Consider the following 56,743-nt stretch of genomic DNA (forward strand, 5'->3'; position numbering starts at 1 on the left):
GGATCGGGGGCGGTGACTTCTCGCAGCGCATCTCGATCAAAACCGGCGACGAGCTTGAAGAGCTCGCCGACCAGTTCAACGACATGGGTGCGCGCTTGCAGGAATCCTATGCCGGTCTGGAGAACAAGGTCGAGCAGCGGACGGCGGAACTCCGCCAATCCCTCAACGATCTGCGCACCGCGCAGAACCGCCTGATCCAGACCGAGAAGCTCGCGTCTCTCGGGCAACTTACCGCCGGCATCGCTCACGAGATCAAGAACCCGCTCAACTTCGTCAACAATTTCTCCGCAGTGTCGACGGAGCTGATCGACGAGCTCAACGAAACACTGCGATCCGCCGCTCTCGACGGCAAGACCAAGGAGGAGGTTGACGAGCTGACCGGGATGCTCAGGGGCAACCTCGAGAAGGTCGTGCAGCACGGCAAGCGCGCCGATTCCATCGTCAGGAATATGCTGTTGCATTCGCGCGAGGGCTCCGGCGAGCATCGCGACGTCGACATCAATGCCGTCGTGGAGGACAGCCTCAATCTGGCCTATCACGGCGCGCGCGCCGAGAGACCGGCCTTCCAAGTCACGCTCCAGCGCGCGTTCGATCCCGCTGCCGGTGTGGTCGACATCTATCCGCAGGAGATCACGCGCGTCTTTCTCAATCTGATCTCGAACGGCTTCTACGCGGCGGCCAAGCGCAAGGAGAGCGAGGGCGACGCCTTCGCGCCTACCTTGAGCGCGACAACGAAGAACTCGGCGGCAGCGTCGAGATCCGGATCCGCGACAACGGCACGGGAATTCCGGCCGAGGTGAAGGAGAGAATGTTCAACCCCTTCTTCACCACCAAGCCGGCCGGCGAGGGGACGGGGCTCGGTTTGTCCATGAGCCATGATATCATCGTGAAACAGCACGGCGGCACGATCGACGTGAACACCGAGCCCGGTGTATTCACCGAATTCATCATCACCCTGCCGCGGGCGATGGCAAAAGGCAGCGCGACTGGCAGTACACCCGGAGACAAGTCTTGAACGTTTACATCCTGGTCGTCGATGACGAGCCCGATGTCGAGGCGCTCTTTCGGCAACAGTTCCGGCGCGATCTGCGCGCCGGCCGCTTCCAGATGGAGTTCGCGCTCTCGGCCTCCGAGGCGCTGAAGCGCGCCGCCGAGGTTCGGGATCCCTCGCTGATCCTGATCCTGTCGGATATCAACATGCCCGGCATGAGCGGGCTCGACATGCTGCCGAAGGTGCGTGCCGCGCATCCGGACGTGCCCGTCATCATGATCACGGCCTATGGCGACGCCGAGACGCGCCGAAAGGCGATCGAGCGCGGTGCCGTCGGGCTTCTCACCAAGCCGATCGACTTCGCGCTGCTGCGGCAGGAGATCGACACGAGGCTCGAGCAAGCCGCATGACAGCGACCATCCTCTTCGTCGACGACGAGCCTGACCTCGAGGCGCTGATCCTGCAGAAATTCCGTAGGCAGATTCGCGATGGGAAGCTCGCTCTCATCTTCGCGCGCGACGGCCTGGAGGCGCTGGAGTCGCTTGAGCTGAACCCGCATGTCGACCTGGTGGTTTCCGACATCAACATGCCGCGGATGGATGGGTTGTCGCTGCTGGCGAAGCTCCAGGAATCCGAGGACAAGAAGTCGACCATCATCGTCTCCGCTTATGGCGACATGAGCAACATCCGCATCGCCATGAACCGCGGCGCGTTCGACTTCCTGACGAAGCCGATCGACTTCGCCGATCTGGAGACCACGATCGAGAAGACCATTCGTCACGTGGAGATGCTGCGCGAAGTGCGACGACGCCAGATGGAAGCCGAGCGCGCCCATGCCTCGCTGTCGCGTTTCTTCTCGCCGGAGATCGCAAGGCGTTTGGCGGCGGATGTCGACGGCGACGGCATGGAGGTGCAGTGGCGCGATGTGGCCATCCTCTTCACCGACATCACCGGATTCACCTCGCTGGTCGAGACCGCGGTCCCGCAGACGCTGGGCGAACTGCTCAACGAATATGTCGGCGGCATGACCGAGATTGTCTTCGCTCATGAGGGGACGGTCGCCAAGATCATCGGCGATGCGATCCAGGTGCTGTTCAACGCACCCGGCGACCAGCCGGACTATGCGACGCGTGCAGTCGCCTGCGCCCATGACCTCGACGCCTGGGCGGAGGACTTTTCGGCGCGCTGGAAGGCGAGAGGCGTGAATTTCGGGACCACCCGCATCGGTGCCCATGCTGGCCCCGCGCTGGTCGGCAATTTCGGCGGCAACCGCTTCTTCGACTACACGGCCTATGGCGACACCATCAATACGGCGTCGCGGCTGGAGGCTGCCAACAAGCATCTGGGAACGCGCATCTGCGTCAGTGCCAGCGTTGCCAAGGGGGCTGCGAACTTCCATGGACGTCCCGTGGGCGACCTGATGTTGCGCGGACGCAGCGAGCCGCTGCGCGCGTTCGAACCGCTGCCCCAGGCGAAATTCGAAGCCCCGGCGACGGCGCAATATTCCGAAGCGTTTGCCAAGATGGAGGCCGGCGATGCCGCCGCCATGCCGGCCTTTGCCGCGCTGGTCGGGATGCATGCCGACGATCCGCTGGCCGGTCTTCACCTGAAGCGCCTGCTCAACGGCGCCAAGGGCATTCGCATGCAATTGGAATAGGAGTCCTGTCATGACGCGCGAATTCTCCGCCGGAAGCTATCGTTTCATTCCATCCGTGTTCCAGTATTCCGCCGGCGCCGCTGCGGATGAGGGCTATGAGATCGAGCGCGTCCGGTTCGACCGTCTTGTGCCGCTCGCGGAAGGCTTTGCGCTGGCCGCAAGGTTCATTCAGGCGGCGGGGCGTCCGTTGACGGCATTCTGTGCCTGCGAGCTGCGTTCACCAGCGGCCTTCAGCGAGGAAGGCTTTCGTACGTTCAACTTGCACTATGTGAAGACGCTCTCCGAGTGGGGTATCTTCGACGGCACCACCAATCCGGTGGCGCGCAGCAATGTCTGTCCGGAGATCGATCCGCCGTCCGAGCCGTCCTTCTACGCGTTCTCCTTCACGCGCCCGACGCAGTCAAACGCGCCCAGCTTCGTCATCGCCGGCGGCGCCGAGGCCCGTGAGGGTAGCGGCACCTATGTCGAGCGCACCGTGCGCTACCGTGATCTCAGTCCGGAAGGCCTGCGGGAGAAGGTTCGCTTCACCACGACCTCGCAAATGGAGAGTCGGATGGCGGCCTTCGGCTTCGGCTGGAAGGACACGACCGGCGTGCAAGCCTATTCCGTGCACGATTTTCACCACGCGCTGGTCGACGAACTGGTCCGCCGCGGCGCATTGCGCTCCGGCCTGACCTGGCATTTTGCCCGGCCGCCGGTGATCGATCTCGAATACGAGATGGATTGCCGGCGGGTGATGCGGGAAGTGGTGATTTGAGGTCCTCATCCCCAGGAGCGGCCGTGAGGCCGCGTCTCGAAGGATGGCCGCGGGTTGCAGCTGGGCTTTCATGGTTCGAGAGGTGCAAGAACGCGCCCCTCACCATGAGGAATGACTAGCGCTGCCGCGGATCGAGCGCGTCGCGCAGGCCGTCGCCGAGCAGGTTCAGCGACAGCACCACGAGAAAGATCGCAAGCCCGGGCCAGATCGCCATCCAGGGCGCCTGGGTCAGGAAGCGTTGCGCGGCGTTGAGCATGCTGCCCCAGGACGGCGCGGGCGGCTGCTGGCCGAGGCCGAGGAAGGACAGAGCAGCTTCCGCGATGATGGCGGCGGCGATCGACAGCGTCGCCTGTACCAGCAGCGCGGGCAGGATGTTCGGCAGGATATGGGAGAACGCGATCCGCCACGGCGGATTGCCGAGCGCCCGCGCAGCTTCGACATAGTCCTCGGCCTTGACGACGAGCACCTGGCCGCGGGTCAGGCGGATGAAGATCGGGGTCGCCGAGATGCCGATCGCAATCATGGCATTGCCGAGGCTCGGCCCGAGGAATGCCGCGAGCGCGATCGCCAGAATCAGGAACGGGCAGGCCAGCATCGCATCGGTGATCCGGCTGATCAGCGCGTCAGTGAAGCCGCCGCGATAGCCTGCGAGAAGGCCGAGCGGCACGCCGATGCCGAGCGCGATCGCGACCGAGATGAGGCCCGCGAGCAGGGAGGCACGCGCGCCGTAGACGACGCGGCTGAGGATGTCGCGGCCGAGCTCGTCGGTGCCGAACCAGTGCGCCGCGGTCGGCGGCTTGCGCACCAGGCCCCAGCTCGTCGCGATGGGGTCGTAGGGCACGACGAGTGGCGCGAGGACTGCGAGAAGAATGAATGTTGTAATCACGACAAGCCCGAACACCGCTGCCTTGCGCTTGAACAGCCGCCGACGTGCGCGGCGGGCCGGGCTATCCAGCTCGTAGGCTTGCGTGACGGAACTGGGCAGCGCGGCGTCGGTCATGGGGTCAGCCTCGCAGCCGCGGATTGACGAGGATATAGGCAACGTCAGCGACAAGGTTCAGCGTGATGTAGACAGTGGCGGTCACCAGCACCACACCCTGCACCACCGCATAGTCGCGGTTGAAGACGGCATCGACGATCAGCTTGCCGAAGCCGGGAATGGAGAAGATCTGCTCGGTCAGCACCGCGCCCGACAGCAGCGTGCCGAGCTCGAGCGCGCCGAGCGTGATGATCGGCGTCAGCGCATTGCGCATGGCGTGCTTGAGGATGACCGAGCGCTCGGAAAGGCCCTTTGCCCGCGCGGTGCGGACATAGTCGCTTTCCAGCACCTGGAGCATGGCGCTGCGGGTATGCCGCATCAGGATCGCGGAAATCGCGTTGCCGAGCACGAAGGCCGGCATGATGGTGGCGGCCAGGCTCGCGCGCCAGTCCTCGGTCAGCGGCACGTAGCCGGAGGCGGGCAGCCAGCCAAGCTTGATCGAGAACAGGAAGATCAGGAGGATTCCGAGCCAGAAATTCGGCGTCGAGATGCCCCACAGCGCGAACAGATTGGCGCCATAGTCCCAGGCCGTGCCTTTCTTCACCGCGGAGATGATGCCTGCGGGAATGCCGATGCAGAACGCGATCAGGATCGCCATCGAGCCGAGCTGCAGCGTCACCGGCAGCTTCTGCGCGATCAGCTCGCGCACCGGCATCTTGTTGCGCAGCGACTCGCCGAAATTACCCGTCAGCACGCCCCTGAGCCAGTAGACGTACTGCACCGGGACCGGCTGGTCGAGCTTGTATTGCTGGCGGATCTGCTCGATCACGGCGGGATCGCGCTCCTCGCCGGCCATCACCAGCGCGGGATCGCCCGGCAGCAATTGCTGCAACGAGAAGATCAGCACCGACACGAAGAACAGTGTCGGCACGATCTGCGCGATCCGGCGGGCGAGGAAGTTCAGCATGGTGCGGCTTGTGTCCCGGGCGCTGCGCAACATGCAATGTTGCGCCGCTGAACCGGGACCCAACGGCCGCGGTTCGCTGCTGCTGTGGGTCCAGGCTCTGCGGAGCAGCGCTTATGCGCTGCGCCGCGTCCGGGACACGCCACCGTCTTCATCAGATCTATCACTTGAACTTCAGCCCGACCACGCGCACGAGGCCATCGGGCATCTGCCGGTAACCCTCGAGCTTCTTGGTGTGCGCGATCAGGAGCGTGCGGTGATAGATGTAGATGATCGGCAGGTCGTCGAGCAGGACCTTGGTCAGCTTCGCGTAGATCGCCTTGCGTTCGTCGACGTTCGCTGTCGCTCGCCCCTCTTCCAAGAGCTTGTCGGCCTCAGGGTTGGAATAACCTCCGTCATTCTGAGGCGCCTTGCTGCGCATGAAGATGTAGGAATTGCCGTCGGGATCGATCCGGCCGCTCCAGTTGATCTGGAAGACCTGGAACTCGCCGGCCTGGGCCTGCTTGAAGGTGGTCGCAAATTCGACCGCGCGGATCTTGATGTCGAAGCCAGCTTCCGCCGCCATCGACTGGACAACCTGGGCGACCGCCTCGTTTTCCGCGCCCTTCGGAATCATGTAATCCACCGTCACCGGCAAAGTGACGCCCGCTTCCTTCAGGAGCGCCTTGGCCTTGGCAACGTCGCGGCCGCGAACCGGGAATGCCTTCTGGTAATAGGGATGCGTCGGGCTGACCCATTGGTTACCCGGAGTGAACTCGCCGTTGAACACGACCTGGTTGAGAGCCTCGCGATCGATGGACAGATCCAGCGCTTGCCGGACTTTTGCCGACTGGCTCAGCGGGCCCTTGTTCTTGTCGTTGCCGATGTTGATGGTCAGCCCGAGATAGCCAAGCTCCGGCGCGGTCGACAATACGAGGCGGGAATCGGCGCGGACGTCCTTGATGTCGGTGGCGAGCACGCGTTCGATCAGGTCGAGCGCGCCGGACTTCAGATTGGCGAGGCGCACGGTGGCGTCGACGATCGGCTGGAACACGACGCGGTCGATGTGGATGTTGTCCTTGTTCCAGTAATCGGCGAATTTCTCGAACACCATGCGGTCCTGCTGGACGCGCTCGACGAATTTGTAGGGACCGGCGCAGACCGGATGCAGGCCGAACTTGTCACCGGCCTCCTTCGCAGCCTTGGGCGAGACCATCATGCCGGAGCGGTCGGTGAGCTGGGCGATCAGCGGCGAGTAGGGCGTCTTCAGCACCAGCTTGATGGTGAGAGGATCGACCACCTCGACGTGGTCGACGCTGGCGAGCTCCGACTTGCGGAACGAGGTCGGCAGCGTCATGTGACGCTCGATCGAGAATTTTGCGGCTTCCGCGTCCAGCGGTTCGCCGTCGTGGAATTTGACGCCCGGCCGAAGCTTGATTGTCATGGCCTTGCCGTCGGCCGATGTCTCGTGGGACAACGCCAGCTGCGGCACGATGTTGAGCTTCTCGTCGATGTCGAACAGCTTGTCACAGAACGCGGAGAAGACGATGCGGCCGACATAAGTGCGGCCGATGCTGGGATCGAGGATGTCGGGGTCTTCGGCGATGCCGATGCGAAGCGTAGTCTGCGCCTGGGCGGTGCCCGCGAGCGACGTCAGCAATGCCGACGCCAGGATTGTCAAACGCACAAAGCTCATCGTTCTCAACCTCTGTTTCACGGCGATGTGGGGGCCGCCCCCAATGAACGAACCCCGCCGCCGCGTGCTGCTTCCGGCCGGCCGCTGAAGGCTGCGACCAGTTTTTCCAGGACCGGCGAGAAGCCGCCGTCCATGGGGACGATCGCCTCCGAAGAGGGCAGTTCCGGTGTTCGGTGGCAGGCCGTTGCATGTCCGATGCCATCCGCGACGAGCCGAGGCATTTCGCTGCGGCAGCGATCGACGACATAAGGGCAGCGGGTGTGGAAGCGGCATCCCGGCGGCGGATTGATCGCGCTGGGGATCTCTCCCTGCAGCACAATCCGGCTGCTCTTTGCCCGCGGTTTAGGCACAGGGATCGCGGACAGCAGCGCCCGGCTGTAGGGATGGCGCGGCGCGGCGAACAGCGTGTCCGCCTCCGCGGTCTCGACGATCTGGCCGAGATTCATCACCGCCACGTGGTCGGCGATGTGCTTGACCACGGCGAGATCGTGCGAGACGAAAATGTAGGCGAGGCCGAGCCGGTCCTGCAGCTCGCTCAGCAAATTCAGGATCTGCGAGCGGATCGAGACGTCGAGCGCCGAGACCGGCTCGTCGCAGATGATCAGCTTCGGCTCGACCGCGAGTGCGCGCGCGATGGCGATGCGCTGGCGCTGACCGCCGGAGAATTCATGCGGATAGCGCCGCGCCAGCCGCGGCTCGAGCCCGACCAGCCGCAGCAGCTCGGAAACGCGCTCAGATCGGCGCGGCGCCGGAACGAGATCGTGCAGCGCCAGCGGCTCGGTCAGGATCTGCCCGACCGTCATGCGCGGATTGAGCGAGGCGTAGGGATCCTGGAAGATGATCTGGGCTTCACGCCGGAAGGAGCGCAAGCCGTTGGCGTCGAGCGAGAGCAGGTCGCGGCCGTCGAAGCGGACCGCGCCCGCATCCGGCTCGATCAGCCGCAGCACCAGACGGCTGACGGTGGACTTGCCGCATCCGGATTCGCCGACGAGGGCCAGCGTCTTGCCGGCGTCGAGCGAGAACGAAACGCCATCGACGGCCTTGACGTGCGCCAATGCGCGGCCGAACAGCGAGCGCTCGGCGACGAAATGCTTGACCAGGCCTTCGACCTCGAGCAGGGCCATCACGACACCAGGAGTTCGAGCGGCGCGCGGATGCAGCGCGAGAGGTGCCCGGGGCCGACTTCCAGCAGCGGCGGCGACGCCTTCGTGCAGGCGTGCAGCACGAAGGGACAGCGCGCGGCGAACCGGCAACCGGCGGGCGGCTGCGCCATGTTCGGGACCATGCCTTCGATCGTCGCAAGCTGTTCGGCCCGATGGTCGAGCCGGGGGATCGAGCCGAGCAGACCGACGGTGTAGGGATGCTGGGGCGACGAGAACAGCTCGTCCACCGGCGCGCGCTCGACGATCTCGCCGGCATACATCACCGCGACCTCGTCGCAGACCTCGGCGACGACCCCGAGATCGTGGGTGATCAGGATGATCGCGGCGCCGCTCGCGGCTTTCAGCTCGCGCATCAGCTCCAGGATCTGGGCCTGCAGGGTGACGTCGAGGGCGGTCGTCGGCTCGTCGGCGATGAGCAGGCGCGGATCGCAGGCCAGCGCCATCGCGATCATCACGCGTTGGCGCATGCCGCCGGAGAGCTTGTGCGGATACTCGTCGATGCGCCGCTCGGGCGACGGGATGTGGACGCGCCGCAGCAGCTCGATCGCGCGCTCGCGCGCGCTTCTTTGCGAGCCGCCACGATGGCGCACGATCGTCTCGATGATCTGGTCGCCAATGGTGAAGCTCGGGTTGAGCGAGGTCATCGGCTCCTGGAAGATCATCGCCAGCCGATTGCCGCGCAGATCGCGCAGCGTCTGGTCCGGGGTCTTCAGCAGGTCGAAACCGTCGAAGCGGATCGCGCCCGATATTTCCGCGCTCTGCTTCGGCAAGAGGCCCATGATGGCGAGCGACGTCACGCTCTTGCCGCAACCGGATTCGCCGACGAGGCCGAGCGTGGCGCCATTGGCGACGCTGAGATCGACGCCGTCGACGGCGTGCGTGATACGGCCGTCGTCGCCGTGAAAACGGATGCGCAGATCCTGGATCTCGATGAGCGGGCTCGTGCTCATGACTGCCTTGCCCGGGCGGCGGCGATGCTGGCGTCGATGACGCTGCGATCGGTGCTGCCGGCCGGGTTCTGCCGAGTCGGCATGGAGGCGCGGAAGTGCACCCAGAGCTCGTGGCTGACACGCTCGAGCCGCTCGAGCTCGCCCAGCGGGTCGGGATGATCGTCGGCGCGAATGTCGAGCGCCGGCCATTCCTCTTCGCCGTGGATCAGCAGCGCGGCGGACTGCTTGCCGCGCTTGTCCCCGCCCGCGGCTTCACCTGCGCGCATCGCCGCGAGCAGGCGGCGCGGGAAGGGCAGGCTGTCATTGGCGATGTAGGTCTTTGCCGTCTCGTCGAGCACGTCGGCGCAGGCGAGCATGTTGCCGGCGATCGAGAAGCCGCTGCCCGCGATGTGGCCGCACCAGTCGATGCAATCACGCCCGGTATGCGCGGCGATCTCGCCGCTGCCGTCCATGATATGAAGCTGGCGGCTCTCCCGGCCGTCATCGGTCGCGAGCAGGGTGGCGAGCACGTCATGCGCGTTCAAACCTTCGCGCAGCAGCTTGACGCCGTCGATGCCGTAATAGGGGTTGACGAAGGCCTGCGTTGCGATGGCGCCGAGCCCGGCGGCAATGTACGGAACCCGCGCGCCGACGGCGAAGAAGCGGGTCGCAACCGCGATGCCGAACTGGCCGGTGGCAGGATCTCGCGCGATGATCGACCAGGTCATGGGCTGCCTTCAACGTCCTGCGGCGTAGCCTTGCATGCCGCGCGGGTTGGCGGCGGCACGGCGGCGCACGCCGACGCGCGAAGCCGCGGTGAGGCGGCCTTCCGACCAGTCGGGACCGACCTCGACGATATGCCCGCGCTCGCGCAGGTTTTCGATGGTCGCCTTCGGCACGCGGTTCTCGACCACGAGCACGCCGGGGCGCGCGGTGCGCGGCCAGAAGGAAATTGGGAAATGCTCGGAATGCCAGGCCGGCGCGTCGATGGCTTCCTGGAGATTGAGGTTGCAATGGACGTGGCGCAGGAAGAATTGCGTGATCCACTGGTCCTGCTGATCGCCGCCGGGCGAGCCCCAGGCGAGGTAAGGCTCGCCATCGCGCAGCGCCATGGTCGGAGAGAGCGTCGTGCGCGGTCGCTTGCCCGGCGCGAGCGAGCCCGGTTGGTTCTCCTCCAGATCGAACATTTGTGCGCGGCTGCCGAGGCAGAAGCCCAGCTCAGGAATGACAGGCGAAGATTGCAGCCAGCCCCCTGAAGGCGTCGAGGACACCATGTTGCCGGCCTGGTCGATGATATCGAAATGCACGGTATCGCCGCGCACCTCGCCAAAGCGCCCGACGGTTGGTTCACCGGCGCCGAGTGCGCCAACTGCCTCGCGCTGCCCCTCAGCGCGGCGGAGCTTGACCACGCCGCCAAAGCCCTCGACCGCGCCGGGCCGGAGATCGAGCGAAGCCTTCTCGGTGACCAGCTTGCGGCGCTCGTCGTTATAGGCGTCCGAGAGCAGCGTCGCGATCGGGATCTCGCTGAATTTAGGATCGCCGTAGAATTTTTCGCGGTCGGCAAAAGCGAGCTTGGCGCATTCGATCTGGAGATGGATGAACTCCGGTCCGGTCGGATCGAGCCCGTCGAGCGCAAAGCCCTTGAGTAACGCAAGTTGCTGGAGCGTGACGGGGCCCTGGCTCCAGACGCCGGCCTTGCAGACGGTGTATCGGCCATAGTGGTAAGTGAGCGGTGCCTCGACCGTCGGCTGCCAGCGCGCCATGTCGTCGGCGGAAAGGACGCCGCGGTGCGGGGAGCCGCTGACGTCCATCACCTCCTGCGTCCGGCAGAACTTGTCGATGGCCTCAGCGACGAAGCCTTGCGACCAGGCTTTGCGCGCGCGCTCGATTTCGGCGTCGCGGCCACCCCCGCCGCTCTCGGCTTCGCTGAGGATGCGGGCGTAGGTTGCGGCCAGCGTCTTGTTGGTGAAGAGCGTGCCGGGCTTCGGCACTTCGCCGTTTGGAAGATACACCGCGGCCGAGGTCGGCCAATGCTTGCGGAACAGCTGCTCGACGGTCTGGATCGTGGCGCAGGCGCGTTCGACCAGCGGATAGCCGTCGCGGGCGTAGGAGATCGCGGGCTCCAGCACGTCGCGCACGCGCATCGTGCCGTAGTCGCGCAGCAGCATCATCCAGGATTCGAAAGTGCCGGGAACGCAGGCCGCCAGCAGGCCGGTGCCGGGCACCATGTCGAGACCTTCGCTTCTATAGTGCGCGATGGTCGCGCGTGCGGGTGCCGGGCCCTGACCGCAGATCACCTCGGTGCGGCCGCGCTTCATGTCATGCACTATGATGGGGACATCGCCGCCGGGACCGTTCAGATGCGGCTCGACCACCTGGAGCGTGAAAGCGGTGGCGACGCCGGCATCGAAGGCATTGCCGCCCTTCTCCAGAATGGCCATGCCCACGGCGGTCGCGATCCAGTGCGTGGTGGCAACGACCCCGAACGTGCCTTCGATTTCGGGTCTCGTCGTGAATGGATCGGGATTGATATTGCTGCCCATGGACTTCACCACCTTATTTCCGGCGCGCGCAATTGATCACAGGGCCACGCCGCCGCCAAATGCGCAGGCTGCATGGCACGCGCGCGTCACGCCGGGACCGGCGCGGTGTTGACGGCGTGGCATGCGACCCCGTCGATCAGTTCCGGGGTCTCCTTGCGGCAGAGATCGAACGCGAGCGGACAGCGTGGATTGAAGGCGCAGCCGGAGGGCGGATTGATCGGGTTCGGGATCTCGCCCTTGACCGGAATGCGCTGGCGGCCGCTCATGGCAAGATCAGGCACCGCGCCCAGCAGCATCTTGGTGTAGGGCATGCGCGGGCGGGTGAACAACTCGCGTCCTTCCGCGATCTCGACGATGCGGCCGAGGTACATCACGCCGACCCGGCTCGCCATGTGGCGGACCACGGCGAGGTTGTGGCTGATGAACATGTAGGTCAAGCCGAACTTGTCTTGGAGGTCGCGCATCAGGTTCAGGATCTGCGCCTGCACCGAGACGTCGAGCGCGGAGGTCGGCTCGTCGCACACGATGAACTCGGCATCGGAGGCGAGCGCGCGCGCGATCGCGATACGCTGGCGCTGGCCGCCGGAAAACTCATGCGGAAACTTCAGGCGGTCGTCGGGATGCAGGCCGACAAGGCTGAGCAACTCGCCGACGCGGGCCTGGATGTCACGCTCGCCCTGGATCAAGTCGAAGGCACGGATCGGTTCGGAGATGATGGCATCCACGCGGAAGCGCGGGTTCAGGCTTGCATAGGGATCTTGGAAGATCATCTGAATGCGGCGACGCAGCTTGCGCCGCGCCGGCGCCTGCCGCGGATCGGTCATCGAGACGCCGTCGATCAGGACATCGCCGGAACTCGGCGGCAGGAGGCCGACGACCATCCGAGCCACCGTGGTCTTGCCGGAGCCGGACTCGCCGACCAGAGCAAACGTCTCGCCCTTTTTGATGTCGAAAGTGACCCCATCCACCGCCTTGAGGTATTCGAGGTGGCCGCCTTCGAGCAAGCGGTTGAGCCAGGGCTTTGAGACGTCGAAAACGCGGCGCAGATTTGTGGCCTGGACGAAGGGAACGCTCATGCCGCGCTCTCCGCCGGCACATTGTCGTAGAGATGGCAGGCGACCGATTGCGCGCCGCGTGGCAGCGGCTCCGGCCGATCGACCCGGCACCGATCGAAGGCGAAGGCGCAACGCGGGTTGAACGAACAGCCCGGCGGGATCGCCGACAGGCGAGGCATCGAGCCCGGGATCTGCACCAGGCGCTTGTCCTCGCCGGCCAGCGTCGGGATCGCCCCCATCAGGCCCTTGGCGTAGGGATGCAGCGGGTTTCTCACGACGTCCTGCACCGGGCCGATCTCGGCGACGCGGCCGGCATACATCACCGCGACGCGGTCGGAGGTTTCCGCGATCACGCCCATGTCGTGGGTCACCAGCATCACTGCGGTGCCGTGGTCGCGTCCGAGCCGCTTGATCAGCGAGATGATCTGCGCCTGCACGGAAACGTCGAGCGCGGTGGTCGGCTCGTCCGCGATGATCAGCTCAGGCTCGGCGCAGATTGCCAGCGCAATCACCACACGCTGGCGCATGCCGCCGGAGAATTCGTGGGGATAGCCGTCGATCCGCTTTTCGGGTGCGGGAATGCCGACCTCGGCGAGCAGATCGATAGCGCGGCGTCGCGCCGCCCGCTCCGACAGATTGAGGTGGGTCCGGATCGTCTCCACGATCTGGTCGCCGACCTTGTACAGCGGATTGAGCGAGGTGAGCGGGTCTTGGAAGATCATGCCGATCCGCTTGCCCCTGATGCGGCGCATCTCCTCCGCTGGCAGATTGTCAATGCGCAGGCCGGCGAGACGGATCTCGCCGCCGGCAATGCGGCCGGGCGGATCGATCAGGCCGATCACGGAGAGGCCGGTGACGGACTTGCCGGCGCCGGACTCGCCGACGACGCCGAGCACCTCGCCCTTGGCGATGTCGAAGGAGACATCGTCGATGGCGCGCAGCGTGCCGCGGCGGGAGGCGAACTCCACCTGGAGGTTGCGCACGGAGAGAACGGGTTCGATCATGGGCGAGGCGTACTCATCGAAGCTTCGGGTTGAGCGCGTCGCGCAGCCAGTCGCCGAGCAGGTTGATCGAGAGGATCAATGCGGCGAGCGCAAGGCCGGGGAAGGCGACGATCCACCATTCGCCGGCGAACAGATAATTGTTGCCGACGCGGATCAGTGTGCCGAGAGATGGCATTGTGTCAGGCAGGCCGACGCCGAGGAAGGAGAGCGTCGCCTCGGTGATGATGGCGAGCGCGAGGTTGATCGTGGCGATGACCAGGATCGGACCCATCGTGTTCGGCAGCACATGCCGCAGCATGATCTTCGGCGCAGGCAGGCCGATCAGCTGCGCGGCAGCCACATAGTCCTTGTTCTTCTCGACCATCACGGAGCCGCGCACGGTCCGCGCGTACCCCACCCAGAAGCTCAGGCCGATCGAGATCACCAGCACGACAAGCATGCTGGTGGCATCGAGCCGGTTGCCGAGGATCGACTTCGCGATGCCGTTGACCAGCAGCGCAATCAGGATGGCGGGGAAGGTGAGTTGCACGTCGGCGATCCGCATGATCACGCCGTCGATCGCGCCGCCGAAATAGCCGGCGATCAGGCCGAGCCCGATGCCGAGCGCGCCGGCGAAGATCACGCCGGCGACGCCGACGGCGAGCGAGATGCGCATGCCATAGAGAATGGCAGAGAACACATCGCGACCCTGCTCGTCGGTGCCGAGCAGGAACGGGCTCTGACCGTCGGCGGTCCACAGCGGCGAGATCCGCGAATTCATCAATTGCAGCTGCGCCGGATCGAACGGGTTCTGCACCGCAAGCGCGGATGCAAAGATCGCCAGCAGAAAGAACACGACCGTGATGGCCGCCGCCACCATGGTGAGCTTGGAGCGCCGGAACGAATAGAAGAGATCGCTGCCGAGCGCGCGGCTGAACCAGCTCTGGGCGGCATGCGTCGGCTGCGCGCCCTGCTTGTCGGAATTGGAGACGGCTGCGTCGGACATGCAGGCTGCCTTATGCGGCGCGACCGACGGTCGAGCGCAGGCGCGGATCGACCACGGTATAGAGAATGTCGACCACCAGATTGATGGTGACGAAGATCAGCGAGACCATCAGCAGGTAGGCGGCCATGATCGGGATATCGACATTTTGCACGGCCTGAACGAACAGAAGTCCCATGCCCGGCCACTGGAACACGGTTTCGGTGATGATGGAAAATGCAATAACCGAGCCAAACTGAAGTCCAGCCACCGTGATCACCGGAATCAGCGTGTTCTTCAGCGCGTGGCCGAAATGGATGGCCCGGGTGGTCAGTCCCCGGGCACGTGCGAAGCGAATATAGTCGGTCCGCAGCACTTCCAGCATCTCCGCGCGCACCAGCCGCATGATCAGGGTCATCTGGAACAGGCCAAGTGTGATCGAGGGCATGATCAGTGCCTTCAGTCCGGAGAGCGTGAGCAGGCCCGTCGTCCACCAGCCGAGCTTGACCACCTCCCCGCGGCCGAACGAGGGCAACCAGCCCAAGGTCACCGCGAACAGGTAGATCAGGAGAATGCCGATCAGGAAAGTCGGAAGCGAGATGCCGACAAGCGAAACGGCCTGGAACAGCTTGGCCAGCACGGTGTCGCGTTTGAGCGCCGAATAGACGCCCATCAGGATGCCGAACACCATCGCAAAGACGGTTGCGCAGATCGCAAGCTCCAGTGTCGCGGGCATACGCTCCATCAAGAGCGCCGAGACCGGCTGGCGGAACTGGTAGGAAACGCCGAACTTGAATTGCGCGGCATCGGCGAAGTAGCGCGCGAGCTGCACCGGCACGGGATCGTCGAGGCCGAGCGATTTGCGCACGATCGCGCGCTCGGCCGCCGAGGTATCGATCGAGACGATCTGGTTGACGGGGTCGCCGGCGAAACGAAACATCGAGAACGCGATGATGCCGACGGCGAACATGACGCCGATGGCCTGAACGGCGCGGCGAAGAGTGAAAGCGAGCATGCCTTCTACCGTCCTTGGGTGTGCGTGCGGCCGACATCTCTGTCAGCCGGAAAAGGAATGGTCCCGGACGCCTCACGCGGCCGGGACCCTGTGTTCGACGGACGCTATTCCTTCTTGGTCGCCCAGTGGAACATGACGAGATTGTCGGCGCGCTGCGGCAGGTTGACCTTCTTCGATACGCCCCAGGCCAGCGCCTGTTGGTGCAGCGGGATGTAGGACCAGTCCTTGTTGCCGATCTCATAGGCCTGCTTGATCAGCTGGTTGCGCTTGGCGGTGTCGGTTTCGACCAGCACCTTGTCGGTGATGGCGTCGAACTCCTTGTTGCAGTAGCCGCCGAGATTGGCCTCGCCGCGCGAGGATTTCGCATCGTCGCGGCAGCCCATGATGTCGTAGAGCACGTTGTGGGAATCCATGGTGCTCGGCGTCCAACCCAGCAGGTAGAACGAGGTCTGGTAGCCGCCCTGCTTGAGCACCTTGGCGAAGTACTGCGCCTTCGGCTGCGCCAGCAGATTGATCTTGACGCCGATGCGCGCGAGCATGCCGACGACGGCCTGGCAGATCGCGGCGTCGTTGACGTAACGATCGTTCGGGCAGTCCATGGTGACCTCGAAACCATCGGGGTAACCGGCCTCGGTCAGGAGCTTCTTGGCGCCGTCAGGATCGAATTTCGGCCGCGTGAAATCCTTGGAGAGCGCGAACAATTCAGGCGCGATCATCAGAGCCGACGGCGTCGACAGGCCTCGCATCACGCGCGTCTTGATCAGCTCGATGTCGATGGCCTTGTAGAAGGCTTCGCGTACGCGGGCATCCTTGAAGGGGTTCTTGCCCTTGATGTTGGAGTAGAGCAGCTCGTCCCGAGTCTGGTCGAAACCGATGAAGATCGTGCGCAGCTCCGGTCCCTTCAGCACCTGGGCATTCGGGCTGGAATCGACGCGGGAGATGTCCTGGATTGGTACCGGCTCGATGACGTCGACTTCGCCCGAGAGCAGCGCGGCGACGCGGGTGGCGTCGGAAGCAATCGGGGTGAAGATGATCTCCTTCAAGTTGCCTTCGACCTTGCCCCAGTAGTTGGGGTTGGCCTTGAAAACCGTCTTCACGCCGGGCTGATGACTTTCGATGATGAAGGGGCCGGTGCCATTCTCGTGCAGCGAGGCGTAGCTCGGCGTGGTCGCCGCCACCGGCGTCGGATCGACGACGTTGTTCTGCTCGGCCCATTTCTTGTCCATGATGTACCAGACATCCCACGAGTTATGCAGGATGGGATTGGGCGAGGGCAGGATGAAATCGACGGTGTAATCGTCGACCTTGACCACCTTGACGTCGGGCGCAAGGCGGGTCTGCATGTTGGACCCCTTCTTGCGGACGCGGTCGGCCGAGAACAGCACGTCGTCGGCGGTGAAGGGATCGCCGTTGTGGAATTTCACGCCCTTGCGCAAATGGAAGCGCCAGCGGGTCGGCTCCGGCGTTTCCCAGCTTTCCGCCAGTGCCGGAATGATCTTGAGATCCTTGTCGCGCGCGGTGAGGCCCTGATAGACGTGGCCAAGATGAGCGTGGGTGGTGCTCTCGTTCAGGGTGTAGGGATCGAGCGACTTCAGGTCGCCCTGGTTGGCATAACGTAGCGTCTGGCTTGACGCCGGCGCGATTGCCAACGCAAGCGTACCGGCGAGCGTCGCCGCAAACAGACTTTGACCGATTGACATTCTTGACCCTCTCCGCACTGCCACGCCGGTGATTTTTGATTGTTCGGCGGGGTTGACTGATCCATGTTGCCCAGAGTTCTCGACCCGTGCAAGCGCCATTCCAGCAAGGAACGCGCCAAGTTGCACCGCTGTGCAGCAATGCTGACCGTGTTGTCAGGCATGGAGGACCGTGCCTTCCGACTTTGGTTGACCATGCCGACTGATTGCGGGACGGGGCATGTCCGGCCGGCATCAGGTCGCTTGCGTTGCACCACAACTCGCGGCGATACTCCGACAGGCCGCTCGAATCTCATCTGGAGGGGACATGAAGGTTAATATCGAAATCGACTGCACCCCCCTCGAGGCCCGCCAGTTCTTCGGTCTGCCGGACGTGGCGCCGATGCAGACGGCGGTGATGGACAAGTTGCAGCAGCAGGTCCTCAGCAACATCGACAAGGTCTCGCCGGAATCCCTGATCCAGAGCTGGTTCACCTTCGATCCCAAGATCGCCGAGCGGTTTCAGGACATGTTCGTCGCGATGGCCGGCCTCGGCGGCTCCCGCAGCGGCGACAAGAAAAAATAGTGTCGACCGGACCGGACGGGGCGCTGGAATCGGGCCGGCTTCGTCCGCCAGGTCTCGGCCTGCTGCTGGCCGAAGCCCGTGGACTGTTCGAATTGAATGCAAGCCTGCTGCTGTCGCCGCTCCTGATGCGCGCGCCGAGGGGCGACGGCCATCCGGTGCTGGCGCTGCCGGGGTTTCTCGCCAGCGACCTCTCGATGGCGCCGATGCGGCACTACCTCAGCGAGCTCGGTTATGAGGCACATGCCTGGCGGATGGGCCGCAATCTCGGGGGGCTCGGGCGGATGCGGGATTCGCTGCGCACTCGCTTGGCCGAAATCCATGGCGCGAGCGGACGCAAGGTCAGCCTGGTCGGATGGAGCCTCGGCGGCGTCTATGCCCGCGATCTCGCGCTTTGGGCACCCGACAAGATCCGTTACGTCATCACGCTCGGCAGCCCCTTTGCGAACGACGTGCGGGCCACCAACGCGACGCGGCTTTACGAAGCGCTGTCCGGCGAGAGGGTGGAGGATTTTGCCGAAGCGCGCGAGGCGATTGCCGGCGATCTGCCGGTGCCGACGACCTCGATCTATTCGCGCGCCGACGGTATGGTGAACTGGCGGACCTGTCTGCTTCGTCCCTCCGCGCGTGCCGAGAACATCGAGGTGCACCTGGCGAGCCATATCGGGCTCGGGGTCAACCCCGCGGCGCTGTGGGCCGTGGCGGATCGCCTGGCGCAACCGGAGGGGGAATTCCGGCCATTTGACCGGGCAGGGCCGTTTGCCATTGCATATGCCCCGCCGGAACAGGCAGTATCCGCCTGACGAGAAGCGCCGCCTAAGGCGCCCGTCAAATCTTGCGGGAGGGAGCCATGGCAGACGGGAAGAAGCTGTCGTCGCTGGACGCGTCGTTTCTTTATCTGGAAACGCCCGAAATGCCGATGCATGTCGGCAGCATGGCGATCTTTCGCCTGCCCGACGATTACAGGGGCGACTTCTTCGAAGACTTCAAGGCGATGATCGTCTCGCGCCTGCACATCGCGCCGATCCTTAAGGCACGGCTGGAGAAGGCCCCGCTCGACATCGATCACCCCTCCTGGGTCGAGGATGATCAGTTCGACATCGACCGTCACATTTTTCGCGCCAGCCTGCCGCAACCGCGCGACCGCGCCACGCTGGAGCGCATCGTCGGCTGGATGCATGCCAAGCTCCTGAACCGCGCCCGCCCGCTCTGGGAGTTCTACGTCTTCGAGGGCATGAAGGACAACGAGGTCGGGCTCTATTCCAAGATGCATCATGCCGCGATCGATGGCGGCGCGGGCGCTGCGCTGACCAACATGATCTACGATATCTCGCCGATCCCGCGGAAGGTCGATCCGCCGACGGCTGGAAGCAAGCCCGGACAGGAGCCGCGCGACATCGCCGCGAACCTGCTCGATTCCTATCAGCAGCTGTTCAGCCAGCCGCTCGATGCCTCGGCGGCGGCGAAGAACCTGCAATTGCCGCGCACCGGCAAGAGCGACATCGGCTCGATCCTGTTCGACAATGCGATGTACCAGATCGAGAGCGCGGTGCGCTTCGCCGGCAACATCCCGGCCGTGCTCAAGAGCGTGTCCGATGTGCTCGGCAAGATCGCCGATCCGAAGTCGCGCGAGAGTCTCGCCAGCATGGTCTCGCCGGCGACCATGCTCAACAAGACCATCTCCTCGGAGCGGAGCTTCGCCGGCGTGTCGATCCCGCTGTCCCGGGCGAAGGCTCTGGCCAAGCAGGCCGGCGGCAAGCTCAACGACGTCGTGCTGGCGCTCGCCTCGGGCGTGGTCCGCCGCTATCTCCTGCGATACGGCACGCTGCCGGCGAAATCCTTGACCGCAGCGGTGCCGATCTCGCTGCGTGAGGAGGGCAACACCGAGGCCAACAACCAGGTGTTCGGCATGATCTGCTCGATCGCGACCAACATCGAGGATCCCAAGGCGCGGCTGGAGGCGATCATCGCGCAATCGACCAAGTCCAAGGAGATGTCGCATCCCTTGCGTGCGCTGATGCCCCAGGTCTCCAACATCTCGATGCTAGGCGCGCCGATCATGGTGCAGATCCTGGCGCTGCTCTACAGCCGCTCGAATCTCTCCGACGTGCTGCCGCCGGCTGCCAACATCACGGTGTCCAACGTGCCCGGGCCGCGGCAGACGCTCTATGCCGCCGGCGCCGAGCTGTTGCACATCTTCCCGGTGTCGATCTCGACGCACGGGCAGGCGCTCAACATCACCGTGCAGAGCTACCGCGACCAGCTCGATTTCGGTTTCATCGTCGGGGCCAACATCATTCCGCATGTGCAGGTGATGTGCGATATGCTGCCGGAGGAGTTTGCCGCGCTGGAGGCGGCGTATGCGCCGCCGGCCGCCGACATCAAGGGTGCGGCGGAATAGGGAAGCCATGATGATTGAAATGCCGCCGCTCAAGTTCGCGCAGACGAACGGAATCCGCATGGGCTATTATGAGGCGGGCCCGGCCGACGACAAGCCGCCGATTGTGCTGTGCCACGGCTGGCCGGAGCTCGCCTTTTCCTGGCGTCACCAGATCAAGGCGCTGAGCGAGGCCGGCATCCGGGTGATTGCCCCGGACCAGCGCGGCTATGGCGCGACCGATCGGCCTGAGCCGGTCGAAGCCTATGACATGGAACATTTGACCGGCGATCTCGTCGGTCTGCTCGATCACCTGAACATCGACAAGGCGATCTTCGTCGGCCATGACTGGGGTGGCTTCGTGGTCTGGCAGATGCCGCTGCGGCATCCCTCGCGCGTCGCAGGCGTCGTCGGCGTCAACACGCCGCATTGGGACCGCATGCCGATCGACCCCATCGCGCTGTTCCGCCAGCGTTACGGCGACCAGATGTACATCGTCCAATTCCAGGATCCCGCGCGGGAGCCGGACAGGATCTTCGGCAGCCGCGTCGAGCAGACCTTCGACGCTTTCATGCGCAAGCCGCTGGCAAAGCCAGCGGCGAAACCGGACGAGCCGCCGATCGCGGGTGTCGGCGCTTCGTCGAAGACCAATCTGGCCTTCCCGCAGATGATCGCGGCGTACGACGCCAAGGTCGATCCGCGCACGCCGATCCTGTCGGCGGAGGAGAAGAAAGTGTTCGTCGACACGTTCACAAAAACCGGCTTCACCGGCGGCATCAACTGGTATCGCAATTTTACGCGCAATTGGGAGCGCGCGAAGGGATTGGATCATCACATCCACGTCCCGTCGTTGATGATCATGGCCGAGAACGATGCCGTGCTGCCGCCCTCGGCGGCCGACGGCATGGAGAAGCTGATCGATGACCTCGAGAAGTATCTCGTGAGGGACAGCGGCCATTGGACGCAGCAGGAGAAGCCGGAAGAGGTCAGCGCCAAGCTGATCGAATGGCGTAGAAGGCGGTTTGGGTGACGACGCAGTCGTCGGTTCGAATGAGACGTCATTCCGGGGCGCCCGAAGGGCGAACTATGGTGCGCACTTGCGCACCTGAGAATCTCGAGATTCCGGGTTCGATGCTGCGCATCGCCCCGGAATGACGGCAGGGGGGAACGTAGTTAAATGTCATCCAAGAACCGTCTGGACCCGATCCCGCACCCGCCGACCAAGCCGGTGGTCGGCAACATGCTGTCGCTGGATTCGTCTGCGCCTGTGCAGCACCTGACGCGGCTCGCGAAGGAGCTGGGGCCGATCTTCTGGCTGGACATGATGGGCTCGCCGATTGTCGTCGTCTCCGGCCACGATCTCGTCGACGAGCTCTCCGACGAAAAACGCTTCGACAAGACCGTGCGCGGTGCGCTGCGGCGTGTGCGTGCGGTCGGTGGCGACGGCCTTTTCACGGCTGATACCAACGAGCCGAACTGGAGCAAGGCGCACAACATCCTGCTCCAGCCGTTCGGCAACCGCGCCATGCAGTCCTACCACGCGAGCATGGTCGACATCGCCGAGCAGCTCGTCAACAAATGGGAGCGGCTCAACGCCGATGACGAGATCGACGTCGTCCACGACATGACTGCGCTGACGCTGGATACGATCGGCCTGTGCGGCTTCGACTACCGCTTCAATTCCTTCTATCGGCGCGACTACCATCCGTTCGTCGAGTCGCTCGTGCGCTCGCTCGAAACCATCATGATGACGCGCGGCCTGCCGTTCGAGCAGCTCTGGATGCAGAAGCGCCGCAAGACGCTCGCCGAAGATGTCGCCTTCATGAACAGGATGGTCGACGAGATCATCGCCGAGCGTCGCAAAACTGCGGAGGGCATCGACGACAAGAAGGACATGCTCGCCGCGATGATGACCGGCGTCGACCGCGCGACCGGCGAGCAGCTCGACGACGTCAATATCCGCTACCAGATCAACACGTTCCTGATCGCGGGCCACGAGACCACCAGCGGCCTGTTGTCCTACACGCTCTATGCACTGCTCAAGCATCCGGACATTCTCAAGAAGGCCTATGACGAGGTCGACCGCGTCTTCGGCCCGGATGTTAATGCGAAGCCGTCCTACCAGCAGGTGACGCAGCTCACCTACATCACGCAGATCCTGAAGGAGGCGCTGCGGCTGTGGCCCCCGGCGCCGGCCTACGGCATCTCGCCGCTCCAGGACGAGTCCATCGGCGGCGGCAAGTACAAGCTCAGGAAAGGCACTTTCACCACCATCCTGGTGACCGCGCTACATCGCGATCCCTCTGTCTGGGGGCCGAACCCGGACGTCTTCGATCCCGAGAACTTCAGCCGCGAGGCGGAGGCCAAGCGGCCGATCAATGCCTGGAAGCCGTTCGGCAACGGCCAGCGCGCCTGCATCGGCCGCGGCTTTGCGATGCACGAGGCCGCGCTCGCGCTCGGCATGATCCTGCAACGTTTCAAGCTGATCGATCATCAGCGCTACCAGATGCACTTGAAAGAGACGCTGACGATCAAGCCGGAAGGCTTCAAGATCAAGGTGCGTCCGCGCGCCGATCGCGAGCGCGGCGCCTATGGCGGCCCTGTCGCCGCGACTACAGCGCCGAAGCCTCCGCGGCAGCCGACGACGCGGCCCGGCCATAACACGCCGATGCTGGTGCTCTACGGCTCCAATCTCGGCACCGCCGAGGAGCTTGCCACGCGCATGGCCGACCTTGCGGAGATCAACGGTTTCGCCGTGCATCTCGGCCCGCTCGACGACTATGTCGGCAGGTTGCCGCAAGAGGGTGGCGTGCTGATCATCTGCGCCTCCTACAACGGCGCACCGCCTGACAATGCGACGCAGTTCGTCAAATGGCTCGGCGGCGACTTGCCGAAGGACGCCTTTGCCGGAGTGCGCTACGCCGTGTTCGGCTGCGGCAACAGCGATTGGGCGGCGACCTACCAGTCGGTGCCGCGCTTCATCGACGAGCAATTGTCGGCCCATGGTGCGCGCGCGGTCTATCCGCGCGGCGAGGGCGATGCACGTAGCGATCTCGATGGCCAGTTTCAGAAATGGTTCCCGGCGGCGGGCCAGGTCGCGACCAAGGAGTTCGGTATCGACTGGAATTTCACCCGCACGGCGGAGGACGATCCGCTCTACGCGATCGAGCCGGTGGCCGTGACCGCCGTCAACACCATCGTCTCCCAGGGCGGCGCGGTGGCCATGAGGGTGCTGGTCAATGACGAGCTCCAGAACAAGAGTGGCTCCAATCCCTCGGAGCGCTCGACACGCCACATCGAGGTGCAGTTGCCGTCCAACGTCACCTACCGTGTCGGGGATCATTTGAGCGTGGTTCCGCGCAACGATCCGACGCTGGTGGATTCTGTGGCCCGCCGCTTCGGTTTCCTGCCGGCCGACCAGATCAGGCTGCAAGTGGCCGAGGGACGCCGTGCGCAACTACCCGTGGGCGAGGCGGTGTCGGTCGGCCGCCTGCTCAGCGAGTTCGTCGAGCTGCAGCAGGTCGCGACGCGCAGGCAGATCCAGATCATGGCCGAGCACACCCGCTGCCCTGTCACCAAGCCGAAGCTATTGGCCTTCGTCGGCGAGGAGGCCGAGCCGCTCGAGCGCCACCGCAGTGAGATATTGGCCAAACGCAAATCGGTGTTCGACCTGCTGCTGGACTATCCAGCCTGCGAACTGCCGTTCCACGTCTATCTCGAAATGCTTTCGCTGCTGGCGCCGCGTTATTACTCGATCTCCTCCTCGCCGTCGGTCGATCCGGCGCGTTGCAGCATCACCGTCGGCGTGGTCGAGGGGCCGGCCGCCTCTGGCCGTGGCGTCTACAAAGGCATCTGCTCGAACTACCTCGCCAATCGACTTGCGGGCGATGTGATCTATGCGACGGTGCGCGAGACCAAGGCGGGCTTCCGGCTGCCCGATGATTCATCCGTGCCGATCATCATGATCGGCCCGGGTACGGGGCTTGCGCCGTTCCGCGGCTTCCTTCAGGAGCGCGCCGCGCGCAAGGCGAAGGGTGCCGTCCTCGGACCCGCCATGCTGTTCTTCGGCTGTCGCCATCCCGACCAGGATTTTCTTTATGCCGACGAGCTGAAGGCACTGGCGGCAGGCGGCATCGCCGAGCTCTTCACGGCATTCTCGCGTGCGGATGGACCGAAGACCTATGTGCAGCATGTGCTCGCCGCGCAGAAGGACAAGGTCTGGCCGCTGATCGAGCAGGGCGCCATCATCTATGTCTGCGGTGACGGCGGCAGGATGGAGCCCGACGTGAAGGCGGCGCTGGTCGCGATCCAGCGCGAGAAGACCGGCAGCGACACCACAACGGCTGCGCGCTGGATCGAGGAGATGGGCGCGGCCAATCGGTATGTGCTGGATGTCTGGGCTGGTGGGTGACGGCCCGCCCGATCGTGCTAAACGTCTCTCATGATTCCCTGGGAAAAGATCGACACCGCAGAAATCCCCGGCTCTGACGAGAAGCTCCGCCTGATGAGGCGGGGCAAGGAGTTTTCAATCAAGCTCGGCACCAATGAGCTGATGAACAATCGCCTGTCGGGCTCCGAAGCCGCGCTGGCGACGCTCGCCGCGAAGCAGATCGAGAAAGTTGCAAGGCCCGTCGTCCTCATCGGCGGCCTCGGCATGGGTTTTACGCTGCGGGCGGCGCTGGCCGTGCTTGGACCTAAGGCGAAGGTCGTGGTCGCCGAGCTCGTGCCCGCGGTCGTCGCCTGGGCGCGGGGCCCGATGGCGGAGGTCTTCGGCGACAGTCTCGATGATGCCAGGCTTAGCATCCTGGAGGCCGACGTCGGCGATACTATCCGGGCAAATCGTTCCGCCTTCGATGCGGTCCTCCTCGACGTCGACAACGGGCCGGAAGGGCTGACGCGGAAAGGCAACGATGCCCTCTATGATGCGAGCGGATTGAAGGCGGCGAAGACCGCGCTGCGGCCGGGCGGCGTGCTCGCCGTCTGGTCGTCGGGCCCGAACCCCGCTTTCACCAAGCGGCTCCGTACCGCCGGCTTCGACGTCAACGAGGTCAACGTCCGCGCCACCGGCAGAGGCGGCGGCGCGCGCCACGTGATCTGGATCGCGCGGAAGAACTAAGCCGCCTGCGCCGCCGCGCCGTGCGCATGCTTGTCGATGGCGTCGATGATCTCGGGCCAGAAGCGCATCGCCAAGGCGTGGCCCATGCCTTCGATCATCAACAGCTTGGCATTCGGGATTGACGCCGCCGTGTCCTTGCCGCCCTCGGGATGGACCAGCGGATCGACTGTGCCGTGGATCACCAGCGTCGGGGTCTTCACGCTATGCAGCCGTTCCTTGCGGCTGCCGGACGCCAGCACGGCGCGGAGCTGGCGGCCGACGCCGGCCGGGTTGAGCCCGCGCGCGAACACGCGCTCGGCGCGGCCGGGGTCGAGCGCTTCCTCCTCCGGAAAATGTCCGGCGCGCAGCACTTTCCAGGTCTGGCCGTAGCGGACGATGAACTCCTCCTTGCTGCGCGGTGGCGGGGCCATCAGCATCGCCGCGGCCTCGCGGGTCGGCGGCGGCACGCGCGGATTGCCCGTCGTCGACATGATCGAGGTCAGCGAGCGCACGCGATGCGGAAACGACAGCGCCACCTCCTGCGCGATCATGCCGCCCATGGATGCCCCGACCAGATGCGCCGACTTGATGCCGAGTGCATCCATCAAGCTGACCGTATCCTTGGCCATGTCGATCAGCTTGTAGGTTGCGGCCACGGGAATCCTGAGGAAACGCAGCTTCAGCAGCTCGAGCGGGGTCAGGCGCTTGCCGCCCGTGAGATGGCTCGACTTGCCGATGTCTCTGTTGTCGAAGCGGATCACGCGGAAGCCGCGCGCGGCGAGCTGCTCGCAGAACGCATCGTCCCAATGGATCATCTGCGCCCCGAGCCCCATGATCAGCAGCAGCGGCTCCGCATTGTCGCTGCCGAAGATCTCGTAGCAGATGTCGATGCCATTGGCGCGGACGGTCTGGGGCGACTGATGGGCGATCACGGGCTTGGTCCCTCCTGCTGGTCGATGCTGTATCGCACGGTTTCGTTCCGCAAAGAAGCCGCGTGCGCGACACCGCGCCCGCTGCTTGCCGGTTGACCGGCATCTCGCAACGGTGTGGTATGGCAAGAAAAGAAGGGTGCAAAGCCCTCCACATGGGAGGACGCTGATGACCGACAAGATCACCGATCCGGTCGCCTTGTGGCAGAAGATGGTCGGCGAGATGGAGAAGGGTTTCAACTCTTTCGCGAACAAGGCGATGGAGACGCCCGAGTTCTCGCAAGCCGTGAACCGCGCCGGCGGCGTTGCTGCAGGTGCTCAGAAGCAGTTCGGCGATCTCATGGAGAAATACCTGCTCTCCATGAACCTGCCGAGCCGCGAGCAGATGACCGGCATCGCGGAGCGGCTTCAGTCGATTGAAGGCCAACTCGGCGAGATCAAGTCGATGTTGAGCCAGATGTCGACCAGTTCGGGTGCGCAGCAGGTCGGCGCCGCTCCGCGGCCGCCGCGCACCAAACGTCCGCCGTCCGAAGGCGGAGAGCAAAAATGAACGCGCCGGCGGGACTTGATTTCGCGTCCATCCCGGAGCGGATCCAGTCCGAAGTGCAGCGCGCGATCCAGCGCAGCATCAAAGGCGTCGAGTATTTCTCGACCTCGGGGCCCTCGCTCGGCTCGACACCGAAAGATGTGCTGCATTCGCGCGGAACCATGAGCCTCTACCACTATCGCCCGATGTCGGACGAGATCTACCGCGTGCCGGTGCTGATCGTGATGGCGACCACCAACCGCGGCTACATCCTCGACCTCATGCCCGGCCAGAGCTTCATCGAATTCCTGCTGAGGCGCGGCTACGACGTCTACATGCTGGACTGAAGCGCCCCGCGACCGGAGGAGAAGAGCCTGCGTATGGAGGACTACGTCCTCGACTTCATCCCGGACTGCGTCCGCCGCGTGCAAACCGATTCCGGCGAGCAGGACGTCTCCGTCATCGGCTATTGCTTCGGCGGCGTGCTCTCGCTGCTCTACGGCTCGATCCACAAGGACGGGCCGATGAAGAATCTGATCTGCTTCACCACGCCGATCGACTTCCGCGAGATGAAGCTGTTCTCGAACTTCTCCGACCGGCGCTATTTCGACGTCGACCATCTCGTCGACAGCGTCGGCAACGTGCCGCCGGAAATGATCCTGTCCTCGTTCGAGATGCTGCGCCCGGCCTCGCGCACGGTGAGTCAGATCCAGCTCTGGGAGAACATCTGGAACGACGAGTTCGTGAAGTCCTATCGCATGTTCGACCGCTGGGCGACCGACACCCTGCCGCTTGCGGGCGAGTATTTCCGCGCCATCACCAAGGACCTGATGTGGGACAACAAGCTGTTCAACGACACCATGTCGGTTGGCGGCCGCGCGGCGAAGCTGGAAGACATCAAGGTGCCGATCCTGCATGCGGTCGCGGAGCACGATCACATCGTGCCGTATGAAGCCGCAAAGCACCTGATCGCCAAGATCGGGTCGACCGACAAGGAAGAGGTGATCCTGAAGGGCGGTCACGTCTCTCTCGTGGCGGGCGCCAATGCCGTGAAGCGGCTGTGGCCGAAACTGGACTCCTGGCTAGGAAAGAGATCGACATGAATGAGCAGCGTTCCTATCCGCGTCAGGTCAAGACCGACGCGGGCGATGTCGAGATCCGCTTGATGTCGCGTGCGGACGAGGCCGCGGTGCTGGCTTTCGGCAAGGGCCTGCCGACCCACGATCTGCTGTTCCTCCCCCGCAATATCAGCCAGCCGAAAGTGCTGTCGGCCTGGGTCAAGGAGATCGAGGGCGGCGCGATTCAGAGCCTGCTCGCGGTGAAAGAGGGCAGGGTCGTCGGCTGCGGCACGCTGGTGCGCGATCCGCATTCCTGGTCGCCGCACGTCGGCGAGATACGGATGGTGGTCTTGCCCAATGTCCGCGGCAAGGGAGTGGGCAAGGCGCTCTCGCAGGAGACCTTTGCGCTCGCGCTCGGCGCCGGCCTGGAGAAGCTCTCGGTCCAGATGACGGTCGATCAGCAGGCGGCGATCGCCCTGTTCGAAAGCCTCGGCTTCAAGGCCGAGGCGCTGCTGCGCGACCATGTCCGGGATGTCGACGGCAAGACCCACGACATCGTCGTGCTCGGTCACAACATCGCGCAGGTCCAGGCTCAGATGGAGGCGTATGGGGTGCCGGGCGCCGTCCAGCACTGAGAGCGCCGCGACAATGGATCCAAATCGGGCCGATCGTCAGACCATTCGAGTAGAGAGCTATTATGATACCGTTCCGCAACGAATGTCACAGTCTTGTGATGCCGCATTGCAATATGGATGTTGCATCGCACAATAGACCGCGCCATATAAACCATACCCTGGGCCAATGAGGACGGGGTGAGCCCATAGCTCAGATCAATGAGGATGGAGAGAACCCCCATGACCACTGAAACCACCACCGCTTTCGAGGGCTTCAAGGACGCTTTCAAGAACATCCAGAATCTGGAAGTTCCCGAAGCCGCCCGCGAATTCGTCAAGAAGACTGCCAACACTGCCAAGGACCGTGCCGCCGAGGCTTTCGCCGGCTCCGAGCGGGTGACCGCCGCTGTCGAGAACGCAGTGGCCGAATCCGTCGCCGAGGCCGGCAAGATCAGTCGGAACATCCAGCAGGCGATCTACGAGGACGCCGAGGCGTTCTTCTCGGGCATCGACAAGCTGGCGTCGGCAAAATCGATCAGCGAAGCCATCGAGATCCAGTCGAGCCTGCTCCGCTCCCGCGGCGAAGTGTTCGTCTCGCGTGCGAAGGCGACCGCCGACTATCTCGGCAACCTCGCCGCCAACGGTGCGAAGTCCGCTCAGGACAATTTCGCCAAGGTCTACAACAAGACCGCCTGACCTGGCGCCTGAGTCAAAACTGAATTTGAGGCCCGCTTCGGCGGGCCTTTTGTTTGAGCTGCCGTAAGCACATCCACCGTCATCCCGGGGCGCCCCAAGGGCGAAGCCGGAATCTCGAGATTCTCAGGTGCGCAATTGCGCACCATAGTTCGATGCTTCGCATCGCCCCGGAATGACGTAGTCTTCAATTCACAATGACTCCACCCGCCACCTTCTCCTTCGACACCCCCGGCGATGCCGAACGCGCGGCCGAACTGCGCCGCGTGAAGGCGCTGGCGACGCTGGTGCTGGCCTCGACGCTTCTGCTTTTTGTCGTCGCGAAATGGCTTGTCCCAGTGCATCCCGTGTTCGGCTTCGTCGCAGCCTTCGCGGAAGCCGCCACCATCGGTGGCCTCGCCGATTGGTATGCGGTGGTGGCGCTGTTCAAGCGGCCGCTCGGCCTGCCGATCCCGCACACTGCGATCATCCAGAGCAATCAGGCCCGCATCGCCGACAAGCTCGGCGAATTCATCCAGGTGCATTTCCTCGACGCCGGTCCCGTCGAGGCCAAGCTGAAGGAAATCGATTTCGGCTCCTTCGTTGCGGACTGGCTGCGTGACCGCAAGCGCAGCGATGATCTGGCGCGTTTCGCGCTGCGCCTGCTGCCGGACGCCGTTTCCGCCACCGAAAGCTCCGGCCTGATGACCTTCATCATCCGCCGGATGTCATCGCAGCTCCAGGCGATCGATCTTGCGCCGCTCGCCGCTGGCACGCTACGCGGTTTCGTGGCGGAGGGGCGGCACCAGATCCTGTTCGACGATCTCCTGCGCGTGATGCATGAGACGCTGAACCAGAAGGAAACGATGGCGATGATCCGCGAGAAAGTGCGCGCGGAGTTGCCGACCCTGCTGAAGCTCTATCGCGCCGACAAGTTTCTGGTGAACAAGATCGTGGCGTCAGCCACCGCTTTCTTCAATGAGGTGCGCAGCGATCCCAAGCATCCGTTCCGCGGCGAGTTCGATCGCATGGTGCTGAGCTTCGTCGATCGGCTCGGCACTGACCAGGCCTATATCGACCGCATCGACGGCTTGAAGCGCGATCTGCTCGCGCGTCCCGAGCTTGCCGAACTCGCCCGCACCGTCTGGGCCAACACGCGCGCCTTCATCGAGCGCAGCGCGAGCGGCGAGACGCAGGTGCTGCAGCATCATCTCGCCGGCATGTTCGTCGCGGCTGGCGAGGCGCTCGCTGGCGATGCCGAACTGCGCGGCGAGATCAACAAAGGCCTGGTGGCGGTGCTGCGCAGCTTCGTGGCCGACCAGAAGAGCGGCGTCTCCACCTTCATCTCTGATCAGGTCAAGGCGTGGAATATGACGCAGCTGATTGCGCTGATCGAAATCAACATCGGGCGCGACCTGCAATACATCCGCTTCAATGGCTCGCTGATCGGCGGTCTCGCGGGTCTTGCGCTCTATTCCGTGGAATTCCTGCTTCGATTGTTGTGACTTTTGCGTCACGGCCGTCAGCATTACCTTCCGGGCCTATTGTCGCCCCACATCTCTCCCGCTTGAATGTCGGGAACCGGCCGCCTAGCTGATTCATGTTGCGCTGCGGAACGTTCGAGAAGCCGGTGCATTGGAATTCATGGCTATTTGCCGGCATCGCAGTCGGCGTCCTTTCCAGAAGTCTTCCCAGGGGGAAACATCGATGACCGCAACTGCCCAGACGCTGCGTCCGCCCTCCCGTACCCTGATGTTTCTGGAAGGGCGCTCGATCCACGAGTTCGGCGCATTCCTGGGCGCGCTGCCGCTCTTGAGCCTTGCGCCACACGGCGATGGACATCCGGTACTGGTGCTGCCGGGCCTCGTGGCTTCCGATGCGTCGACGCGCGCGCTACGCGCGTTTTTGACGAACAAGGGCTATGCGGTGAGCGGCTGGCGTCAGGGTCGCAACTACGGCCTGCGCGAGGGCGTGCAGGACGCCATGCTCGATCTGGTCCGGGAGCTCAGCGACAAGCACGGACGCAAGATCAGCCTTGTCGGCTGGAGCCTCGGCGGCCTCTATGCCCGCCAGCTCGCCAAGATGATGCCGGAGCGCGTGCGCCAGGTGATCACGCTCGGCAGCCCCTTTGCCGGCGATCCGCGCTCGACCAACGCCTGGCGCGTCTACGAATGGGCGAGCGGACGGAAGTCTGACGAGGTCGATCCGCAGTTCGGTGGCGAGCTCGCCGCTCCACCGCCGGTGCCGACCACCGCCATCTTCAGCCGCACCGACGGCATTTGCGCCTGGCAGGGCTGCATGGAGAAGACGGGCGCGCAGACCGAGAGCATCGAGGTCGAGAGCAGCCATTGCGGCATGGGCCATCATCCCGCAGCGGTTTACGCCGTTGCCGATCGGCTCGCGCAGAAGGAAGGCCAGTGGCGTCCGTTCGACCGCAGCGGCTGGCGCAGCCTGGCCTATCCCGATCCGCATCGGTAGTCGGGCCTTCATGGTTCGAGACGCGCGGCTTTGCCGCGCTCCTCACCATGAGGGTCGAAATAAGTGATGCCGCGCAAAGACAGGCAGACCTCATCCTGAGGTGGCGCGAAGCGCCGTCTCGAAGGATCGAGCCCGGCTCCTGCTTCGATGGTCGCCTCGTCCATTGTCGCGCCCGCATCAAACGCGCTATGGCTCGTGCATGGCGCATCCGCTCTCCCGCATCATCGACCAGCTCAAGCGCGAGCCGTCGCGCACCGGCTCGATCGTCATCACCGTGTTCGGCGACGCCATCGTGCCGCGCGGCGGCTCCGTGTGGCTGGGGACGCTGCTGGAATTCTTCGAAAGCCTGGATATCGACAGCGGCGTCGTCCGCACCGCGATGTCCCGGCTTGCCGCCGACGGGTGGCTGACGCGCGAAAAGGTCGGGCGGAACAGTTTTTATCGCCTGGCCGACAAGGGTCGGCAGACGTTTGAAGCTGCCACGCGCCACATCTACGATCCGCCGCCGTCGAACTGGACCGGCCGTTTCGAACTGCTGCTGATCGGCAATGGCGAGGACCGCGACGCCTCGCGGGAGGCGCTGCGCAATGTCGGCTTCGGCAGCCCGCTGCCGGGCGTCTGGGTCGCGCCGTCGGGCGTGCCGGTGCCGGACGAGGCTGCGGGCGCCATCCGTCTCGAAGTCTCGGCGGAGGACGACAGCGGGCGTCGTCTGCTCAGCGCGAGCTGGCCGCTCGATCGCACCGCGGATGCCTATCTGAAGTTCATGAAGACGTTCGAGCCGCTCCGTGCCGCGATCGCGCGCGGTACGGAGCTGTCCGAGGCCGATGCCTTCACCGCGCGTATCCTGCTGATCCACTACTATCGCCGTGTCGTGCTACGCGACCCGCTGCTGCCCGAAGGCCTGTTGCCGGCGGATTGGCCGGGAAGGGCGGCCCGCGCGCTCTGCGGCGAGATCTATCGCGCGCTTCTCGCTACCTCGGAACAATGGCTCGACGGCCATGGAATCAACGAAAAGGGGGCGTTGCCGGCGGCCCGGAAGCTCCTGGAACGGAGGTTCGGCGCCTGACTTATATGTTACAGAAATATCTTGCATGGGATAATTTCTGTTATATATTCTCTCCCAATAAATCGGGAGGATGCGCATGTACACCCAGGCGCTGAACACGGCCGAGACCGACGATCGCGGTCTCGAAGACGCGGCCAGGGCTGCGCAGTTCCAGGCCCGCATCGATGCAGAGGAACGCATCGAGCCGAACGACTGGATGCCGGCGGCCTACCGCAAGACGCTCAGCCGCCAGATCTCCCAGCACGCCCATTCCGAAATCGTCGGCATGCTGCCCGAAGGCAACTGGATCACTCGCGCTCCGACGCTGCGCCGCAAAGCCGCGCTGCTCGCCAAGGTGCAGGACGAGTGCGGCCACGGCCTCTATCTCTACGCCGCCGCCGAGACGCTCGGCTCGTCTCGCGAGGAGTTGGTCGATGCCATGCTCGCGGGCAAGGCCAAATATTCCTCGATCTTCAACTATCCGACGCTGACCTGGGCCGACATCGGCACGATCGGCTGGCTGGTCGACGGCGCCGCGATCATGAACCAGATCCCGCTGTGCCGCTGCTCCTACGGTCCGTATGCGCGGGCGATGATCCGTGTTTGCAAGGAGGAATCCTTCCACCAGCGCCAGGGCTACGAAATCATGGTGATGCTGTGCCGCGGCTCCGACGAGCAGAAGGCGATGGCGCAGGATGCGCTGAACCGCTGGTGGTGGCCGGTGCTGATGATGTTCGGCCCGCCGGATGCCACGAGCCAGCACAGCGACACCTCGACGAGGTGGAAGATCAAGCGCTTCTCCAATGACGAGCTGCGCCAGAAATTCGTCGATGCCACCGTGCCGCAGGCGCAATATCTCGGCCTCACCATTCCCGATCCCGGCATGATTCAGGACGCCGACGGACACTGGCGCTACAGCGAGATCGACTGGACCGAATTCAAGCAGGTGCTCGCCGGCAATGGCCCCTGCAACCGCGACCGCATGGCCGCGCGCCGCAAGGCACACGAGGAGGGCGCCTGGGTGCGCGAGGCGGCAGCCGCCTATGCCGCCAAGCGCGCGCGGCGTCGGACCGCGCAAGCTGCCGAATAGGGAGATCACGATGGCCACGCCGAACACCCCGCTGTGGGAGGTCTTCATTCGCAGCCGTAACGGGCTCGCGCACAAGCACGTGGGATCGCTGCATGCCAGCGACGCGACCATGGCCCTGCAAGCCGCCCGCGACATCTACACCCGTCGCGGCGAGGGCCTGTCGATCTGGGTCGTGCCGTCGAGCGCGATCACCGCGAGCGATCCGGCCGAGAAGGGCATGATGTTCGAGCCGGCCGAATCCAAGATCTACCGGCATCCGACGTTCTACGAAGTGCCGGAAGAAGTGGGGCACATGTGATGGGGATGATCTGATGTCTTGCGCCAACATCCAGGTCTCCGAAACGCCGCTGGTGCTCTATACGCTGCGCCGCGCCGACGATGCGCTGATCCTCGGCCACAGGCTGTCGGAATGGTGCGGGCACGCGCCGATGCTGGAAGAGGACATGGCGCTCTCCAACATCGCGCTCGACCTCATTGGTCAGGCACGCGAGCTCTACAGCTACGCCGCCAAGGTCGAAGGCAAGGACAACGACGAGGACAAGTTCGCTTACTTGCGCGACGTTCGGCAGTACCGCAATCTGCTGCTGGTTGAGCAGCCGAATGGCGACTTTGCCCAGACGCTGGTGAGGCAATTCTTCTATTCCGCCTTCGCCGACCTTTACTGGCGTGCCATGATGAGCTCGCGCGATACGACGCTTGCCGCCATTGCCGCGAAGTCGGAGAAGGAGAGCGCCTATCACCTGCGCCACGCCTCGGAATGGATCATCAGGCTCGGCGACGGCACGGACGAAAGCCATCGACGGGCGCAAGGCGCGATCGATCATCTCTGGGCTTTCACCGGCGAGATGTTCTCGGTCGACGACGGCGAGCGCGCCCTGATCCAGGCCGGCATCGCCATTGATCCGGCCAGCTTGCGCGCTCGTTGGTTGACGACGTTGTCCGACGTTGCCGGCGAAGCGACACTTGAGCTGCCCCGGAACGAATGGATGCAGCAGGGCGGCCGCTTCGGGCGTCACAGCGAGCATCTCGGCCACCTCCTGTCCGAGCTGCAGTCGATGCAGCGCACGTTCCCGGGGCTGACATGGTGAGCGTGCTGGAGCGTGACAGCGAGCTGCGCCAACGCGCCTGGAACGCCGCGGCAAGCGTAGTCGATCCCGAGATCCCGGTGCTGACCATCGCTGATCTCGGCGTGCTCCGCGAGGTTGCGCTCGACGGCGATGATGTCGAGGTCGCGATCACGCCGACCTATTCGGGCTGTCCGGCCATGAACATGATTGCGCTCGAAATCGAGCTCGCGCTGGAGCGGCGCGGGCTTCCGTCGTCCGAAGGTGCGCACGGTGCTGTCGCCGGCCTGGACCACGGACTGGATAAGCGAGGAGGGGCGCCGCAAGCTGCGCGCCTGCGGCATCGCGCCGCCGCAGCCCTCGAACTCGCGCCGCGCGCTGTTCGGCGAGCAGGCCGTCGCGTGCCCGCAATGCGGCTCCGACAAGACGGAGCTGTTGTCCGAGTTCGGCTCCACGTCCTGCAAGGCGCTGTGGCGCTGCAAGGCCTGCCGCGAACCCTTCGATTATTTCAAGTGTCATTGAGGCACACAAATGCCAACCCAATCGTCATTGCGGGAAGCTCTTGCGACGAAGCAATCCAGACTGCGTCCGCGGAAAGATTCTGGATTGCTTCGCTTCGCTCGCAATGACGACGGGGAGACCGAACGAGGGTGCCCGTGATGTCCGCAGCCGCACCGCGCTTCCATCGCCTGGCCGTTAATGACCTCCGCCGCGAGGCGTCCGACGCCGTCTCGATGACCTTCGCCATTCCCGGCGAACTCGCCGGCGATTACGCCTTCACGCCCGGCCAGTACCTGACACTGCGCACCATGCTCGACGGCGAGGAGGTGCGCCGCTCCTATTCGATCTGTTCCGGCCCTGACGATGGCGAGATCCGTATCGCCGTCAAGAAGGTCGACGGCGGCGCGTTTTCGAGCTGGGCCGCCGAAGATCTCAAATGCGGCGACGAGCTCGACGTGATGACGCCGACCGGCCGCTTCGGCGTGGTCCCGCCGGCAGATCGCGCGCGCGTTCATGTCGGCTTCGCCGCCGGCTCCGGCATCACGCCGATCCTGTCGATCGTGAAGGGCGTGCTCGCGCGCGAGCCGGGCAGCCGCTTCTTTCTGTTCTACGGCAACCGCACTACCGACAGCATCATGTTCCTCGAAGCGCTCGAGGAGCTGAAGGACCGCTTCATCGATCGTCTCTCGGTCTTTTACGTGCTCTCCGGCGAGGAGCAGGACATTCCGATCCTGCATGGCCGGCTCGACGGCGACAAGGTGAGGGTGCTGCTGCGCTCGCTGGTGCCGGCGGGGAGCGTCGATCACGTCTTCATCTGCGGTCCTCTCGGCATGAGCGAGGAGATCGAGGTGGCCTGCCGCGATCTCGGCATCGCGGACGAACGCATTCATGTCGAGCGCTTCGTCTCCGAGTTCGGCGGCAAGCCGCGGCCGAAAAAGGCGGTTGCGCCCGACGCGCCGCCGAAGGCGATCGCCTCGCTGATCATCGACGGCAAGCGCCGCGACGTGCCCGTCGCCGAGGACGAGGCGATCCTCGATGCCGCCCTGCGCGCCGGCGTCGATCTGCCCTTCGCCTGCAAGGGCGGCATGTGCTCGACCTGCCGCGCAAAACTGGTCGAGGGCGAGGCGCCGATGGACATCAACTATTCGCTGGAACCATGGGAGCTCGAGGCCGGTTTTGTTCTCACCTGCCAAGCCAAGCCGTCCACCGAGCGGGTCGTCGTAGATTATGATCATGTCTGATCAGGCGTTCTGCGGCTCCGCAATGCAAATGCGTCGCATTATTTGACAGTGCGAGCCAACCAGAACAACATCATGAGCAAACGTCTGGCCGGGAGAAGCGCGTGAACGTCAAAGCCGCCCTGTCGCCTGAGGATATCGCCCGCGCCTGCGCCGATGCGATGTGGGCCGAGGATGATGCCTCGAAAGGTCTCGGAATGGAGATCGTCGAGATCGGGCCGGGCTTCGCAACGCTCGCCCTAACGGTGCGGCCGGACATGGTCAACGGCCAGCGCATCGCCCATGGCGGATTCATCTTCACCCTTGCCGATTCCGCCTTCGCGTTCGCCTGCAACTCGCACAATGAGCGCGTCGTGGCGGCGCAGGGCCAGATCACCTTCATCAAGCCCGGCAAGCTTGGCGATCGTCTCATCGCCAAGGCGCGGGAGATCACCCGCGGCGGCCGCTCCGGCATCTACGACGTGCGTGTCACGGCGGGAGAGGTCGTCATCGCGGAATTCCGCGGACATTCTCGCGTCATTCCCGGCACGTGGCTGCCGGCGCAAGATCAATAAGACCAAAGAAGAAAAGAACAAACAATGCGGGGAAACGAGGATGGCTCTGACGAAGCTCAAAGAGGGTGGCAACACCTATAGCGCCGAGATGGACGCGCATGAGCGCGCCTCGCGCGACGAGATCATGGCGCTGCAGAAGCAGCGGCTGGCCTGGTCGCTGAAGCACGCCTACGACAATGTCGTGCATTACCGCAAGGCCTTCGACAAGGCGGGCGTGCATCCGTCCGACTTCCGCGAGCTGTCGGATCTCGCCAAGTTTCCGTTCACGGTGAAGACGGACCTGCGCGACAACTATCCCTTCAACATGTTCGCTGTGCCGCGCGAGAAGCTCGTGCGGGTGCATGCCTCCTCCGGCACGACCGGCAAGCCGATCGTCGTCGGCTATACCCAGCGCGACATCGACACCTGGTCGGAGGTGATGGCGCGCTCGATCCGTGCCGCCGGCGGGCGCACCGGGATGATCATCCACAACGCCTACGGCTACGGGCTCTTCACCGGCGGTCTCGGCGTGCACTACGGCGCCGAGAAGTTCGGCTGCACGGTGGTGCCGATCTCCGGCGGCATGACCGAGCGGCAGGTGCAGCTCATCAACGATTTCCGGCCCGACATCATCACGGTGACGCCGAGCTACATGCTCGCGATCCTCGACGAGTTCAAGCGCCAGAAGCTGGATCCGCGCCAGTGCTCGCTCAAGATCGGCATCTTCGGCGCCGAGCCCTGGACCAACGCGATGCGCGCCGAGATCGAGGACGCCTTCGATATGGACGCAACCGACATCTACGGTCTCTCCGAGGTGATCGGCCCCGGCGTCGCGCAGGAATGCATCGAGACCAAGGACGGCCTGCACATCTGGGAGGACCATTTCTACCCCGAGGTGATCGACCCCGAGACCGGCGCGGTGCTGCCGGATGGGGAGAAGGGCGAACTGGTGTTTACCTCGCTAACCAAGGAAGCCTTTCCGGTGATCCGCTATCGCACCCGCGATTTGACGCGGCTGCTGCCGGGCACGGCGCGGCCCGGCATGAGGCGGATGGAGAAGGTGACGGGCCGCTCGGACGACATGATCATTTTGCGCGGCGTCAACCTGTTCCCGACCCAGATCGAGGAGGTGCTGCTCGCGACCGACTGGTGCGGCGGGCACTTCATCCTGGAACTCACCCGGGAAGGCCGCATGGACGAACTGACCATCATCGCGGAGGCGCGGCCCGAAAGCTGGGACGGCAGAGGGCTCCTCGACCACGCCGACCGGATCTCGACGCATATCAAGAACACGATCGGGATCAGCTCCAGGGTGCAGGTGGTTGCGCCCGCCACGCTCGAACGATCGCTCGGCAAGGCCAAGCGGCTCTACGACAAGCGCCCCAAGGATTAGCTCTCACCCTTCATGGTGAGGAGCGCCGAAGGCGCGTCTCGAGCCATAGTGGCCGGGATGCTGCAGCGGGGCCTTCATCCTTCGAGACGCCGCTTCCGCGGCTCCTCAGGATGAGGGGAGGCGGTTGACTTGACCCGTCCCAAAGGCGACAAGGCCCGCGAGAAATCGCGGGTCTTTCGATGTCACCAGCCGGTACCAAAACCGTCGAAGCGCGCTGTGTGCGCCTTGACGCCAAAGCTGAAAACGCCCCGGCGCTTGCGCCCGTCGTCGAGCGCCGGACGCTCACGCGCGGTCTGAACGATGTTCTGATCGAGGTGAAAGCCGCCGCCGTCAATCCATCCGACGTCAAGGCTGCGACCGGGCTGATGCCCTATGCCGTGTTTCCCCGGACCCCCGGCCGCGACTACGCCGGCGTGGCGATCGACGGGCCGTCTGGAACAGTCGGCCGTGAGGTGTTCGGCTCGTCCGGCGATCTCGGAATCCGCCGCGACGGCACGCATGCGAGCCATCTCGTCGTCGAAGCTGATGCTGTCGTGGAGAAGCCCAAGACGGTGTCCTGGGAGGAGGCCGCGGGCATCGGCGTGCCGTTCGTCACCGCGATGGAAGGCTTTCGCCGCGCCGGCGTGCCGAAGAGCGGCGAGATCGTTCTGGTGTTCGGCGTCAACGGCAAGGTCGGCCAGGCCGCGGTGCAGATCGCAACCTGGCGGGGCGCGCGCGTGATCGGCGTCGTGCGCAAGGCGGAAGCCTATGAAGGCCACGCCAACGCGCCCATCGAGGTGATCGACTCCTCCGCCACCGACGTTGCCGCGCGCGTGCGCGAATTATCCGGCGGCGAGGGCGCCGACATCGTCTTCAACACGGTCGGCGATCCCTATTTCCAGGCCGCACACAAATCGCTTGCGCTTCGCGGCCGCCAGATCCTGATCGCCGCGATCGACCGCATCGTACAGTTCAACATCCTCGAATTCTACCGCGGCCAGCACACCTACGTCGGCATCGACACGCTGGGCCTGTCGTCGGCCGCCACAGGCGCGGTGCTGCGCGACCTCGGCCCGGGCTTTGCAAGCGGCCATCTGAAGCCGTTTCCGATCAGGGCGAATGCGATCTATCCGCTCGAGCGCGCCAAGGAAGCCTATGTTGCCGTCGCCGGCTCCTCGCGCGACCGGGTCATCCTGAAGCCGTAGCAAATCGTCCTTGCGAGCGCAGCGAAGCAATCCAGCCTGTCTCCGCGGATGCATTTCTGGATTGTTTCGCTGCGCTCGCAATGACGGACCTCGAGAGATATGAGAACAGTCGATGGAATCCGCCCAACTAGTCATCTTTGCCGGCCTCGTCATCGGGCTCGTCTACGGCGTTGTCGGTTTGCTCAGCGGTTTCTGCCTGATGAGCAGCATGCGAGGCTTTCTGGCGGAGGGAGACGGGCGGCTGGTGCGGAGCTACGCGCTGGCGATCGCCGTTGCGATCGCTGCGAGCCAGTTCCTTGCCGGTAACGGCATGGTCGATCTCGGCAAGTCGATCTACCTGCAGCAGTCATTCTCAGTGCCTGTGCTTTTCCTCGGCGGCCTGCTGTTCGGCTACGGCATGGTGCTGTCGAACGGCTGCGGCTCGCGGGCGCTGGTCCTGCTCGGGCGCGGCAATCTCCGTTCCTTCGTCGTCGTGATCGTGCTCGCCATAGCCGCGCAGATGACGCTGAAGGGCCTGATCGCGCCGGCTCGTATCGCGCTGGTCCAGGCCTCGCAAACGACCGTCAGCGCAAATTCGCTGCCGTCCGTGCTGATGAAGCTCGGTCTCACGGAATCGCTTTCGCGCGCGCTTGCCGCCGTCGCGACGGTCGTCGCGCTGATCCTGTTTGCTTTCGCGCACTCGGCGTTTCGTCGTTCGCCGGGGCAGATCGCGGCAGGTGTCATTGTGGGCCTGCTCGTCGCCGGCGGCTGGTACGTCACCGGCGATCTCGGCGCTGACGACTTCAACCCCGTCCCGGTGACCTCGCTCACCTTCATCGCGCCGATTGCGGATGCGCTGCAATACGCCATGCTCTCCACCGGGCTGACGCTCAATTTTGGCATCGCGACGGTGGCCGGCATCTTCGCCGGTAGCTTGGCGACGGCGCTCGCTACGGGCCGCTTCAAGCTTGAGGGCTATTCCTCACCGCGCCACATGCTGCGCTCGGGCGGCGGCGCGGCGCTGATGGGCATCGGCGGCGTGATGGCGTTCGGCTGCTCGATCGGGCAGGGGCTCACCGGCGTCTCGACGCTCGCGCTAGGGTCGTTCGTGGCGCTCGCCGGCATCCTGCTCGGTACGACGGCGGGCCTTCGCGGAAGCTTGCGGGTTCAACCCCTCGCAGTGGCCTGACCACGCAGCAGTCGATCGCCTAGCGTCGCAAGGCCGATGCCGGTAACGATCAGTCCGGCCGCGATGGCAAGGCTCGTGTCGATCGGCTCACTCAGCAGGATCGCGGCACTGGCGATGCCGACAAGCGGCGTCGCAGTGGTCCCGAGCGACGTCGTCAGCGCCGAGATGCTCTTGTTGACCATTGACATCGCCCAATAGGCCAGCGCCGTCCCAATCAGGCCCGAATACAGGAAGAGCGACACAAGCCTCCATGACCACTCGACGTGCGGCAGCCCGTCGACGATCAACGCCAGGGTCGATAGCACGGCCGTGGCCACGAGCACCTGCCAGAGCAGGAGCTGGAGCGGAGATGCGATCCAGCGATGTGCGCGGATATAGATGATGTTCGCTGCCCAGGAGATCGCGGCGAGGATGACCATCCCGGCGCCGAGCAGGACTCCTGCATTGGTCCAGTCAATCGAGGACGGATTCAGGATGACGGCAAGCCCGATCAGCCCGAGCAGAGCGCCGGCGAGCCTGGGCGCGGTCAGCGCCTCTTTTCCGAGCATGGGCGCGGCGAGTGCAACCCAGAGCGGCGTGGTGTAGCCGAGCACGACGCCCTTGCTCGCGGGCAGGAAGCGCAGGCCCGCGGCGACGAGGGTTGAGAACAGCGTCATGTGCAGCAGCGCGACGCTGAGGATCACGGGAATATCGCGTCGTTCCGGGATCACCAGATTCTTGCTCAATCCGAGGATCGTGATGAGGCCGACCAGCGCGATCCAACTTCGGATCGCGGCGGTCCATAGCGGTGAGACGAACTGCACGAGTTGCTTCGTCACCGACCAGTTCACACCCCAGGCCAGCACGACGATGAGGAAGAGGCCGACGGCCGCGCGGGATGAGAGTGAGTTCATCTCGGAGTCCTTGAAGCAGTTCACGTCGCCCGATAGCATTGCGCTGGTACCTGAAAAAGGACCAGATCGGAGAATAACAAGATGCCAGTTCTGGAAGACGTGATCTCGGCTCTGGTCGACTTGAGACGGACGGACGACGCGGGGCTGGTGACGCAGTTGACGAGCCAGCTTAGAGACCTGATCGCGAGCGGCCGTCTCGGCAAGGGGCGGGCGCTGCCGTCGAGCCGTCGGCTCGCGGGCGATCTCGGCGTCTCCCGCAACACCGTCACTTATGCGTACGAGCAGCTTGCTGCCGAGGGATATATTGAGGCGTCGCACGGCCGCCGTCCGGTGGTCACGGTCGATGGAGGCGGACATAGGATAGGAGTGGGTGCTGCCGTGGTGCGCGAACGCTCCCGTAAGCCGCGACTGTCGCCCTGGGCCTTGAATCTCAAGCAGACCGACTGGCCGATGTCCTATCAGGCATCACTAAGGCCGTTGCGCCCGGGGCACGGCGATTTCAGAGAGTTTCCGGACGAGGTCTGGGCGCGTTGCTTGCGCCGCAATGCCGTGCGTGCAGCCAGGCGCGAGCTCGGCCCGGTTAACCGGACGCGCCTGCGCGAGGTGCTCGCGGATTATCTGGCGACCAGCCGGGGTGTCCGGGCCACCGCAGACCAGATCATGATCCTGCCGAGCGCGCAGGCTGCGTTGACCTTGATTGCCGCGACCGTCGTCACGCCCGGCGATGACGTCTGGGTCGAGGATCCCGGTTATCCCGGTGCTGCGGCTGCCTTCCGGGCGTCCGGTGCACGCGTGACCGGCATCAGACTGGACCAGCAGGGTATGCAACGGATGCCGGGCCTTGCGGCACCAAAGCTGATCTTCATGACGCCCTCGCATCAGCATCCGACCGGGCGGCTGATGTCGCTGGCCCGTCGCGCCGAGTTTCTCGGCCTGAGCAGGCCCGGCAAGACCTGGATCGTGGAGGACGATTACGACGGCGAATTCCACTATGACAGCAGGCCGGTGCCGGCCTTGCAGGGACTCGATGCCCATGGCCGCGTGTTCTATGTCGGCACCTTCTCGAAGGCGATGACGTCGGATATCCGGCTTGGCTATCTCGTGGCGCCGCTGGCACTGGCCAGCACCCCTGGAGATCGCGCAGCGGCATATCGGGCTGATCGCTTCAAGTCACATCCAGGAGGCGCTCGCCGAGTTCATTGCTGACGGCCATTTTCTCGCGCATCTGCGCCGGGTGCGCCGGCTCTATCACGCCCGCCGCGATCACCTCGTCGAGGAACTGGAGCGACAGCTGGGCGGGATGCTCTCGATCGAGGTGCCCCCTGGAGGCATCCAGCTTGTCGCCCGCCTCAAGCGCGGTCGCACTGATCAGGCGGCGGTGAAGCGGCTGGTTGCGGCGGGGGTCGAGACTCGCGCCCTGTCGAGCCTGGCGCTTGGCCGGCCCCGCGATCACGGCCTGCTGCTCGGCTTTGCGGCCTGGCACGAGAGCGAGATCAGCGCAGCCGTGCGGACGATGGCATCGTGCTTCTAGAGCGTTAGCCGATCAGGTTGCAAATAGCCGGCGGCGGCGAAGTAGTTTTTGGATTCAGTGGGCGTGTAGGTGTCGACGATGCGCCCGATCGCGTCCCAAAGGCCGCCGACGGTACGTTCGGCGGCCTTTCGCAAGTGCGCCTTGAGCTTGGCGAAGGCGTTCTCGATGGGATTGAGGTCGGGGCTGTACGGCGGGAGATAGAGGAGCGTGGCGCCGGCCGCCTCGATCATCTCGCGTATGCGTGGCCCTTTGTGGCTGGACAGATTGTCCATGATGACGATGGCGTGCTCGGGCAGCTCGGGGACGAGCACTTTTTCGACATAGGTCTCAAAGGCGTCGCGGTTGATGGGACCGTCGAGCACCCAGGGAGCGATGATGCCGTGCGTGGTGAGAGCAGCTACGCAGGTTGTCGTTTTCCAATGGCCGTGCGGAATGGCGGCGCGCAGGCGTTCGCCGCGCCGGCAGCGGCCATGTGTCCGCGCCATGTTGGTCGATGCCCAGGTCTCGTCAATGAAGACGAGGCGATCCCGGTCGAGCTTGTCCTGACGCTCGCGCCAAGCCTCGCGCCCCTTCAAGACATCCGGACGGTCCTGCTCTGCGGCATGGGCAGTCTTTTTTTGCGCGTGATCTTGTGACGCGCGAAGAAGCGGCGGATCGTGCCATAGCCGAAGGATAGGCCTTGTTTGCTCAAGCTATGCCGCAATTCCTCGATGGTAATATCGGGCGAAGCCTCGAGCAGAGCCATGATCGTCGCCTGATGGGCATCAATGCGGTGAGACTTGCGATCGCCCCCTTGAGCCCTCGGCAGGGCATCGCCTTGCTTGCGCTCACGCGTTCGCCAGCGGCTTACGCTCGCCGGACTGACGCCAAATCGCTCGGCAGCCTGCCGGCCTGAAACGCCCCCTTCAATACAGCCGAGAACGCGTTCACGAAGATCCATCGACAACGGTTTCGCCATGCCCGCCGGCCTCCAGTCCCCGGCAGACAGTTTGAATCATTAAACCGCTGATTTGGGAATCCCAAACGATTCAGTCAGGTAGGCTACCGCTCTAAAGCATGATCCGGAAAAGTGCGCAGCGGTTTTCCGAAAAGACCATGCTTAAACAACGACCTAAAGCGCGATGACGATTCATCCTCATCGCATCGCGCTTTGGACGACCGCGTCAATCAATCGCCTTCGTCACGATGCGGATCTCCGACGTCAGCGTCCGGTGCACCGGGCACTTGTCGGCGATCTCCATCAGCTTCTTGCGTTGGTCGGCATCGAGGGCGCCGTCCATCGTAATGTCACGCTCGATCTGGTCGAGCATACCCTCGCGGGTTTCACACTCCGCGCAATCTTTGGCGTAGATCTTGGAGTGCTTCAGCGTGACTGTGACGCGGTCGAGCGGCATTGACTTGCGGTCGGCATAGAGGCGCATGGTCATGGAGGTGCAGGCGCCGAGGCCGGCGAGCAGGAAATCATAGGGACCGGGACCCGTATCCTCGCCGCCGGCTGCCACCGGCTCATCAGCGACGAGACGATGCGGCCCGACTGTGATCATCTGGTTGAATTTGCTCTTGCGGGTCTCCTGCACCACGACCTGGCGCGGCGCCTCAGGGAGATCTACCACCTTGGCGGGCTTTGCCGTGTCGATGTAACGGCTCGCCCAGGCCGCGATCACGTCTGCCGCGTAAAGCGCGTCAGTGGGCTTCGTCAGCAGATGATCGGCATGATCGAGCGAGACGAAGCTCTTGGGATGTCTCGCGGCAACGAAGATCTTTGTCGCGTTGTCGATGCCGACGGTGTCATCGACAGGCGAATGCATCACCAGCAGCGCCTTGTGCAGGCCGGTGACGTCCTTCATCAGTTCGTGCTCGGCGATGTCATCGAGGAATTCACGCCTGATCCGGAACGGACGTCCCGCGAGCGAGACTTCGACCTCGCCCTGGATGCGGATATTGTCGATATGCTCCTTGAACAGGCCGGTGACGTGGGCGGGATCGGACGGCGCCGCGATGGCCACGACCGCCCTGGCTTCGGGGATCTGTCCTGCTGCCGCGAGGATCGCGGCACCGCCGAGGCTGTGGCCGATCAGGACTGACGGCGCCTTCCGGATGCTGCGCAGATGATCGGCCGCGCGCACGAGATCGGCGACGTTGGAGGAGAACGTCGTATTCGCGAAATCACCCTCGCTGGAGCCGAGTCCGGTGAAGTCGAATCGCAGCACCGCAATGCCTTTGGCGGCGAGCGCGACCGCGATGCGCTTGGCCGCCAGCGCGTCCTTGCCGCAGGTGAAGCAATGCGCGAACAGCGCGAACGCCGCGGGCTCGCCGTCAGGCAGCTCCAGCGCGGCCGAGAGCTGATGGCCGCCTTCTCCAGTGAATTGAAAGCGTTCCGTCGGCATGGGCTTCCCCCGTTCTTGCTTGAACCTAATCGCCCGAATAGCGCTGTTCGGCCCAGGGATCGCCGCGGTTATGATAACCGCGGACTTCCCAGAAGCCCGGCGCGTCCTCGGTCAGGAATTCGATGGCCTGGAGCCATTTGGCGCTCTTCCAGAAATAGAGGTGCGGCACGACCAGCCGCACCGGGCCGCCATGCTCCTCGCTCAGGGGCTTGCTCGACCAGCTATGGGCGAGCAGCGCGTCCTCGGCGGCAAAGTCTTCCAGCGCGAGATTGGTGGTGTAGCCGTCAGAGGAGTGCAGCACGACAAAGCGCGCATCCTCGCGCGGCTGGCAGGCTGCGAGCAGCTCACGCGTCGCAAGCCCTTCCCACTCGTTGTCATAGCGCGACCAGGTCGTCACGCAGTGGATGTCGGAGGTGAACCGCGCCTGCTTCTGTGCGATGAACTCGTCGAAAGTCCAGAACACGGGAGTTTCGATCGCGCCGTAGACGTCGAGCCGCCAGCGCTCGCGCGAGACTGGCGGCACGACGCCGAGATCGAGCACCGGCCAGTCCTTGGTGAGGTGCTGGCCGGGTGGCAGTCTTTGATCCTCCGGCCGCGTGATCTTTCCTGTGAGAAAGCGGCCCTCGCGCGCCCACTTCTCCTTGGTGCGCGTCAGCTTGTTGTCGGACGGCGTCTCGTCGGTCATGGCCTACTCGTGGCGATGCATTGCGGAGGCGTGCTTGGTGTCTCGCATGGTAGCATAGATGATCAGCGACAGGCAGATGATGGCACTGAGATAGAAATAGAACCATTCCTCGTGCCCGATGCTCTTGAAGTAGAGCGCGATCGCCGGCGCCGTTCCGCCGAAAATCGAGACCGTGATGGCATAGGGCAGACCGACGCCGAGCGCGCGGACATTGGTCGGGAACAATTCCGCCTTCACCACGGCGTTGATCGAGGTGTAGCCGGCCACGAACAGCCAGGCGGCGCAGATCAGGATGAACGCGATGAAGGGCGATTTCGTCTCCTTCAGCGCCATCAGCAGCGGAACGGTCGCGAGGGTGCCGGCAACACCGAAGAAGATCAGCAGCGGCTTGCGGCCGATCTTGTCGGAGATCGCGCCGTAGATCGGCTGGAGGATGGTCGCGAAGATCAGCGTGCCGAAGATCACGAAAGTGGTCTGGTCCTCGGTCAGCCCGACCGAAAGCTTGACGAAGGTCTGCATGTAGGTGGTGAAGGTGTAGAACGCCGCAGTGCCGCCGGCGGTGAGGCCGACGACCAGCAAGAGCTCGCGCGGATATCGCAACAGGTTGGCGAGCGAGCCGGTCGGCTTCGCCACCTTCCTGGCCTCCTCGAACGCCTCGGTCTCGTGCAGGCCGCGCCGCATGACCGCGGCAAAGATCGCCAGCAGCGCGCCAATCGCGAAGGGGATACGCCAACCCCAGTCCTTCAACTGCTCCGGGGTGAGGAAGACCTTTTGCAGGAGAAGCAGCACGATGATCGCAGTAAGCTGGCCACCGATCAGCGTCACGTACTGAAAGCTGGAATAGAAACCGCGGTGCTTGGGATCGGCGACTTCGCTGAGGTAGGTGGCGCTGGCGCCATATTCGCCGCCGAGGCTGAGGCCTTCGATGACGCGAGCGAGCGCCAGGATCACCGGTGCGGCGAAGCCGATCGTGGCATAGGTCGGCGTCAGCGCGATGATCAGCGAGCCGAAGCACATGAAGACGACGGACAGGGTCAGCGAAATGCGTCGGCCGAAATGGTCGGCGAGATAGCCGAAGAACCACCCGCCGAGGGGGCGCATCAGGAAGGTCGCGGCGAATACGACGGCGACGTTCAATTGCTGGACGACGGGATCGTTACCAGGGAAGAAGGCTGGGGCGAAGTAGAGCGCGAATGCCGTATAGGCGTAGAAATCGTACCACTCGACGAGATTGCCGATGGAGCCGATGAAGATTGCCTTGATCCGCCGCTCGGCGTCAGCGACGTCAAAAGTCTTGGAGGCCGGTTGGATTGCTTGCTCTGTCACGTCCGGCCTTCCGCTTCCTTCGTCTGAGGAAGGCCTACATCGCCTTTCCCAGCAAAAATGGCAACTGCCGGGGGCCTCTCACCGTGCCCTGCGACCAGGTCACGGTGCCTGTCGGATCGAGGCGGAAATCCGGAATCCGCTTCAGCCATTCCTCCAGCGCAACCTGCATCTCCATTCGCGCAAGGTTGGAACCGACGCAGCGATGAATGCCGAGGCCGAAGGCAGCATGGCGGTTCTCGCGGCGGTCGATCACGACTTTGTCAGCGTCCGGAAACATCTTGGGATCGCGGTTGGCGGCTGGGAAGGACAGCAGCACCATATTGCCCGCCTTGACCGGACAGCCTGAAACCGTCGTCTCCTTGACCACCTCGCGCGCCATCGTCACCGGCGAATAGGCGCGCAGCAGTTCCTCCACCGCCGTTGGGATCAGCCCGGGCTCGGCGATCAGCCGCGCGCGGTCGGCCGGCGTCTTCGCAAGATGCCAGAGCGAGGAGCCGATCGCGCTCCAGGTGGTGTCGATGCCGGCGATCAGCAGCAGGCGCAACGAGCCCAGTACATGGGAGTCCTCGAGCGGATTGCCGTTCTTGTCCCGGGCGTTCATCAGGTAGGAGATCAGGTCCTCGGTGGGCTTGTTCTTGCGCGCTTCGATGTGGCTGCTGAAATAGGCCGTCATCTCCTGCACGGCCTGGAGCAGCTTGTTCTCGTCCTTGATGCCGAGCTCGAGGATCATGTGGATCCAGTTGATGAAGAGGTCGCTGTCGCTCTCGGGGATGCCGAGCATGTGCGCGATCGCCCGAACCGGGATGTATTTGCTGTACCGCGTGGCAGCGTCGACCTTCCCATCGGCGATGAAGTCGTCGATCAGCTCGTTGCAGATGGCGCGGACCCGCGGCTCGAGCTTCTTCATCGCGTCCGGCGTGAAGGGTGGCAGCAGCAATTGCTTGGCCGGCTTGTGCTCGGGCGGATCGGAGGTGATCGGCGGGGCCGCGTTCCTGCTGGTGATTTCCGGCCGCACGTCACGGACGATGATGCGGCGTGAGGAGAAGTGCTCGGTATCGTTGGCGATCTCGCGCACGGCTTCATAGGTCGTCGGCAGGTAGCAGCCGAGGAAGCGTTTCGTGTGCACCACGGGACTTACGGCGCGCAGTTCGTCCCAGATCGGGAAGGGATCCTCCGTCCATTGCGGATCGGTGTGGTCGAAATCATGGACCCAGTCGGTCACGGGCGGATGGGCGGCGGGCTGGTTGACGTCGGACATGGCAGGGAATCCCTTGGCTCGTGTTCGCTGAAAGCACGCGGGGCGGCCGCAGCCGCGCTACTCCTCGATCACATCGATTGCGATTTCCGGGCAGTTGGCTTTTGCAAGCCAGGCCTTGTCCTCGAGCCCCAGCGGGACAGTGCCGTCGCCGGCTTCGTGCGCGTTGCCATATTCGTCGAGCTCGAAAAGTTCCGGCGCGAGCGCCTTGCAGCGGGCATGGCCCTGACATTTGTCGGGATCGACGTGAACCCTTAGTCGCTCTGACATTGCGGCTTCCTCGGTCGTGTGCGCGCGGGGCCCGAAGGGCGGCGCGTTCCTCATCTGGGATTGTTCTAAGTTATATCCTATTACATTCGCGGCGGGCTTCCCCTGTCAAGCGCAAACTCATAGGCTTCGACTCAACATGCGTTCACAATTCGCTCGCAAATCCGAGAAGACCTATCACCATGGCGATCTCCGCGACGCCTTGATCAAGGCCGCATTGCGCGAAGCGGAGCAGGGCGGCGCCGAGGCGATCAGCATCAAGGCGCTTGCCAGGCAGCTCGGTGTCTCGCAGCCGGCGCCATACCGGCATTTCGCCGACCGTGAGGCGTTGCTCGCGGCAGTCACGGCGGAGGCATTCAGGCAATTCTCGACGCTTCTGCGCGAGGCGATGGCAAAGCCGTCGAAGCAGTCGAAACTCTCGCGCCTCGCGCTGGCGACGCTCGATTTCGGTCTGCGCCGTAATGGGATCTACCGCTTGATGTTCGCCTCGCGAACGGTGTCCTGCGCGGCCAAGGGCAGCGAGCTGCACGAGGCGACACGCGAAACCTTTGCGCTCGTGATCGAGGCACTGGAGGCCCCGGCGGTCGGCTACTTGCGCGAGCGGCAGGCGCTCAAGATCTGGGCGGCGCTGCACGGCGTCGTGATGCTGGCCGAGCAGGGCCTGTTCACCGGCGAGGCGGCGCATGCCACGCGCGAGGAACTGGTCGAGGATTTCGTCAACGAGACGAAGGCTGCGCTCGCGGTGGCGATCAAGGATGCGCGGCGCCGGACAAAGGCCGGCGCCTAAGCCTTCACCTTCAGCAGCCCCATCAGCTTGTCGACGGCACTGTCCGGCGTCGTCACGATCGGGCGGCCGGTGGCCTCCGCAACCAGCGGCGCAGTCGCGGCGATGCTGAATTGCGCGAGCGCGATGACGTCGCAGTCGCGCAAATCGCGAGATGCTTCCGCGATCAGCCGGTCGTGCGTGGCGCGGTCGCCGCGATCGAGCGCGGCCAGCGCGCCCTCGGCCAGTTTCGGCATGATTTGGACGGAGGCAGGGAATTCGGACGGCATCGACGCCAGCGTCGGCGGAAAGGTCGAGAGCAGGCCGATGCGCCGACCCATGGTCACGGCGCGTTCGATCATGGCTTCGTTCGGCTTCAGCACCGGCATCGGCGCATTTGCGCGCGCGACCGCCTCGATACAGGGGCCGAACGCGGAACAAGTGAACAAGATGCCATCCGCTCCCGTCGCCGCTGCGTAATCGGCCAGCGCGAGGAAGCGCTCGGTCATGGCATCGTTGAGCGCGCCGTCGCGCGCCAAATCCGCAGACAGGCTGTCGTCGAGCAGGTTCATCAGCCGTGCCTCGGGCCACGCCTTCGCGAATGCCGCTTCGATCGGCGCGATGGAGTGCTTGAGCGCGTGGATGAGGGCGACGCGAGGCGGATTCGTCATCAGGTATATGTCAGCTTTTCACCTTCGGATCGATCGGCGTCGTGCCGCGCAGGCCCAGAATATCCTCCAGCACCTTCGCGCCGGCGATCACCTGTGCGTCGGCCCGCGGTGCGCCGACGACTTGCACGCCGACCGGCAGGCCCGACGCCGTGAAGCCGCACGGCAGCGAGAGCGCGGGACAGCAGGCGAGCGTGATGGCGTAGACGATGCCGAGCCACTCGACGTAGTTGTCGAACCTCTTGCCGGCGCATTCGGCGACATAGCGGTGTTCGATCGGGAAGGGCGGCACGATCGTCGTCGGCACCAGCAGGAGATCGTAGCTTTTGAAGAACTCGACCGCCCGCGCAGTCATGCCGACGCGCTGCGCCTCGGCGCGCGCGAGCTGATCGACCGTGAGCTTGAGGCCTTCCTCGATATTCCAGATCACCTCGGGCTTGAGCATGTCGCGTTTGGTGCGCAGCAGGTTGGCCTTGGTGATCGCGAAGTCGAACGCGCGCAGCACATGGAAGCACTCATGCGCCTCGCGCCAGTCCGGATGCGCCTCCTCCACGATGGCTCCGGCTTCCGCGAAGCGCTCCGCGGCCCTGCGCGTGATCGCCTTCACTTCTGGATCGACCGGCGTGATGCCGAGGTCGGGTGAATAGGCGATGCGCTTTGGCTTCTTGCCCGCCTGTGCCGCCGACAGGAACGAGGTTGCAGGTGTCGGCAGCGACAACGGATCGTCCGCATAGTCGCCGCTCATGGCATCCAGCAGCAGCGCGAGATCCTCGACATTGCGTGCCATCGGGCCGACCACGCCGAGATTGCGATCGATACCTGATTTTGGGGTGTGCGCGACACGGCCGATGCTCGGCCGCATGCCGACGACCCCGCAGAAAGCCGCCGGGTTGCGCAAGGACCCGCCCATGTCGGAGCCCTGCGCGAGCCAGGCCATGCCGGTTGCGAGCGCCACGGCCGCGCCGCCGGAGGAGCCCGCTGCCGATTTCGTCGTATCCCACGGATTGAGCGTCGCGCCGAACACCTCGTTGAAGGTGTTGGCGCCGGCGCCGAATTCCGGCGTGTTGGACTTGGCGTAGACCACCGCGCCGTTGGCCTCGAGGTTCTCGACCATGAGGTCGGACTTCGCGGGGATGTTGTCCTTGAAGATCGGCGAGCCCTGCGTGTTCAACACGCCCGCGACGTCGGTGAGATCCTTGATCGGGACCGGCAGGCCGGCGAGCAGGCCGCGCGCGCCGGCCGGCTTCTGCATCAAGGCCTTGGCGCTATCGCGTGCGCGATCCAGGCACAGGATCGGCAGCGCATTGACCTTGCCGTCGACCTCCTTGATGCGCTTCTCCAGCACATCCAGAAGCTCGAGCGGCGAGACGTCGCCGGACCGCAGCTTGTCGACGACCGCGCATGCGGTTTTGCGGATCAGGTCTTGAGACAATTATCTTACTCCTATGCCCGTTCTTGGTTTCGTCATTGCGAGCGCAGCGAAGCAATCCAGATTCCCACCGCGGATCCATTCCTGGATTGCTTCGCTGCGCTCGCAATGACGAGGATCGAGTTAACCCCACCCCGCGCTGATGCCGCCGTCCACCGTGTATATCACGCCCGACGTATAGCCGGCGCGGTCCGACGCCAGAAATGCCATGAGGTCGCCGATCTCGCGCGCGTGCGCAGGACGGCCGAGCGGCAAGCCCTTCTGGAATTCCTTGTAGCGGCTCTCGTCGCCAAACTGTTGCTTGGCCCGCGTCTTGAGCAAGGTGACGTGCCGGTCGGTGCCGACGGGCCCGGGATTGATGCCGACGACGCGGATGTTGTCGGCGAGGCTCTTGCCGCCGAGCGCGCGCGTGAACGCCATCAGCGCGGCGTTGCCGGCGCTACCGCAGATGTAGTTGGCGTCGAATTTTTCGCCGGCCGCGCCGATGTCATTGACGATGACGCCGCCGCCCTTGGCCTTCATCTGCGCATAGATGTGCCGCGTCAGGTTGATGTAGCCGAACACTTTCAATTCCCAGGCGTGCCGCCAGGTCGCCTCGTCGATCTTGTCGATCGAGCCGCCGGGGATGTCGCCGGCATTGTTGACGAGCACGTCGATGTCCGCGGCTTCTTTCGCTAGCCGCGCCACGTCCTCCTCCTTGCGCAGATCGACGATGCTCGTTGCGGCGTCGATCTGGTGTGCGGAGCGCAGCCGGTCGGCCAGCGCCTTCAGCGCCTCGCCGCTGCGGGCGGCGAGCAGGAGATGCGCGCCTTCCTCGGCAAACGCCTCGGCGGCGGCTGCGCCAATGCCCTTGGTCGCGCCGGTGATCAGGACGCGCTTGCCACGCAGATGCAGATCCATGGGAGTACTCGCAGAATGGGAACAGGATCAAATCAGTAGGCGCTCGGCCGCGCCATGGTCAACATTGCAGTGCAGCGTTGCACCGCCCGCGACTTTGGTCCATTGCAGTGCGATCAAAACGCGGCGGCTGCCGGACTAACCAAGGACGTTCTCGATGAGCAAGAAACAATACCGGATCGCGGTCATTCCCGGCGACGGCATCGGCAAGGAAGTCATGCCCGAGGGCCTGCGCGTTCTGGAGGCGGCGGCGAAGAAGCACGACGTCTCCGTGCATTTCGACCATTTCGACTTCTCGTCTTACGACTATTACGAGAAGCACGGCCAGATGATGCCTGATGACTGGAAGGAGAAGATCGGCAAGCACGATGCGATCTATTTCGGCGCGGTCGGCTGGCCGGCCAAGATTCCGGATCACGTCTCGCTGTGGGGCTCGCTCATCAAGTTTCGCCGCGAGTTCGACCAGTATGTGAACCTGCGCCCGGTGCGGCTGATGCCCGGCGTGCCGTCGCCGCTGGCGGGCCGCAAGCCCGGCGAGATCGATTTCTGGGTGGTGCGTGAGAACACGGAAGGCGAATATTCTTCCGTCGGCGGACGCATGTTCCCCGACACCGACCGCGAGTTCGTGACTCAGCAGACGGTGATGACCCGCACTGGCGTCGATCGCATCCTGAAATTCGCCTTCGAGCTCGCGCAGTCACGGCCGAAGAAGCACCTGACCTCGGCGACCAAGTCCAACGGCATCTCGATCACCATGCCCTATTGGGATGAGCGCGTGGAGGCGATGGCCAAGAAGTTTCCGGGCGTGAAGTGGGACAAGTACCACATCGACATTCTCACCGCGAACTTCGTGCTGCATCCGGACTGGTTCGACGTCGTTGTCGGCTCCAATCTGTTCGGCGACATCCTCTCCGATCTCGGCCCGGCCTGCACCGGCACCATTGGCATCGCTCCGTCCGGCAACATCAATCCCGAGGGCGATTTCCCCTCGGTATTCGAGCCGGTGCACGGCTCGGCGCCAGATATCGCCGGCCAGGGCATCGCCAACCCGATCGGCATGATCTGGTCGGGTGCCATGATGTTCGAGCATCTCGGAGAGAAGGAAGCCGGCAGGTCGATCGTCGACGCAATCGAGCGCACGCTGGCTGAACGCACGCTCCGCACCAAGGATCTCGGCGGCAACGCCGACACCACCGCCTGCGGCAAGGCGGTCGCGGACATGGTGGATTGAAGCGGGGGACGTTAGCGAAAGCTAATTCCGCCGTCGCAACAAACTCTCCCGTCGTCCCTGCGAAAGCAGGGACCCATAACCCCAGGGAGAGGCTGTTGTCTGAACTGGTAACCGCGAGTCTTCGCCAAACCACGTCCTGTGGTTATGGTCCCGGATCGGCGCAAAGCTCTCGGCAACGCTGCGCGTTGTCGAGAGCTGTGCTTGTCCGGGACGACAGCGGTTGTGATTGCTTCGCTGCAATCAGCCCACGATCTTCTCGATCGCCGCCTGATCCAACCCGAACTTCTTCCCGGCGTCCAGAATCTCCTGCCAGGTGGTCGGGTCGACCGGAATGCCTTCGGTGAGGCGCTTCTTCTTGGTCTCGCGTTCGGGCTCGCCGGCGATCTTCACCTTGTCGACACCAGCAGCGGGCGGTGAGCCGGTGTGCCAGGCAACGAAACTCTCGACTTCGCGCGCGAGGTTCTCGCCAGTGCCGAGCTTGCCCGGGTCGATGACGATCGAGAGCATGCCGTTGAGGACGTTGTACTTGCCGTCGGACGGGCCCTTGACCACCTGGCCGCCGGAGAGCGCGCCGCCGAGAATTTCGCACACCAGCGCGAGCCCCGAACCCTTGTGCTCGCCGAACGGCAGGATCGCGCCGTACGGCGGGATCACGGTGTAGCGCGGATTGACGATGGGTTTGCCTTCATTGTCGATGATGGTGCCGGGCTCCAGCTCGACGCCCTTGTTGTGGGCCACGCGGGTCTTGCCTTGCGCGATCCTGCTGGTGGCGAAGTCGAGCACGATCGGCTCCTTGCCCCTGCGCGGGATGCCGACGCAGAACGGGTTGGTGCCGTGACGGGCATCGCTGCCGCCCCAGGGCGCCACGATCGGCCGCGAGATCACGTTGACGAAATGGATCGAGACCAGCCCATGGTCGATGCACTGCTCGGCCCAGTGACCGATGCGGCCGATATGGTGCGCGTTGGAAAGGCCGACGAGACACACGCCATTGCGCTTGGCGCGCTCGGCGGCCAGCTCCATCGCTTCATGGCCGATCACCTGGCCATAGCCCGTGAGGCCGTCGAGGGTGAGAAGCGGACCGGTGTCGAGCACGATCTTGACGTGCTGGTTCACGGCGAGGCCCCCGTTGGTGACGCTCTGGACATAGCGCGGAATCATGCCGACGCCGTGCGAGTCGTGTCCCTTGAGATTGGCCTCGACAAGATTGGTCGAGACGAGCTCGGCCTCGCGGTCCGAGGAGCCGCCGGCCTTGACGATGGCCTTGATGGCGTTGGTGAGAGGCTCTGCCTTGATGGTGCGATAGTCAGCCATTTGTTGTTGCTCTTTATCCCTTCACGATCCGGCGGCAGTGCTCCCACGCCGCATGAATGAGGTTCTCGCTCGCCTCGGGCGTGCGGAAGGCCGAATGCGCCGACAGCGTCACGTTCGGCAGTTTCGTCAGCGGATGGTCGCCGGGCAGCGGCTCCGTATTGAAGACGTCGAGTCCGGCATGGCGGATGTGCCCGGACTTCAGCGCGTCGATCATGGCGGCTTCGTCGACGATCGCAGCGCGGGCGGTGTTGACGAGGATGACACCACGTTTCATCGCGAAGATCTTGTCGCGCGTGATCATGCCGCGGGTTTCGTCGTTGAGCAGCAGATGCAGCGACACGACGTCGCTCTTCGCCAGCACCGTATCGAGATCGGTGAAGTCGACACCGGGATAGCTCTTCGGCGAGCGATTCCAGGCGATCACCTTCATGCCGCTTCCCGTGGCAATGCGCGCAACTTCCGCGGCGATGCCGCCGAACCCGATTAGGCCGAGCGTCTTGCCGGTGAGCTGCATGCCGTCCTCGCGCAGCCAGTTGCCGGCCCGCATCTCGCGGTCCATCATCGCGATGACGCGGGCGGAGGCCCACATCAGTGCAATCGCGCATTCGGCCACTGCCGTGTCGCCATAGCCCTTGATCAGATGCACGGAGATGCCGAGCTCGGCGAGCTCCTCCGGGTTCATGTAGCTGCGCGCGCCGGTGCCGAGGAACACGACGTGCTTCAGCCCCGTGCATTTCCTCGCCACTTCGGTGGGAAGCGCGGTGTGGTCGACGATCGCGATCTCGGCGCCGTCGAGGATCTCAGGATATTGTTCTGGCCTGATATCGGGATCCCTGTGGATCCGCACCTTTGGATCGCCGGGCTTCTCCAGCCGCTCCATGATCACGGCGAGGGCTTCATTGGCGTCGACGAAAACTCCGCGCATGGGGGTTCTTCTCCAGTCAGGATGCGACGCCGGCGATCGTCAGCACGGTGTGCATGAGCACGTTGGTGCCCGCGGCGCAGTCGGCCTGCGTGGCATCCTCCAGTTCGTTGTGGCTGATGCCGTCCTTGCAGGGGACGAACACCATCGCCGCCGGCATGACGGTGTTGAGATTGCAGGCGTCATGGCCGGCGCCGGAGGTGATGCGGCGGGAGGAGTAGCCCAGCGTCTTCGCGGCGTTTTCGACTGCTGCAATCA

Annotated in this window: 52 protein-coding genes and 4 pseudogenes (2 of these 56 only partly in view); 29 read left to right on the plus strand and 27 right to left on the minus strand. The window is 64.4% G+C overall.

Annotation, left to right across the window (positions count from 1 at the left end):
- From ABIG06_RS23650 to cnbZ, 4 genes and pseudogenes are all read left to right on the plus strand, one after another.
- Positions 1–1,015 (plus strand): annotated as a pseudogene (locus tag ABIG06_RS23650) (sensor histidine kinase) (it extends 1,045 nt beyond the left edge of the window).
- Positions 1,012–1,401 (plus strand): response regulator, encoded by a 390-nt coding sequence (locus ABIG06_RS23655; protein WP_124160637.1) that lies wholly within the window; start codon positions 1,012–1,014, stop codon positions 1,399–1,401. Before ABIG06_RS23650 ends, ABIG06_RS23655 begins: the two are co-directional and overlap by 4 nt.
- Positions 1,398–2,648 (plus strand): adenylate/guanylate cyclase domain-containing protein, encoded by a 1,251-nt coding sequence (locus ABIG06_RS23660; protein WP_370138797.1) that lies wholly within the window; start codon positions 1,398–1,400, stop codon positions 2,646–2,648. Before ABIG06_RS23655 ends, ABIG06_RS23660 begins: the two co-directional genes overlap by 4 nt.
- A gap of 10 nt (positions 2,649–2,658) precedes the next feature.
- Positions 2,659–3,405 (plus strand): 2-amino-5-chloromuconate deaminase CnbZ, encoded by a 747-nt coding sequence (cnbZ, locus tag ABIG06_RS23665; protein ID WP_370138798.1) that lies wholly within the window; start codon positions 2,659–2,661, stop codon positions 3,403–3,405.
- 115 nt (positions 3,406–3,520) lie between these two features.
- Here cnbZ and ABIG06_RS23670 read toward each other — a convergent pair whose 3' ends face one another.
- The 12 genes from ABIG06_RS23670 to ABIG06_RS23725 all read right to left on the minus strand — a co-directional run bounded on the left by ABIG06_RS23670 (position 3,521) and on the right by ABIG06_RS23725 (position 17,393).
- Positions 3,521–4,405: an ABC transporter permease gene (locus ABIG06_RS23670; RefSeq protein WP_370138799.1), complete on the minus strand. Its 885-nt coding sequence runs from the start codon at positions 4,403–4,405 to the stop codon at positions 3,521–3,523.
- A 4-nt stretch (positions 4,406–4,409) separates the two neighbouring features.
- On the minus strand, positions 4,410–5,351 hold the full coding sequence (locus ABIG06_RS23675; RefSeq protein WP_124160641.1) for an ABC transporter permease: 942 nt from the start codon (positions 5,349–5,351) through the stop codon (positions 4,410–4,412).
- 160 nt (positions 5,352–5,511) lie between these two features.
- The gene (locus tag ABIG06_RS23680; protein WP_370138800.1) at positions 5,512–7,023 is read right to left on the minus strand and encodes an ABC transporter substrate-binding protein; all 1,512 of its coding nucleotides are present in this window, start codon (positions 7,021–7,023) and stop codon (positions 5,512–5,514) included.
- A 17-nt stretch (positions 7,024–7,040) separates the two neighbouring features.
- A complete protein-coding gene (locus ABIG06_RS23685; protein ID WP_370138801.1) occupies positions 7,041–8,147 on the minus strand; it encodes an ABC transporter ATP-binding protein in 1,107 nt (368 codons plus the stop codon).
- Positions 8,147–9,136, minus strand: a complete 990-nt coding sequence (locus ABIG06_RS23690) for an ABC transporter ATP-binding protein (RefSeq protein WP_370138802.1) — start codon at positions 9,134–9,136, stop codon at positions 8,147–8,149. Before ABIG06_RS23690 ends, ABIG06_RS23685 begins: the two co-directional genes overlap by 1 nt.
- Entirely contained in the window at positions 9,133–9,843 is a 711-nt protein-coding gene (locus ABIG06_RS23695) for a DUF1028 domain-containing protein (RefSeq protein ID WP_370138803.1), read from the minus strand. The genes ABIG06_RS23690 and ABIG06_RS23695 overlap by 4 nt, the downstream gene beginning before the upstream one ends.
- Positions 9,844–9,852: 9 nt before the next feature.
- A complete protein-coding gene (locus tag ABIG06_RS23700) occupies positions 9,853–11,658 on the minus strand; it encodes a gamma-glutamyltransferase family protein (protein ID WP_370138804.1) in 1,806 nt (601 codons plus the stop codon).
- A gap of 86 nt (positions 11,659–11,744) precedes the next feature.
- Complete coding sequence (locus ABIG06_RS23705) at positions 11,745–12,734, minus strand: ABC transporter ATP-binding protein (protein ID WP_124160647.1); 990 nt, start codon at positions 12,732–12,734, stop codon at positions 11,745–11,747.
- Positions 12,731–13,717 (minus strand): ABC transporter ATP-binding protein, encoded by a 987-nt coding sequence (locus ABIG06_RS23710; protein WP_370138805.1) that lies wholly within the window; start codon positions 13,715–13,717, stop codon positions 12,731–12,733. Before ABIG06_RS23710 ends, ABIG06_RS23705 begins: the two co-directional genes overlap by 4 nt.
- 13 nt (positions 13,718–13,730) lie before the next feature.
- Positions 13,731–14,702 carry an ABC transporter permease gene (locus ABIG06_RS23715; protein ID WP_370138806.1) on the minus strand — a complete coding sequence of 324 codons (972 nt, stop codon included), beginning with the start codon at positions 14,700–14,702 and terminating at the stop codon, positions 13,731–13,733.
- A 10-nt stretch (positions 14,703–14,712) separates the two neighbouring features.
- The gene (locus tag ABIG06_RS23720; protein ID WP_370138807.1) at positions 14,713–15,693 is read right to left on the minus strand and encodes an ABC transporter permease; all 981 of its coding nucleotides are present in this window, start codon (positions 15,691–15,693) and stop codon (positions 14,713–14,715) included.
- A gap of 104 nt (positions 15,694–15,797) precedes the next feature.
- Positions 15,798–17,393: an ABC transporter substrate-binding protein gene (locus ABIG06_RS23725; protein WP_124160651.1), complete on the minus strand. Its 1,596-nt coding sequence runs from the start codon at positions 17,391–17,393 to the stop codon at positions 15,798–15,800.
- A gap of 304 nt (positions 17,394–17,697) precedes the next feature.
- Between ABIG06_RS23725 and ABIG06_RS23730 the strand changes: the two genes are divergently transcribed.
- The 6 genes from ABIG06_RS23730 to ABIG06_RS23755 all read left to right on the plus strand — a co-directional run bounded on the left by ABIG06_RS23730 (position 17,698) and on the right by ABIG06_RS23755 (position 25,445).
- Positions 17,698–17,955 (plus strand): DUF6489 family protein, encoded by a 258-nt coding sequence (locus ABIG06_RS23730; RefSeq protein ID WP_370138808.1) that lies wholly within the window; start codon positions 17,698–17,700, stop codon positions 17,953–17,955.
- On the plus strand, positions 17,955–18,755 hold the full coding sequence (locus ABIG06_RS23735; protein WP_370138809.1) for an esterase/lipase family protein: 801 nt from the start codon (positions 17,955–17,957) through the stop codon (positions 18,753–18,755). The genes ABIG06_RS23730 and ABIG06_RS23735 overlap by 1 nt, the downstream gene beginning before the upstream one ends.
- A gap of 47 nt (positions 18,756–18,802) precedes the next feature.
- Positions 18,803–20,353 (plus strand): WS/DGAT/MGAT family O-acyltransferase, encoded by a 1,551-nt coding sequence (locus ABIG06_RS23740; RefSeq protein ID WP_370138810.1) that lies wholly within the window; start codon positions 18,803–18,805, stop codon positions 20,351–20,353.
- A gap of 10 nt (positions 20,354–20,363) precedes the next feature.
- Positions 20,364–21,359 (plus strand): alpha/beta fold hydrolase, encoded by a 996-nt coding sequence (locus tag ABIG06_RS23745; protein WP_370140896.1) that lies wholly within the window; start codon positions 20,364–20,366, stop codon positions 21,357–21,359.
- Positions 21,360–21,506: 147 nt separating this feature from the next.
- Positions 21,507–24,740, plus strand: a complete 3,234-nt coding sequence (locus ABIG06_RS23750) for a bifunctional cytochrome P450/NADPH--P450 reductase (protein ID WP_370138811.1) — start codon at positions 21,507–21,509, stop codon at positions 24,738–24,740.
- Positions 24,741–24,770: 30 nt separating this feature from the next.
- Entirely contained in the window at positions 24,771–25,445 is a 675-nt protein-coding gene (locus ABIG06_RS23755; protein ID WP_370138812.1) for a spermidine synthase, read from the plus strand.
- On the opposite strand, the gene ABIG06_RS23760 is transcribed toward ABIG06_RS23755, so the two are convergent.
- The gene (locus tag ABIG06_RS23760) at positions 25,442–26,356 is read right to left on the minus strand and encodes an alpha/beta fold hydrolase (protein WP_370138813.1); all 915 of its coding nucleotides are present in this window, start codon (positions 26,354–26,356) and stop codon (positions 25,442–25,444) included. The two genes, ABIG06_RS23755 and ABIG06_RS23760, sit on opposite strands and share 4 nt — an antisense overlap.
- A gap of 166 nt (positions 26,357–26,522) precedes the next feature.
- Between ABIG06_RS23760 and ABIG06_RS23765 the strand changes: the two genes are divergently transcribed.
- From ABIG06_RS23765 to ABIG06_RS23790, 6 genes and pseudogenes are all read left to right on the plus strand, one after another.
- Positions 26,523–26,903 (plus strand): hypothetical protein, encoded by a 381-nt coding sequence (locus ABIG06_RS23765; protein WP_124160659.1) that lies wholly within the window; start codon positions 26,523–26,525, stop codon positions 26,901–26,903.
- Positions 26,900–27,982, plus strand: a pseudogene (locus ABIG06_RS23770) (alpha/beta fold hydrolase). Before ABIG06_RS23765 ends, ABIG06_RS23770 begins: the two are co-directional and overlap by 4 nt.
- Positions 27,979–28,572 carry a GNAT family N-acetyltransferase gene (locus ABIG06_RS23775; RefSeq protein WP_199751534.1) on the plus strand — a complete coding sequence of 198 codons (594 nt, stop codon included), beginning with the start codon at positions 27,979–27,981 and terminating at the stop codon, positions 28,570–28,572. The pseudogene ABIG06_RS23770 and the gene ABIG06_RS23775 overlap by 4 nt, the downstream one beginning before the upstream one ends.
- Before the next feature lie 219 nt (positions 28,573–28,791).
- Positions 28,792–29,247 (plus strand): phasin, encoded by a 456-nt coding sequence (locus ABIG06_RS23780; protein WP_124160662.1) that lies wholly within the window; start codon positions 28,792–28,794, stop codon positions 29,245–29,247.
- Positions 29,248–29,441: 194 nt separating this feature from the next.
- Complete coding sequence (locus ABIG06_RS23785) at positions 29,442–30,728, plus strand: DUF445 domain-containing protein (RefSeq protein ID WP_370138814.1); 1,287 nt, start codon at positions 29,442–29,444, stop codon at positions 30,726–30,728.
- A gap of 202 nt (positions 30,729–30,930) precedes the next feature.
- Positions 30,931–31,701 (plus strand): esterase/lipase family protein, encoded by a 771-nt coding sequence (locus ABIG06_RS23790; RefSeq protein WP_370138815.1) that lies wholly within the window; start codon positions 30,931–30,933, stop codon positions 31,699–31,701.
- An 8-nt stretch (positions 31,702–31,709) separates the two neighbouring features.
- Here the strand turns inward: ABIG06_RS23790 and ABIG06_RS23795 are convergent, their stop codons facing one another.
- Complete coding sequence (locus ABIG06_RS23795; RefSeq protein ID WP_158626739.1) at positions 31,710–31,865, minus strand: hypothetical protein; 156 nt, start codon at positions 31,863–31,865, stop codon at positions 31,710–31,712.
- 35 nt (positions 31,866–31,900) lie between these two features.
- Here ABIG06_RS23795 and paaX point away from each other — a divergent pair, with 35 nt between their 5' ends.
- The 10 genes and pseudogenes from paaX to ABIG06_RS23845 all read left to right on the plus strand — a co-directional run bounded on the left by paaX (position 31,901) and on the right by ABIG06_RS23845 (position 40,917).
- The gene (gene paaX / locus ABIG06_RS23800; protein WP_370138816.1) at positions 31,901–32,767 is read left to right on the plus strand and encodes a phenylacetic acid degradation operon negative regulatory protein PaaX; all 867 of its coding nucleotides are present in this window, start codon (positions 31,901–31,903) and stop codon (positions 32,765–32,767) included.
- A gap of 76 nt (positions 32,768–32,843) precedes the next feature.
- Positions 32,844–33,836, plus strand: coding sequence for a 1,2-phenylacetyl-CoA epoxidase subunit PaaA (paaA, locus tag ABIG06_RS23805; RefSeq protein ID WP_370138817.1), 993 nt, complete (start codon positions 32,844–32,846; stop codon positions 33,834–33,836).
- A gap of 10 nt (positions 33,837–33,846) precedes the next feature.
- A complete protein-coding gene (gene paaB / locus ABIG06_RS23810) occupies positions 33,847–34,134 on the plus strand; it encodes a 1,2-phenylacetyl-CoA epoxidase subunit PaaB (RefSeq protein WP_015687593.1) in 288 nt (95 codons plus the stop codon).
- A 13-nt stretch (positions 34,135–34,147) separates the two neighbouring features.
- Entirely contained in the window at positions 34,148–34,924 is a 777-nt protein-coding gene (paaC, locus tag ABIG06_RS23815) for a 1,2-phenylacetyl-CoA epoxidase subunit PaaC (RefSeq protein ID WP_199751536.1), read from the plus strand.
- Positions 34,918–35,422: pseudogene (gene paaD / locus ABIG06_RS23820) on the plus strand (1,2-phenylacetyl-CoA epoxidase subunit PaaD). Before paaC ends, paaD begins: the two are co-directional and overlap by 7 nt.
- 137 nt (positions 35,423–35,559) lie before the next feature.
- A complete protein-coding gene (gene paaE, locus ABIG06_RS23825; protein WP_370138819.1) occupies positions 35,560–36,642 on the plus strand; it encodes a 1,2-phenylacetyl-CoA epoxidase subunit PaaE in 1,083 nt (360 codons plus the stop codon).
- 101 nt (positions 36,643–36,743) lie between these two features.
- Positions 36,744–37,193, plus strand: a complete 450-nt coding sequence (gene paaI, locus ABIG06_RS23830; protein WP_370138820.1) for a hydroxyphenylacetyl-CoA thioesterase PaaI — start codon at positions 36,744–36,746, stop codon at positions 37,191–37,193.
- A 40-nt stretch (positions 37,194–37,233) separates the two neighbouring features.
- Entirely contained in the window at positions 37,234–38,565 is a 1,332-nt protein-coding gene (gene paaK, locus ABIG06_RS23835; protein ID WP_370138821.1) for a phenylacetate--CoA ligase PaaK, read from the plus strand.
- Positions 38,566–38,744: 179 nt separating this feature from the next.
- Positions 38,745–39,749 (plus strand): quinone oxidoreductase family protein, encoded by a 1,005-nt coding sequence (locus tag ABIG06_RS23840; RefSeq protein WP_124160673.1) that lies wholly within the window; start codon positions 38,745–38,747, stop codon positions 39,747–39,749.
- Between the two features lie 112 nt (positions 39,750–39,861).
- A complete protein-coding gene (locus tag ABIG06_RS23845; protein WP_124160674.1) occupies positions 39,862–40,917 on the plus strand; it encodes a YeeE/YedE family protein in 1,056 nt (351 codons plus the stop codon).
- Here the strand turns inward: ABIG06_RS23845 and ABIG06_RS23850 are convergent.
- Complete coding sequence (locus ABIG06_RS23850; protein ID WP_124160675.1) at positions 40,896–41,810, minus strand: DMT family transporter; 915 nt, start codon at positions 41,808–41,810, stop codon at positions 40,896–40,898. The two genes, ABIG06_RS23845 and ABIG06_RS23850, sit on opposite strands and share 22 nt — an antisense overlap.
- 81 nt (positions 41,811–41,891) lie before the next feature.
- Between ABIG06_RS23850 and ABIG06_RS23855 the strand changes: the two are divergent.
- A pseudogene (locus tag ABIG06_RS23855) lies at positions 41,892–43,341 on the plus strand (PLP-dependent aminotransferase family protein).
- Here ABIG06_RS23855 and ABIG06_RS23860 read toward each other — a convergent pair.
- The 6 genes from ABIG06_RS23860 to ABIG06_RS23885 all read right to left on the minus strand — a co-directional run bounded on the left by ABIG06_RS23860 (position 43,338) and on the right by ABIG06_RS23885 (position 49,264).
- Positions 43,338–44,299 (minus strand): IS630 family transposase gene (locus ABIG06_RS23860; RefSeq protein WP_370134972.1). Its coding sequence is split into 2 segments (ribosomal slippage): positions 43,338–43,963 and positions 43,963–44,299, totalling 963 coding nucleotides; the frame shifts between segments, so codons are not numbered across the junction. The pseudogene ABIG06_RS23855 and the gene ABIG06_RS23860 sit on opposite strands and share 4 nt — an antisense overlap.
- A gap of 205 nt (positions 44,300–44,504) precedes the next feature.
- On the minus strand, positions 44,505–45,728 hold the full coding sequence (locus ABIG06_RS23865) for an alpha/beta fold hydrolase (protein ID WP_370138822.1): 1,224 nt from the start codon (positions 45,726–45,728) through the stop codon (positions 44,505–44,507).
- A 25-nt stretch (positions 45,729–45,753) separates the two neighbouring features.
- Complete coding sequence (locus ABIG06_RS23870; protein WP_370138823.1) at positions 45,754–46,413, minus strand: sulfite oxidase-like oxidoreductase; 660 nt, start codon at positions 46,411–46,413, stop codon at positions 45,754–45,756.
- A gap of 3 nt (positions 46,414–46,416) precedes the next feature.
- Complete coding sequence (locus ABIG06_RS23875; RefSeq protein ID WP_370138824.1) at positions 46,417–47,739, minus strand: MFS transporter; 1,323 nt, start codon at positions 47,737–47,739, stop codon at positions 46,417–46,419.
- A 34-nt stretch (positions 47,740–47,773) separates the two neighbouring features.
- The gene (locus ABIG06_RS23880) at positions 47,774–48,997 is read right to left on the minus strand and encodes a cytochrome P450 (RefSeq protein ID WP_370138825.1); all 1,224 of its coding nucleotides are present in this window, start codon (positions 48,995–48,997) and stop codon (positions 47,774–47,776) included.
- Between the two features lie 57 nt (positions 48,998–49,054).
- Positions 49,055–49,264, minus strand: coding sequence for a ferredoxin (locus tag ABIG06_RS23885; RefSeq protein ID WP_370138826.1), 210 nt, complete (start codon positions 49,262–49,264; stop codon positions 49,055–49,057).
- 136 nt (positions 49,265–49,400) lie between these two features.
- On the opposite strand from ABIG06_RS23885, the gene ABIG06_RS23890 reads away from it, so the two are divergent.
- Positions 49,401–50,048, plus strand: coding sequence for a TetR/AcrR family transcriptional regulator (locus ABIG06_RS23890; protein ID WP_370138827.1), 648 nt, complete (start codon positions 49,401–49,403; stop codon positions 50,046–50,048).
- On the opposite strand, the gene ABIG06_RS23895 is transcribed toward ABIG06_RS23890, so the two are convergent.
- From ABIG06_RS23895 to ABIG06_RS23905, 3 genes are all read right to left on the minus strand, one after another.
- A complete protein-coding gene (locus ABIG06_RS23895) occupies positions 50,045–50,695 on the minus strand; it encodes an aspartate/glutamate racemase family protein (protein ID WP_370138828.1) in 651 nt (216 codons plus the stop codon). The genes ABIG06_RS23890 and ABIG06_RS23895 overlap by 4 nt on opposite strands.
- 10 nt (positions 50,696–50,705) lie before the next feature.
- Entirely contained in the window at positions 50,706–52,124 is a 1,419-nt protein-coding gene (locus tag ABIG06_RS23900; protein WP_370138829.1) for an amidase, read from the minus strand.
- A 120-nt stretch (positions 52,125–52,244) separates the two neighbouring features.
- Positions 52,245–53,021, minus strand: a complete 777-nt coding sequence (locus ABIG06_RS23905) for an SDR family oxidoreductase (RefSeq protein ID WP_370138830.1) — start codon at positions 53,019–53,021, stop codon at positions 52,245–52,247.
- Positions 53,022–53,175: 154 nt separating this feature from the next.
- Here ABIG06_RS23905 and ABIG06_RS23910 point away from each other — a divergent pair, with 154 nt between their 5' ends.
- Positions 53,176–54,249, plus strand: coding sequence for a tartrate dehydrogenase (locus tag ABIG06_RS23910; protein WP_370138831.1), 1,074 nt, complete (start codon positions 53,176–53,178; stop codon positions 54,247–54,249).
- A gap of 240 nt (positions 54,250–54,489) precedes the next feature.
- On the opposite strand, the gene ABIG06_RS23915 is transcribed toward ABIG06_RS23910, so the two are convergent.
- The 3 genes in view from ABIG06_RS23915 to ABIG06_RS23925 are tightly spaced (at most 16 nt apart) and all read right to left on the minus strand, a layout consistent with a single transcriptional unit that may run on beyond the window.
- Entirely contained in the window at positions 54,490–55,563 is a 1,074-nt protein-coding gene (locus tag ABIG06_RS23915) for a malate/lactate/ureidoglycolate dehydrogenase (protein WP_370138832.1), read from the minus strand.
- 13 nt (positions 55,564–55,576) lie between these two features.
- Entirely contained in the window at positions 55,577–56,488 is a 912-nt protein-coding gene (locus ABIG06_RS23920; protein ID WP_370138833.1) for an NAD(P)-dependent oxidoreductase, read from the minus strand.
- A gap of 16 nt (positions 56,489–56,504) precedes the next feature.
- Positions 56,505–56,743, minus strand: the 3' end of a protein-coding gene (locus ABIG06_RS23925) for a Zn-dependent hydrolase (RefSeq protein ID WP_124160689.1). 1,012 nt of this gene lie beyond the right edge of the window; 239 of the gene's 1,251 nt are visible here — the last part of the coding sequence; the start codon falls outside the window, past its right edge — the gene reads right to left on this strand; the stop codon is at positions 56,505–56,507.

This window comes from Bradyrhizobium sp. USDA 326 (assembly GCF_049739485.1).
Taxonomy (GTDB): Bacteria; Pseudomonadota; Alphaproteobacteria; order Rhizobiales; family Xanthobacteraceae; genus Bradyrhizobium.

Coding starts and splice junctions, on each gene's coding strand:
- ABIG06_RS23660 (WP_370138797.1), top strand. CDS start 1,398: ATGACAGCGACCATCCTCTTCGTCGACGACGAGCCTGACCTCGAGGCG.
- cnbZ (WP_370138798.1), top strand. CDS start 2,659: ATGACGCGCGAATTCTCCGCCGGAAGCTATCGTTTCATTCCATCCGTG.
- ABIG06_RS23670 (WP_370138799.1), bottom strand. CDS start 4,405: ATGACCGACGCCGCGCTGCCCAGTTCCGTCACGCAAGCCTACGAGCTG.
- ABIG06_RS23675 (WP_124160641.1), bottom strand. CDS start 5,351: ATGCTGAACTTCCTCGCCCGCCGGATCGCGCAGATCGTGCCGACACTG.
- ABIG06_RS23680 (WP_370138800.1), bottom strand. CDS start 7,023: ATGAGCTTTGTGCGTTTGACAATCCTGGCGTCGGCATTGCTGACGTCG.
- ABIG06_RS23685 (WP_370138801.1), bottom strand. CDS start 8,147: ATGGCCCTGCTCGAGGTCGAAGGCCTGGTCAAGCATTTCGTCGCCGAG.
- ABIG06_RS23690 (WP_370138802.1), bottom strand. CDS start 9,136: ATGAGCACGAGCCCGCTCATCGAGATCCAGGATCTGCGCATCCGTTTT.
- ABIG06_RS23695 (WP_370138803.1), bottom strand. CDS start 9,843: ATGACCTGGTCGATCATCGCGCGAGATCCTGCCACCGGCCAGTTCGGC.
- ABIG06_RS23700 (WP_370138804.1), bottom strand. CDS start 11,658: ATGGGCAGCAATATCAATCCCGATCCATTCACGACGAGACCCGAAATC.
- ABIG06_RS23705 (WP_124160647.1), bottom strand. CDS start 12,734: ATGAGCGTTCCCTTCGTCCAGGCCACAAATCTGCGCCGCGTTTTCGAC.
- ABIG06_RS23710 (WP_370138805.1), bottom strand. CDS start 13,717: ATGATCGAACCCGTTCTCTCCGTGCGCAACCTCCAGGTGGAGTTCGCC.
- ABIG06_RS23715 (WP_370138806.1), bottom strand. CDS start 14,702: ATGTCCGACGCAGCCGTCTCCAATTCCGACAAGCAGGGCGCGCAGCCG.
- ABIG06_RS23720 (WP_370138807.1), bottom strand. CDS start 15,693: ATGCTCGCTTTCACTCTTCGCCGCGCCGTTCAGGCCATCGGCGTCATG.
- ABIG06_RS23725 (WP_124160651.1), bottom strand. CDS start 17,393: ATGTCAATCGGTCAAAGTCTGTTTGCGGCGACGCTCGCCGGTACGCTT.
- ABIG06_RS23730 (WP_370138808.1), top strand. CDS start 17,698: ATGAAGGTTAATATCGAAATCGACTGCACCCCCCTCGAGGCCCGCCAG.
- ABIG06_RS23740 (WP_370138810.1), top strand. CDS start 18,803: ATGGCAGACGGGAAGAAGCTGTCGTCGCTGGACGCGTCGTTTCTTTAT.
- ABIG06_RS23745 (WP_370140896.1), top strand. CDS start 20,364: ATGATTGAAATGCCGCCGCTCAAGTTCGCGCAGACGAACGGAATCCGC.
- ABIG06_RS23750 (WP_370138811.1), top strand. CDS start 21,507: ATGTCATCCAAGAACCGTCTGGACCCGATCCCGCACCCGCCGACCAAG.
- ABIG06_RS23755 (WP_370138812.1), top strand. CDS start 24,771: ATGATTCCCTGGGAAAAGATCGACACCGCAGAAATCCCCGGCTCTGAC.
- ABIG06_RS23765 (WP_124160659.1), top strand. CDS start 26,523: ATGACCGACAAGATCACCGATCCGGTCGCCTTGTGGCAGAAGATGGTC.
- ABIG06_RS23775 (WP_199751534.1), top strand. CDS start 27,979: ATGAATGAGCAGCGTTCCTATCCGCGTCAGGTCAAGACCGACGCGGGC.
- ABIG06_RS23780 (WP_124160662.1), top strand. CDS start 28,792: ATGACCACTGAAACCACCACCGCTTTCGAGGGCTTCAAGGACGCTTTC.
- ABIG06_RS23785 (WP_370138814.1), top strand. CDS start 29,442: ATGACTCCACCCGCCACCTTCTCCTTCGACACCCCCGGCGATGCCGAA.
- ABIG06_RS23790 (WP_370138815.1), top strand. CDS start 30,931: ATGACCGCAACTGCCCAGACGCTGCGTCCGCCCTCCCGTACCCTGATG.
- ABIG06_RS23795 (WP_158626739.1), bottom strand. CDS start 31,865: ATGGACGAGGCGACCATCGAAGCAGGAGCCGGGCTCGATCCTTCGAGA.
- paaX (WP_370138816.1), top strand. CDS start 31,901: ATGGCGCATCCGCTCTCCCGCATCATCGACCAGCTCAAGCGCGAGCCG.
- paaA (WP_370138817.1), top strand. CDS start 32,844: ATGTACACCCAGGCGCTGAACACGGCCGAGACCGACGATCGCGGTCTC.
- paaB (WP_015687593.1), top strand. CDS start 33,847: ATGGCCACGCCGAACACCCCGCTGTGGGAGGTCTTCATTCGCAGCCGT.
- paaC (WP_199751536.1), top strand. CDS start 34,148: ATGTCTTGCGCCAACATCCAGGTCTCCGAAACGCCGCTGGTGCTCTAT.
- paaE (WP_370138819.1), top strand. CDS start 35,560: ATGTCCGCAGCCGCACCGCGCTTCCATCGCCTGGCCGTTAATGACCTC.
- paaK (WP_370138821.1), top strand. CDS start 37,234: ATGGCTCTGACGAAGCTCAAAGAGGGTGGCAACACCTATAGCGCCGAG.
- ABIG06_RS23840 (WP_124160673.1), top strand. CDS start 38,745: ATGTCACCAGCCGGTACCAAAACCGTCGAAGCGCGCTGTGTGCGCCTT.
- ABIG06_RS23845 (WP_124160674.1), top strand. CDS start 39,862: ATGGAATCCGCCCAACTAGTCATCTTTGCCGGCCTCGTCATCGGGCTC.
- ABIG06_RS23850 (WP_124160675.1), bottom strand. CDS start 41,810: ATGAACTCACTCTCATCCCGCGCGGCCGTCGGCCTCTTCCTCATCGTC.
- ABIG06_RS23865 (WP_370138822.1), bottom strand. CDS start 45,728: ATGCCGACGGAACGCTTTCAATTCACTGGAGAAGGCGGCCATCAGCTC.
- ABIG06_RS23870 (WP_370138823.1), bottom strand. CDS start 46,413: ATGACCGACGAGACGCCGTCCGACAACAAGCTGACGCGCACCAAGGAG.
- ABIG06_RS23880 (WP_370138825.1), bottom strand. CDS start 48,997: ATGTCCGACGTCAACCAGCCCGCCGCCCATCCGCCCGTGACCGACTGG.
- ABIG06_RS23885 (WP_370138826.1), bottom strand. CDS start 49,264: ATGTCAGAGCGACTAAGGGTTCACGTCGATCCCGACAAATGTCAGGGC.
- ABIG06_RS23890 (WP_370138827.1), top strand. CDS start 49,401: ATGCGTTCACAATTCGCTCGCAAATCCGAGAAGACCTATCACCATGGC.
- ABIG06_RS23895 (WP_370138828.1), bottom strand. CDS start 50,695: ATGACGAATCCGCCTCGCGTCGCCCTCATCCACGCGCTCAAGCACTCC.
- ABIG06_RS23905 (WP_370138830.1), bottom strand. CDS start 53,021: ATGGATCTGCATCTGCGTGGCAAGCGCGTCCTGATCACCGGCGCGACC.
- ABIG06_RS23910 (WP_370138831.1), top strand. CDS start 53,176: ATGAGCAAGAAACAATACCGGATCGCGGTCATTCCCGGCGACGGCATC.
- ABIG06_RS23915 (WP_370138832.1), bottom strand. CDS start 55,563: ATGGCTGACTATCGCACCATCAAGGCAGAGCCTCTCACCAACGCCATC.
- ABIG06_RS23920 (WP_370138833.1), bottom strand. CDS start 56,488: ATGCGCGGAGTTTTCGTCGACGCCAATGAAGCCCTCGCCGTGATCATG.